Origin of the sequence: Pseudomonas sp. 3HC3, from assembly GCF_044904505.1 — a bacterium.
Classification (GTDB): Bacteria; Pseudomonadota; Gammaproteobacteria; order Pseudomonadales; family Pseudomonadaceae; genus Aquipseudomonas; species Aquipseudomonas putida_Y.
In genome coordinates this window covers 337846-394334 of sequence record NZ_JADDRH010000002.1, presented here as the reverse complement: position 1 = coordinate 394334, position 56489 = coordinate 337846, and the positions used below count along the sequence as shown (strand labels likewise).

Below are 56489 nucleotides of genomic sequence, written 5' to 3'. Positions count from 1 at the left end.
GGTGGTCCGAGCGCTCGCCCAGGCTGGCCGCCAAGGCTTGTGCACGGTCTTCGAACAGCGGCACCAGCACCTTGGCGTCGGTCTGCACCGGCTTGCCATGGGTAATGGTGCCGGTCTTGTCCAGGGCCAGGAAATCAAGGTGGCGGCCACCCTCCAGGTACACGCCACCCTTGATCAGGATGCCTTTGCGCGCGGCGGCGGCCAGGCCACTGACGATGGTCACCGGGGTCGAGATCACCAGCGCGCACGGGCAGGCCACAACCAGTAGCACCAAGGCCCGGTAGACCCAGTCGAACCAGGCGCCAGCCATGAACAGCGGTGGTATCAGCGCCACGGCCAGGGCAATGGCGAACACCACCGGGGTGTAGATGCGCGAGAATCGGTCCACAAAGCGCTGGGTAGGCGCCCGCGCGCCTTGCGCTTCCTCCACGGCCTTGATGATCCGCGCCAGGGTCGACTGCCCGGCAGCGGCGGTGACGCGAAACTCCAGCGCCCCCGCCTGGTTGATGGTGCCAGCGAACAGCTTGTCGCCCACAGCCTTCTCTACAGGCAGGCTTTCGCCGGTAATCGGCGCCTGATCGACGCTGGATTGTCCACTGGTCACTTCACCGTCCAGGCCGATGCGCTCACCCGGGCGCACCCGCACCAGTGCGCCGATGTCTACCTCACGCACTTCCACCTCGCGCCACTGGCCATCGGCCTGCTGCACCGTAGCCATGTCCGGGGTCAGTTGCATCAAGCCGCCGATGGCATTGCGCGCACGCTCCAGCGAGCGCGCTTCGATCAGTTCGGCAACGGTGAACAGCACCATCACCATAGACGCTTCCGGCCACTGGCCAATCAATACGGCCCCCGTCACGGCGATACTCATCAGCGCATTGATGTTGAGGTTACGGTTTTTCAGGGCAATCCAGCCCTTCTTGTAAGTACCCAGACCGCAACCGAGGATCGCTGCCAGTGCCAGGCCCGCCACCACCCATTCCGGGGCGAGTGCAGCAAAGTGCACGATTTCGGCGGCGATTGCGGCAACGCCCGACAATGCCAGTGGCCACCAGCGGGCCTTGGCCGGTTGTGGCACGCTGGCGCTGCCATCGTCCTGAGCGGCAATCGGCTCGGCCTTCATGCCCAGGCTGTCGATAGCCCGCTCGATATCGACGGTGCCATCCAGGGTGTGGCGCACGCCAAGCACGCGGTTGATCAGGTTGAATTCCAGCTGTTCGATACCGGCCAGCTTGCTCAGCTTGTCCTGGATCAGGGTCTGCTCGGTGGGGCAGTCCATCGCATCAATGCGGAAACGGCTGAGTTGCGCCTGGGCGCTGGCCGTTTCGCTCAGTTGCACCAGCGGCGGCACGGCTTTGGCGCCGCAGCAGCTGTGGCCGTGGTCGTCATCGCCATGAGCGTGATCATGCGGATGCTTGTGTTCGTGGCTGACAGGCTGGTTCATGGGGTCATCCTTAAATTGAGCCTGTTGCCAAGTGAACACCCTGTAGCCACTATAGGGTCAAGCCACTTGCTGGAGATTTCGTGATGAAGATCGGAGAACTGGCCAAAGCCACCGACTGCGCGGTGGAAACCATCCGCTACTACGAGCGTGAAAACCTGCTGCCGGAGCCAGCGCGCAGCGACGGCAACTACCGGCTGTACACCCAGGCCCATGTGGAGCGGCTGACCTTTATCCGCAACTGCCGCACGCTGGACATGACCCTGGACGAAATTCGCAGCCTGCTACGCCTGCGCGACAGCCCCGACGACGCGTGCGGCAGCGTCAATGCGCTGATCGACGAGCATATCAAGCATGTTCAGGCGCGGATCGATGGCTTGGTGGCATTGCAAGAGCAGCTGGTGGAGCTGCGGCGACGCTGCAACGCGCAGGGGAGTGAATGCGCGATCTTGCAGCAACTGGAGACGAACGGGGCGGTATCGGTGCCGGATACCGAACATTCGCATGTGGGGCGCAGTCACGGGCATTGAGCCAAAAGCTTCGCGGGTGAACCCGCTCCCACAGGGGCCGCGCACGACTTAGGCCTGTGCAGTAACCTGTGGAGCGGGTTCACCCGCGAAGAGGCCAGTTCAAACAATGAAGATCTATCAGACCGCCATCGGCGCTGTCATCGGCGCGTGGTGCTCATAACCTTCCAGCCAGAAATCACTCGGCTCGATCTTCTCCAGCCACTCCGGCTCATACTTGCCAGTTTCGGCAAATGCCGGCACACGGTCGCTGATGACCAGCTTCGGCGCCTCCAGCGGCTCGCGCTGGAGCTGCTCGTTGAGCATGTCCAGATGGTTTTCATACACATGGGCATCGCCGATGAAGTAGGTGAACCAGCGCGGTGTATAGCCGGTCAGGCGGCCGAACAACGACAGCAGCGCCGCACCTTCGGTGAGGTTGAACGGTGTGCCCAGCCCCAGGTCGTTGGAGCGGATGTAGAGGGTCAGGGAAATTTCCCTGGTCTCGACATTCGGGTGGAACTGGTACAGCAGGTGACACGGTGGCAGTGCCATTTCGTCCAGTTGCGCGCAGTTCCAGCCATGGAACAGGATGCGGCGGCTACCCGGGTCGTTGGCAATGGTGTCCAGGCACTGGCGCACCTGATCGATCGCCTTGTACAGGATGACGAACGCGACGCCGTCCTCTTCGTCCTGGGCAATGCGGCGGAAACCGGCTTGCTCGGCCATTTCGATGGCCGCCGGGTTGCTCAGCGGGATGCGCTTGTAGCCCGGCCACTGGCGCCATTGCACACCATAGATCTCGCCCAGGTCGTCATGGCCTTGGCGGAACGGGTTGGCCAGCCACTGGGCGTTTTCGTTGGCATTCTGGTCCCAGACCTTGCAGCCCAGCTCGCGGAACTCACCGGCGTTCTTCACGCCACGCAGGAAACCGACCATTTCACCGATCGCCGACTTGAACGCCAGCTTGCGCGTGGTAATGGCCGGAAAACCCTTCTGCAGATCGAAACGCAGCATCGCGCCCGGCAGGCTGATGGTGCGGATGCCGGTGCGGTTTCCTTGCAACGTGCCGTTGTCGATGACGTCGCGGACCAGGTCCAGATACTGTTTCATGGCTTACCTGTAGCAAAAACGGCAGGGGGATCGCCCCTGCCGTGGGATTAATCAGGCGGGTTTCGCCGTGGGCTTGCGATTATAAGCCCACCAGATCAAGACGAGGCCACCGACTATCATCGGAATGCACAGCAACTGGCCTTGAGTGAGCCAACCGAACGCGATGTAACCGAGTTGTGCATCCGGCACCCGGACAAACTCCACGGCAAAGCGGAAGATGCCGTAGCACAGCGAGAACATTCCCGACACCGCCATGGTCGGCCGTGGCTTGCGCGAGAACAGCCACAGGATGACGAACAGCGCCACGCCCTCGAGGGCGAACTGGTACAGCTGCGAGGGGTGACGCGGCAGCTGCGCCGGGTCACTGAACGGCGGGAAGATCATCGCCCATGGCAGATCGGTAGGCTTGCCCCACAGCTCGGCGTTGATGAAGTTGCCGATACGCCCGGCGCCCAGGCCGATCGGCACCAGCGGGGCCACGAAGTCCATCAGCTCGAAGAACGACTTGTTGTTGCGCTTGCCGAACCACAAGGCCGCCAGCATCACGCCGATGAAGCCGCCGTGGAACGACATACCGCCCTTCCACACTTCGAAGATCAGCGTCGGGTTGGCCAGGTAGGCGTGCAGGTCATAGAACAGCACATAGCCCAGGCGCCCGCCGACAATCACCCCCATCGACAGCCAGAACACCAGGTCGGACAGCTTCTCGCGGTTCCAGGTGGGGTCGAAGCGGTTCAGCCGGCGTGAGGCCAGCAGCCAGGCACCGCCGATGCCGATCAGGTACATCAGGCCGTACCAATGGATTTTCAGCGGCCCGATGGCCAAGGCCACGGGGTCTATCTGCGGGTAAGGCAGCATGGAACTTCCTCTCGATTCAAATCAAAAAGCTGAGGCCGACACAGAACAGCAGGGCTGCGAACAGGCGTTTCAACAAACGGGGCGACAGCTTGTGCGCCAGGCGCGCGCCGAAGCGGGCAAAAAACATGCTGGTCACGGCAATGCCGACCAGCGCCGGCAGGTACACGTAACCCAGGCTGTTAGGCGGCAGATGCTCCTCGTGCCACCCCAGCAGCATGAAGCTCAGGGCACTAGCCACAGCAATCGGTAGGCCACAGGCCGAGGACGTGGCCACTGCCTGCTGCATGGGCAGGCTGCGCCAGGTGAGGAACGGCACCGTCAGCGAACCACCGCCAATGCCGAATATGGCCGAAGCCCAGCCGATTACGCCGCCTGCGCCGATCAATGCGGGCTTGCCGGGGACGCCACGGCTGGCCTTGGGTTTGAGGTCCAGCGCCATCTGCGCGGCGATGACCAGGGCGAACACGCCAATGATCTTTTGCAGCAGTGGGCCCTGGATCAGAGAAGCGGTCTTGGCACCGACACCGGCCCCCAAGAGGATGCCAAAGGTCATCCAGACGAAGATCGGCCATTGCACCGCCCGCTTGCGGTGGTGCTCCCGCACGGCGTTGATCGAGGTGAAGACGATGGTGGCCAATGACGTGCCGACGGCCAGGTGGGTCAGTACCGAAGCGTCGAATCCCTGCAGGGTAAAGCTGAACACCAGCACCGGCACGATGATGATGCCGCCGCCCACGCCGAACAGCCCGGCCAGCACACCGGCACAGGCGCCCAACAACAGATAGAGCACGAATTCCATTCGGCTTCTCCTAGAAATCAATCCGGCATGGTAACGGAAGCCGGGCTCGTGGCTCTAGTGAACTCTGTGTCAGGATGGATCCGCACCGCTCCTGTGGGTACAGTGACAAAAAACACTGAGGCCCAACCCATGTGCCTGATCGTATTTGCCTGGCGGCCAGGGCACGCCCTGCCGCTGATCGTGGCGGCCAACCGCGACGAATTCTATGCCCGCCCCACTCAGCCCCTGGCGGCCTGGGAGGATGCACCTGGGGTGCATGCCGGGCGCGACCTGGAGGCAGGCGGTACCTGGCTGGGCGTAGGCCCACAGCAGCGGTTTGCCGCGCTGACCAACATCCGCGACCCGGGCCAGGCGCCGGGGCCTCGCTCGCGGGGTGAGCTGGTGGCGGCGTTTCTGCAAGGGGAGCTGGGGGTCGAGGCTTACCTGGACCAGGTGGCCAGCCGTAGCGAGCAGTACTCGGGGTTCAACCTGCTGGTGGGTGATGGGCAGCGACTGGGTTATCTGCATGCCCGTGAGGCCACGCCGCGCCTGCTGATGGCTGGGGTTTACGGGCTTTCGAACGCCGGGCTGGATACACCATGGCCGAAACTGGTGAAGGCACGTGACGGGCTGCAGAGCCTGCTGGACACACCGGAGCCGCACAGGCTGCTGGCATTACTTGCGGATAACGAGCCCGCGGCTGATGGTGATCTACCCGAGACAGGCGTGGGGTTGGCAACCGAGAAGTTGCTGTCGAGCGTATTCATCGCAAGCCAGAATTACGGGACCCGGGCGAGTACAGTACTGATTGTGGATAAAAAGGGGAAAAGGAGGCTGGTTGAGCGCAGTTTCGGGCCTTTTGGTGGGCATTTGGGGGAAATAGAGTTGCTGGCCTGAGCATTTGATGTTGTTTGTTCGGGCCTCTTCGCGGGTGAACCCGCTCCTACAACGGCCTGTGCCGGGCCACCGATGTGTGCCCCCCCGCTCCGCGCGTAGGAGCGGGTTTACCCGCGAAGAGGCCCGAACAGGCAGGCGCTCAGTCAGAGGGTCTTGTTGGCCTCAGGCCCAATCATCCGGGCCAACCCAAGGTTCTTCAAGGCCAGTTGCAGCGAGCTATGGATAACCTGCGGGTTGTCATGGCTCAAGGCCTCGGCCAGCAGTTCCTTGGCCTTGCCCATATTGATCTGGCGCAGCATCCACTTGACCTTCGGCAGGTTGGTGGCGTTCATCGACAGGCTGTCAAAGCCCATGGCCATCAACAGGACTGACGCTGCCGGGTCACCGGCCATCTCACCGCAGATGCTCACCGGCTTGCCTTCGCCATGGGCGTCGCGCACCACCGTGTTCAGCGCCTGCAGTACCGCCGGGTGCAGGTAGTCGTACAGGTCGGCAACCCGCGGGTTGTTGCGGTCCACCGCCAGCAGGTACTGGGTCAGGTCATTGGAGCCGACCGACAGGAAATCCACCTGCCGCGCCAGTTCCTTGGTCTGGTACACCGCCGCTGGAATTTCCACCATTACACCCACGGGCGGCATCGGTACATCGGTACCTTCATCACGCACTTCACCCCAGGCGCGGTGGATCAGGTGCAGCGCCTCTTCCAGCTCGTGAATGCCGGAAATCATCGGCAGCAGGATACGCAGGTTGTTCAGGCCCTCGCTGGCCTTGAGCATGGCGCGGGTCTGTACCAGGAAGATTTCCGGGTGGTCGAGGGTGACGCGGATGCCGCGCCAGCCGAGGAACGGGTTTTCTTCCTTGATCGGGAAATACGACAGTGCCTTGTCACCACCGATGTCGAGGGTACGCATGGTTACCGGCAGCGGGTGGAAGGCCGCCAGCTGCTCACGGTAGATGGCCAGCTGCTCTTTCTCACTGGGGAAGCGCTGGTTGATCATGAACGGCACTTCGGTGCGGTACAGGCCTACCCCTTCGGCGCCGCGCTGCTGGGCACGGGCCACGTCAGCGAGCAGGCCAGTGTTGACCCACAGGGGCATGCGGTGGCCGTCGGGGGTGATGCACGGAAGTTCGCGCAGTGCATCCAGCCCTTGGGCAAGCTGGCGCTCCTCCTCGACCACTTCGCTGTACTGCTTGCGCAGCACTTCGCTGGGGTTGGTGAACACTTCGCCCTTGTAGCCGTCGACGATCAGTTCAATACCGTCGACTTTGGAGTACGGCAGGTCGACCAGGCCCATCACCGTGGGGATGCCCATGGCCCGCGCGAGGATGGCGACGTGGGAGTTGCCCGAGCCGAGTACCGAGACCAGGCCGACCAGCTTGCCTTCCGGCACTTCACCGAGCATGGCCGGTGTCAGTTCCTCACTGACCAGGATGGTGTTGTCGGCATACACCAGCGACTGCGAACGTGCTTCCTGCAGGTACGCCAGCAGGCGCCGCCCCAGGTCCTTGACGTCGGAGGCACGCTCACGCAGGTAGTCATCGTCCATCAGCTCGAAGCGGTTGACGTGCTCACCCACCACCTGGCGCAGGGCGCCCTGGGCCCATTGGCCGGTCTTGATGACCTCGGTCACCTCTCCGCCCAAGGCTGCGTCTTCAAGCATCATCAGATACACATCGAACAGCGCGCGCTCTTCCGGGCGCAGCTGGGTGGCGAGCTTGGCCGACAGCTTGCGCATGTCGTCGCGCACACCTTCCAGGGCGTTCTGGAACAGCCTGAGTTCGGCGTCGATATCATCGACGGTCTTGTCCGGGACCACTTCCAGATCGGCCGGCGGCAACATCACCACCGCACGCCCCACGGCGGCGCCAGGCGACCCCGGCACACCCACGAAGCGCGCCTCCTGGATACCTTTGCCCTGACGGCCCAGGCCACGGATCGAGCCGGTAGCCTCGGCGTGGGCGATAACCCCGGCAAGCTGGGCGCTCATGGTGACCAGGAAGGCTTCTTCGCCCTCGTCGAACTGGCGGCGCTCCTTTTGCTGGATGACCAGTACACCGACCACACGGCGGTGGTGGATGATCGGCGCACCCAGGAAGGAGGCGAATTTCTCTTCGCCGGTTTCGGCAAAGTAGCGGTAACGCGGGTGGTCGGCTGCGTTTTCCAGGTTCAGCGGCTCTTCCCGGGTACCGACCAGGCCAACCAGGCCCTCGTTGGGGGCCATGCTGACTTTACCGATGGAGCGCTTGTTCAGGCCTTCGGTAGCCATCAGCACGAAGCGGTTGGTTTCCGGGTCGAGCAGGTAGACCGAGCAGACCTGGCTGCCCATGGCTTCCTTGACGCGCAAGACAATGATCCCCAACGCCGACTTGAGATCTTTGGCGGAGTTTACTTCCTGGACGATCTTGCGCAGCGTATTGAGCATGGCTCGGGGTCGAACTCCGTCGTCAGTCGCGCGTCAAAAGACGCGGTGCTAGCTCTTTCAGGGCGCGTCGGTACACCTCGCGCTTGAATGTCACAACCTGGCCCAGCGGATACCAATAGCTCACCCAGCGCCAGCCGTCGAACTCCGGCTTGCCGGTCAGGTCCATCCGCACCCGTTGTTCGTTGCTGACCAGGCGCAGCAGGAACCACTTCTGCTTCTGGCCGATGCACAGCGGCTGGCTGTGGGTACGTACCAACCGCTGTGGTAAACGATAACGCAACCAGCCACGGGTGCAGGCAAGAATTTCTACATCATCGCGTTCAAGGCCAACTTCTTCGTTCAGCTCGCGGTACAGGGCATCTTCCGGCGTCTCGTCAGGGTTGATACCACCCTGGGGGAATTGCCAGGCATCCTGGTTGATCCGTCGAGCCCATAGCACCTGCCCGGCATCATTCGTGAGAATGATCCCGACATTGGGGCGAAAACCATCCGGGTCGATCACGGCAGCAACCTCGCAAACGCATGTCAACGCATTGTTCCACAAAGCTTGCGAGCGCAGCAACGCGCCCGCCAAGCTTATGTGCAGCTGCGTGAAAACTCCGTATTCTGCGGGCCTACCCTGTGGCTGATGCGAGTGACCGCGATGCGCCTGGCTTTATTCGACCTGGACAATACCCTCCTCGGTGGCGACAGCGACCATGCCTGGGGTGACTATCTTTGCGAGCGCGGCATTCTCGACCCGGTCGCCTACAAGCAACGCAACGACAGCTTCTACCAGGACTACCTCAATGGCACCCTGGACCTGCAGGCCTACCTGGCCTTTTCCATGGAGATCCTGGCGGCAACACCCATGGCCAAACTCGACGAATGGCACCGCGACTTCATGCGCGACTGCATCGAGCCCATCATCCTGCCCAGGGCCCTGGCCTTGCTGCAGCAGCACCGCGAGGCGGGCGACCAACTGGTGATCATCACTGCTACCAACCGCTTCGTCACCGCACCGATCGCCCGGCGCCTGGGGGTGCGGGTGTTGCTGGCAACCGAGTGCGAGATACGCGACGGCCGCTATACCGGGCGTAGTACCGATATACCGTGTTTCCGTGAAGGCAAAGTGACGCGGCTGGAGCGCTGGATGCTGGAGAACGGCTTTGATCTTGAGGACAGCTACTTCTATAGCGACTCGATGAATGACCTGCCGTTGTTGCAGCGGGTGACCCATGCAGTGGCAGTGGACCCGGCCCCGGACCTGCGGGCCGAGGCGGATAAGCGCGGGTGGCCGGTGATCTCGCTGCGAGATTGAGGTTTCGCGTGCCGGCCTTTTCGCGGGCACGCCCGCTCCCACAGGAATCACCACGGGCCTTGAGGGCTGCGCTGTACCTGTAGGAGCGGGTTCACCCGCGAAGAGGCCGGCACAAACAGCACAAGGCTGTCAGACCGGCTTGGCCCCCATCAGCCCGGCAATGGACAGGAAGCAAACCCCACTGAACACCGCCAGCGCCAGGGTAAACCGCAACCCGACCACCTCGGCCTTGCGCAGCCGGTTCAGCCGCACCAGCAGCCACCACAGGGCAAACGCACCGAAGGTATAGATGACACTGGATGCCAACACCCAGGTCTGCCCCAGTGGCCAGCCCACCAGGTGTACCAGCCACCAGCCGGTGAACGGCATGCTTAACAGGCACAGGCCCATCACTAGCCAGACGAACACCAACGGCCGGCGCAGCAGCTTGCCGTAGGCTTCGGCATCGCCCTGGCGGCGGGCGCGCCAGGCCCAGATCGCCAGGCCCAGGGCGCCCAGAAGCAGCAGCGCGGTGGCGATGATGTGCAGGGTCTTGAGCGTGGTCAGGTGTTCCATGTCTCGGTCGTCCTTAAAAAGGCATTTTGCGGTAGCTTCTTCGCGGGCTTACCCGCTCCTGCCAAGGTATCTCAGGCCTTGAGGCCTGCGCAGTACCTGTGGGAGCGGGCAAGCCCGCGAAAGGGCCATCAGCCCTAGCTTAGCCGCTCAGCCCAGGAACAGTTTGTAGGCCGGGTTTTCGGTCTCGTCCCAATACGGGTAACCGATCTTGGCCAGCGCTGCCGGCACCAGGTGACGTTCGTCCTCCGGCACCTGCAGCCCCGCCACCACGCGCCCGTCAGCCGCGCCATGGTTGCGGTAGTGGAACATCGAGATGTTCCAGCGCCCGCCCAGCTTGTTGAGGAAGTTGAACAGCGCACCTGGCCGCTCGGGGAATTCGAAGCGCAGCACCATTTCGTCACTGGCACCGGCTGAGTGGCCGCCGACCATATGACGAATATGCAGCTTGGCCAGTTCGTTCTCGGTCAGATCGGTAACCGGGAAACCCTGTTCGGTCAGTTGCTGCACCAGCGCCGCGCGCGGGTCGTTTTCCGGGTGGGTCTGCACCCCAACGAAGATATGCGCTTCGTCAGAGGTGTGCTTGCGGTAGTTGAACTCGGTGATCTGACGCTTGCCGATAGCCTCGCAGAAGGCCTTGAAGCTACCCGGGCGCTCAGGGATGGTCACGGCGATGATCGCCTCGCGCTTCTCACCCAGCTCGGCACGCTCGGCCACATGGCGCAGGCGATCGAAATTGACGTTGGCACCGGAGTCGATGGCCACCAGGGTCTGGCCGGTGACGCCGTAAAGCTCGACGTACTTCTTGATGCCCGCCACACCCAGCGCGCCGGCAGGCTCGGTGATCGAGCGGGTATCGTCGTAGATATCCTTGATTGCCGCGCAGATTTCATCGGTACTGACGGTGACGACTTCGTCCACATGGTGGCGGCAGATATCGAAGGTGTGCAGGCCAATCTGCGCCACCGCCACGCCGTCGGCGAACAGCCCGACCTGCGGCAACACCACGCGCTCACCGGCGGCCATGGCTGCCTGCAGGCAGTTGGAATCGTCCGGCTCGACGCCGATTACCTTGATTTCCGGGCGCAGGTACTTCACGTACGCGGCAATGCCGGCAATCAGGCCGCCACCGCCCACCGGGACGAAGATCGCGTCCAGCTGGCCAGGGTGCTGGCGCAGGATTTCCATGGCGACGGTGCCCTGCCCGGCGATGGTGTGCGGATCGTCGTAAGGGTGAACGTAGACGAAACCCTTTTCATCGACCAGTTTCAGCGAATAGGCCAGCGCCTCAGGGAACGAGTCGCCATGCAACACCACCTTGCCACCGCGTGAGCGCACGCCTTCGACCTTGATTTCCGGGGTGGTCTTGGGCATCACGATGGTGGCCTTGATGCCCATTTCGCGCGCGGCCAGGGCCAGGCCTTGGGCGTGGTTGCCGGCAGAGGCGGTCACCACGCCACGGGCCAGTTCTTCCGGGCTCAGCTGGGCCAGCTTGTTATACGCGCCGCGGATCTTGAACGAGAACACTGGCTGCAGGTCTTCGCGCTTGAGCAAAATCTGGTTGCCCAGGCGCTTGCTCAGCTGCCCGGCGCTCTGCAACGGGGTTTCGACGGCAACGTCATAGACGCGCGAGGTGAGGATCTTCTTGACGTACTGTTCGAGCATCGGGAAAGCATCACTGGGCCGCGGGACGAGGGCTGGGAGTCTACCCTAGCGCTACGTCGGGCGACCACAGCAAAGCCGTGCGAGCCGTTATACTAGGTGACTTTGAAACCGCCCTGCCCCTTCCGGAGCCCGCATGACCCAGGACCAACTCAAACAGGCCGTCGCCCAGGCCGCTGTCGACTTCATTCTGCCCAAGCTGGATGAAAAGAGCGTCGTAGGCGTCGGTACCGGTTCGACCGCCAACTTCTTCATCGATGCCCTGGCTCAGCACAAGACCGCTTTCGACGGTGCAGTCGCCAGCTCCGAAGCCACTGCCCAGCGCCTGAAGGGCCATGGCATCCCGGTCTACGAACTGAACAGCGTCAGCGAACTTGAGTTCTACGTGGACGGCGCCGACGAGAGCGACGCACACCTGCACCTGATCAAGGGCGGCGGCGCAGCCCTGACCCGCGAAAAGATCGTCGCGGCCGTGGCCAAGACCTTCATCTGCATCGCCGACGGCAGCAAGCTGGTGCCGGTACTGGGGGCATTCCCCCTGCCGGTCGAAGTGATCCCCATGGCCCGCAGCCACGTGGCACGTCAGCTGGTGAAGCTGGGTGGCGACCCGGTGTACCGTGAAGGCGTGGTCACCGACAACGGCAACGTGATCCTGGATGTGTACAACCTGCAGATCACCAACCCGGTGGAGCTGGAAGCGCAGATCAACGCCATCGTCGGCGTGGTGACCAATGGTCTGTTCGCGGCGCGACCAGCGGATCTGCTGTTGCTGGGCACCGCTGAGGGCGTGAAGAGCCTGAAGGCCGAGTAACGTTCTTCGCGGGCAAGCCCGCTCCCACAGGTACCCCACAAGCCTGGAACCGTGGCGATCCCTGTAGGAGCGGGTTTACCCGCGAATAGGCCCTGACAGGCGATCAGTCAGCCGGCTGCTTGAACACATAGAACAGGTTCGGCTCACTGACCAGGTAAATGGTCCCCGCTTCATCCATCGCAATGCCCTCCGCCTGCGGCACCGTCGCCTGCAACCCCTGGAAGCCCTTGCGCAAAGACAAGGTACTCAGCGGCCTACCCTCGACATCCAGCTCCAGCACCAGCCGCGACTCGTCCGACAACGCCAGCAGATGCCCACTGCGCTCATCGAACTGCAAACTCGAAAGGTCCCTCACAAATAGCCGTGAATCGCGCTTGCGGTCCTGCACCACATGCACGGCGTAGGGCTTTTCCGGGTTGTCATGCGGGAAGCCATGCACCTCATAGATCAGCATCGGGTCACGCTCCTTCGCCACGAACAGGCGCTTGCCCGCCGAATCGTAGGCCAGGCCCTCGAAGCCCTTGTTGCCATTGAGACCGATGCCCAAGGTCAGCTGCTCGGCATCACCGGCATCGAGAAACAGCGTGTCGTCGTCCAGCCGCACGCGAATCAGCCGTTGCTGACGCTCGTCGGTGATCACATAGCTGTTTGGCCCAACGTACTCCACAGCCTCCGGGTCGCCAAAGCCAGTCAGCGGCACACGCCGCAGGATACGGCCCTCCAGTGACAGCTCGATCAGCTCCGAACGGGCGTTGGTGACCGTGACGAGGGTTTTGCGGTCGGGGTCGTAGGTCAGCGCCGAAATGTCATCATCCAGCCCTTCGACCGGTTGCGCCTCCAGCACCACCCGGTAGCGATCCAGGCCAATGCTGCGCTCCACAGGCTGCCACCAGGTCTTCAGATTGAACCAGCCACGCTCGAACAGGCGAAATTCCTGCCCGGCCCAGCCAAGCAGGAGCAGACCAAGGGCAGCCAGAACAAGGAGCAGGCGAACAACACGTTGCATAAGGACAGACTCGACACCAGGGTGGCGAATCTAATCATGTATGGCTGAAGCAAAGCTTAATGCCAGCGTCAGGCAAATCTGATGATGCTGTCAGTTCTTCTTGAAACGATAGAAAAGCGCCGGCTCGCTGACCATGTAAAGGTTGCCCTTGTCGTCCATGGCCACCCCTTCAGCCCGCGGAATGGTGTCTTCAAGCCCGTTGAAGCCACCCAGCAGCGTCATGAAGCTGACTTGCTGGCCCTGCTCGTCCAGCTCCAGCAGCATGTTGGAGTCGGCCGAAAGCACCAGCAAGTGACCAGTACGCGGGTCGACACTCAGCGCAGACAGGTTGCGCAAGTCGAGTTCATCGCTAGGCAACGACTGTTTGTCACCCTGGAGCGGGCTGCGGCCATCGGTACCCCAGGTGTACAGCTTGGGCGGGCGCTCCTCGCCAATGATCAGGCGCTGGCGCAGCGGGTCCCAGGCGATGCCCTCGAAGCCCTTGTTGCTTTTGACCGACGGGCCCAGGTCGTGGCTTTGGAAGTCGTCGTGATTCAGTGCCGTGGTCTGCGCGTCCACCTTGACCACGGTCAGATCGTGCAGGCGCTCGTCAGTGATGGCCAGGTTGCCGTCTTCCAGCACCGCGACGCCTTCGGGGTTGTTCCAGCCGTTGAGCGGGATCTTGCGCAGTACATCGCCCTCCAGGCTCAGCTCGACCAGGATCGGGTTCTTACCCATGACCGCGAACAGGGTGCGGGTTTGCGGGTTGAAGGCCACATCCGAGGCTTCATCATCGTCCATGCCCGGCAGCGGTTTGGCGTCGATGTCCACCTGGTAATCCGGCAACCACACGCTCTCGCTACGCTCGGCGGTGCTTTCGAAGCTTTCTTTTACCCACAGTGCACCGCGGTCATCCCAGTGCATGGCCACGGCCACGCCATAGCCGATCACCGCCGCCACGGCCAGGCCGAAGGGCCAGCGCAGGTAGAAGCGACGCTTGGGGGTTACCGGGGCGCTGGAGGAGGATGGCATGCAGTGATCCTGGGAAAATGGGCGTAGGTGCGCGCATTATCCGGATTGGGTGTGAAAAATCGGTAAACAGGGCCGGCCTCTTCGCCGGTAAACCCGTGCCCAAGGTGCTGCACAGTATTCAAGGCCTGTGCAATCCCTGTAGGAGCGGGTTTACCCGCGAAGAAGGCGACGCGGTTTCGAGTTAAAGCACCCGGCTTTCGAAGCGGCTCACACCCGGCAGCTCCAGTACCAGCTCGTCACCAACGTTGAACGGCCCAACGCCCGCCGGGGTACCGGTGAGGATCACATCCCCCGCCTGCAACGAGAAATGCGCTGCCATGTACTGAATCATCGGCACGATCGGGTTAAGCATCATCGCGCTGTTACCCTCCTGGCGCACTTCGCCATTCACGGTCAGGCGCACCGGGATGTCTGTCACATCCTCGAAGCTGGCGGCCGAGACGAACGGTGGCAGCACGCAAGCGCCGTCAAAGCACTTGGCCAGCTCCCAAGGCAGGCCCTTTTCCTTCAGCTTGGCCTGCACGTCGCGCAGGGTCAGGTCCAGCGCCGGCGCGTAACCGGAAATGGCGTCCAGCACCTCTTCCTCGCTCGGATGGGTCGACAGCGGTTTGCCCAGCAGTACGGCAATTTCAACCTCATAGTGCACCGACCCACGCTCGGCCGGGATCTTGAAGCCACCTTCGACCGGCACCACGCAACTGCCCGGCTTGATGAACAGCAGCGGCTCGGTGGGGATCGGGTTATCCAGTTCCTTGGCGTGCTCGGCATAGTTACGGCCGATGCACACCACCTTGCCCAGGGGGAAGTGAATGCGCGTGCCGTCTATGTACTGGTGCTGGTAACTCATGGCCGACTCCTCTGGATACTGCTTTTTATTCAGGAGCAAAGATCTTACCCGGATTCATGATGCCGTTAGGGTCGAACACGGCCTTTATTGCCTTCATGCAGGCGATTTCTTCGGGGGAGCGGCTGTAGCTCAGGTAGTCACGCTTGGTCATGCCTACGCCATGCTCGGCAGAAATCGACCCGTTGTAACGCTCGACAATCTCGAACACCCACTTGTTGACCTTGGCACACGAAGCGAAGAAGTCGTCCTTGCTCATATGCTCAGGCTTGAGGATGTTCAGGTGCAGGTTGCCGTCACCAATATGGCCGTACCACACCACTTCATAGTCCGGATAATGTTCTGAGACGATGGCGTCGATATCGCGCAGGAACGCAGGCACTTTCGAGACGGTGACAGAAATGTCGTTCTTGTACGGTGTCCAGTGCGAGATGGTTTCCGACAGGTACTCGCGCAGCTTCCACAGGTTTTTCAGCTGGGTTTCGCTCTGGCTCATCACCCCATCCAGCACCCAACCCTGCTCGACGCAATGCTCGAAGGTAGCCAATGCTTCGTTGGCAACGTCTTCAGTGCTGGCCTCGAACTCCAGCAGCGCATAGAACGGGCAATCAGTCGCGAACGGCGCAGGTACATCGCCGCGCGCAAGGATCTTGGCCAGCCCCTTGTCGGAGAAGAACTCGAAAGCGGTCAGGTCCAGCTTGCCCTGGAAGGCGTGCAGCACCGGCATGATCGAGTCGAAGTCCGGTGTGCCCAGCACCATGGCGGTGAGGTTGCGCGGTGCGCGGTCCAGGCGCATGGTGGCCTCGACCACGAAGCCCAGCGTACCCTCGGCACCAATGAACAGCTGCCGCAGGTCGTAACCGGTGGCGTTCTTGATCAGGTCCCTGTTCAGTTCCAGCAACTCGCCCTTGCCGGTGACCACTTTCAGCCCGGCCACCCAGTTGCGGGTCATGCCGTAGCGGATCACCTTGATTCCGCCGGCATTGGTGCCGATATTGCCGCCAATCTGGCTGGAGCCGCTGGAAGCGAAGTCCACCGGGTAATACAGGCCTTGCTCTTCGGCGAAGGTTTGCAACTGGCGGGTGATGACCCCTGGCTGGCAAACCACAGTGCGGTCGAAAGCATTGAAGCCAAGGATCTGGTTCATGTAGTCGAAGGCGACCACAACCTCGCCATTGGCCGCCACCGCACCAGCAGAAAGCCCTGTACGCCCGCCAGAGGGCACCAGCGCCACCTTGTGCGCATTGGCCCAGTGCACAATGGCTTGCACCTGTTCTATCGTTTTGGGAAAGACGATGGCGCTGGGCGCTGGCGGGTAATGCTTGGTCCAGTCCTTGCCATACGCTTCGAGGGAAACCGGGTCAGTCAGGACCTTGCCCGGGTCGACAAGGGTCATCAGTTCTTCAATAACAGCGGGGCGGGTCATCGCTGGAACTCTCGACTTATTCATGGTCACCCTGAGCACTCTTCACCTGTCGGGATAAGCTCAGATTGTGTCGCGTATGCTAGCATAGCCCTCCCGCTGTTCATGCTAAGGCTGCCCTCGCGCCTGGCATCACCCCTCGCCATTTTATCTCCGGGATACAGGTTTACGCAGATGAGCAAGACTTCTCTCGACAAGAGCAAGATCCGGTTCCTTCTTCTTGAAGGTGTGCACCAGAACGCGGTCGATACCCTCAAGGCCGCCGGCTACACCAACATCGAATACCTCACTGGTTCGTTGCCGGAAGCCGAGCTGAAGGAAAAGATCGCCGATGCCCACTTCATCGGCATCCGTTCGCGCACCCAGCTCACCGAAGAGATCTTCGACTGCGCCAAGAAACTGGTCGCTGTTGGTTGCTTCTGCATCGGTACCAACCAGGTTGACCTGGAAGCTGCCCGCGAGCGCGGTATCGCCGTGTTCAACGCGCCATACTCCAACACCCGCTCGGTCGCCGAGCTGGTTCTGGCCGAAGCCATCCTGCTGCTGCGCGGCATCCCTGAGAAGAACGCCTCCTGCCACCGTGGCGGCTGGATCAAAAGTGCTGCCAACTCGTTCGAAATCCGCGGCAAGAAACTGGGCATCGTCGGCTACGGCTCGATTGGTACCCAGCTTTCGGTACTGGCTGAGAACATGGGCATGCAGGTGTACTTCTTCGACCCGCTGACCAAGCTGCCACTGGGCAACGCCGTGCAGGTCACCAGCCTGAACGAGCTGCTGGGCCTGGCTGACATCGTCTCGCTGCACGTGCCTGAGCTGCCATCCACCCAGTGGATGATCGGCGAGAAGGAAATCCGTGCAATGAAGAAGGGCGCAATCCTGATCAACGCCGCCCGTGGCACCGTGGTCGAACTGGACCACCTGGCCGCCGCCATCAAGGACAAGCACCTGATCGGCGCTGCCATCGACGTGTTCCCGGTCGAGCCGCGCTCCAACGACGAAGAGTTCGAAAGCCCGCTGCGCGGCCTCGACAACGTGATCCTGACGCCGCACATTGGTGGTTCCACCGCCGAAGCCCAGGCCAACATCGGCCTGGAAGTGGCCGAGAAACTGGTCAAGTACAGCGACAACGGTACTTCGGTGTCCTCGGTCAACTTCCCGGAAGTGGCCCTGCCAGCGCACCCAGGCAAACACCGTCTGCTGCACATTCACGAAAACATCCCGGGCGTGCTCAGCGAGATCAACAAAGTATTCGCCGAGAACGGTATCAACATCTCCGGTCAGTTCCTGCAGACCAACGAGAAAGTCGGTTACGTGGTAATCGACGTTGACGCCGAGTACTCGGACCTTGCGCAAGAGAAACTGCAACAGGTCAAGGGCACCATCCGTTCCCGCGTCCTGTTCTAAGTCTGGGTGCAGCATGAAAAAGGGAGGCCCTGAAGGCCTCCCTTTTTTATTTCACTTCAACCGTGATTTTCTTCGACTCGACGCTAGGTTTGAACGGCACGTGATACTGGTCACCCAGAATCAGTTGCAAGGTGTGCTTGCCCGGGGTCAGGGTAATGCTGGTTTCGGTCTGTGCCTTGCCGAAGTGCAGCACTTGCGGCCCTGCCGGCAGTGCGACGCCGGCCTCTGGCATCAGACTGGTCGGCAGCGGCATGTCAGCCACGGGCTCCTTGTCGACATCCACCAGTAGATGGTGGTGCCCGGTGTGCGGGGTTTGGTCACCCGCAGGTTTGAGGCCCATACCCTCGATACCGAACTTGACGGTGAAGGTCTTGTCGACCGTGGCACCATCGGCGGGGGAAACGATGAAGACCTTCGCCTCCTTGGGCGGCTCCTGGCTCTTCAGGGTGTCTGCGGCACTGGCGAACACCGACGCTCCCATCAGCAGACCGGCAACGGCAGCACGCGAAAATAGGCTGTTCATTCACTTCTCCTGTGATTCACTTATTGACCGCAGCCTGTAATCCAAAAGCGGCGGTAGTTCACCTTAGTTGAAATAATCGCCAAGGTGTTCACATTGCCTGACAGAAATATTTCAGTCAGGGTTAAACAATGCCGAGGCTTGAAGGTCATAGGCTGCGCTCGATCATGGCGAGGAAGAAAGCCGTGGCGATCGTTTTCAATCTGCTAAAAGAAAAGGGGCATACATGCGTTCGACCATAGGGGTACTGCTGGCAGTACTGATCAGTCCATTGGCTCAGGCGGAGCTGATCGACGAAATCGCCGACCGGGGTGAACTGCGCATTGCCGTACAGGCCGACAACTCGCCGTACGCTTTCAAACAAGACGACCACCTGACGGGTTTTGACATCGAATTTGGTCAGGACCTTGCCAAGGAGCTGGACTTGCGCGCCGAGTTCGTCGAAGCCCCGGCTGCCGAAGTGCTGGCGGGTGTCGAGAGTGGCAAGTACGACATCGCACTCACCCCGTCGAGTGAATCGCTCACAGGCGACGGCCCACTCGATGTGAGCCGGCCGATTGGCGAAAAGAAGCTGGTGATCCCGTTCCAGAAGGACAACCCGGCTTTTGAAAGCGCCGTAAACAATGCGTTGCAGCGTTTGAAAGACAGTGGCCGGACTGCCGAGCTTGAGCAGAAGTGGTTCAAGGGTGTGCAGGAGACTGCAGGCGGGCAGTAAGGTCTTATTTGCAACCTGTACCCGCTAATACAGTGGCGGCGGCAACGGTGAACGACGGGTGGAGATTGGCCACCAGGGCCGGCCTCTTCGCGGGTGAACCCGCTCCTACAACGGGCTGTGTCCAACCACCGATGTGTACCCACCACCAATCTGTGTAGGAGCGGGTTTACCCGCGAATACGGTAGCGGCGTCAACGGTGAACGGCGGGTGGAGATTGGCCAGCAGGGCCGGCCTCTTCGCGGGTGAACCCGCTCCTACACGACGGGCTCTGTCCAACCACCGATGTGTGTCCACCACCAATCTGTGTAGGAGCGGGTTTACCCGCGAATGCGGTGGCGGCGGCGACGGTGGACAGCGGGTAGAAATTGGCCAGCAGGGCCGGCCTCTTCGCGGGTGAACCCGCTCCTACACGACGGGCTGTGTCCAACCACCGATGTGTGTCCACCACCAATCTGTGTAGGAGCGGGTTTACCCGCGAATGCGGTGGCGGCGGCAACGGTGGACAGCAGGTAGAAATTGGCCAGCAGGGCCGGCCTCTTCGCGGGTGAACCCGCTCCTACACGACGGGCTGTGTCCAACCACCGATGTATGTCCACCACCGTGGTCGGAGCGGGTTCACCCGCGAAAGGGCCGGCACAGGTTCAAACAGATATATCAGCCAAAGCCCGCTGCGCCTGCTCGAGCTCCAGCTCGCTGAACACCTGCACCCCCGCCCGCCGCAGCAACGCCGTGGTTACCCCTTCCCCCGCCACCTTCACACCACTGAAGGTGCCATCATAGGTCAACCGGTTGCCACACGAAGGGCTGCCAGATTTCAGCACCGCTACGCGAATGCCATGCCGGCGCACCAGTGCCAGCGCCAACTGCGCACCGGCCAGAAACTCGGCAGTGACATCTTCACCCATCACCGTCAGCACCTGCGTGTCGCCATCGAGCACAGCGCGGCCCTGCCCTCCCGGGATCTCCGCTGGCGGTCGCGGTGTCGGCAAGCCGCCGGCTACCTCTGGGCACAACGGCACCACGCGCCCTTCGGCCTGCCACTGCTGCAACAAATCGGGATGGCCGCTGGCCCGGCCGTCATAGCGTACTGGCTGCCCCAACAGGCAGGCGCTCACCAGCACCTTGGGCATATCAGAACGGGTCATTGCCACGCCGCCTGAACCAGCCGGTCAACGACAGCCGCTCGCGCCCGGCCGGCAATACTTCGTGAGGCACTTCGCCCGACAGGAATACCACCAGGCAAGCGGCCACTGGCTCGACATCGTGCTCGACACCGTTGGCCAGGAACATGCGCAACTGGCCACCGTCATGCGGTTGCCAGCCTTCATTGAGGTAAAGCACCGCCGAGACCATACGCCGGTCATCGTCGCGAAAGCGGTCCAGGTGCCGGCGATAGAACGCCCCCGGTGGGTACAGGGCAAAGTGGCATTCGAAGTCTTCCAGGCCCAGGAACAGACCTTGGTTGATCGCCAGGCGCAGCTGTTCCATGGCCGCCAGGTACTGGTCGCAGGCCTCGGCCTGCCCCGGGTCGATCCACTGAATCTGGTCACCGCGAATGGCTTCGCGCACCTCCTGGGTAGCACCCCGCCCAACCCCTGCGGGGTTGAGTTCGCCTTCGGCATCACGGCGCCGGCACTCGGCTGCCAGCGCGCGTACCAGGTCGGCAGGCAGAAAGTGCGCCTGCTGGGACCAGCCATGGGTGGCCAGATCGTCGACGACGGCCGCAAGCATCGGGTATTCAGGGGAGATGTGCATGGCGCGCATCATATCCATTCGCCCTGTCGCCGCACAGCGCCACTTGGCCGAGAAACACGCGGATATCTCGACAAACCGGCGCCGGGCCAAGGACAATAGGCCCCTGCCGACAGGAGTCCTGAATGCGCCGTCTGTTTTCCCTGATTCTGCTGATGATCTGCACCATGCCTGTCTGGGCAGACAACCTGGATCAACTGTACAAGGCTGCCGGCTGGCCCGACCAGCGCGCCCACTTCAACGATGCCCTGACCGCCGCCCAGGAGCGCTACCGCAACAGTTTGCCACCCGCCGTGTACCAGGCGCTGGTCAACAACAGCAACCAGCGCTTCCAGGCCCAGGCGGTGGACCGTCGCGCCCAGGCCAAGCTGCGCGCCACCCTGGCCAACCCGGCACCGGCCCTGGCCTTCTTCCAGTCGCCGTTGGGGCGCAAAGTGGTGGCGGCCGAGCTCAAGGCCACCCGCAAGGACGAACTGGCCAAGAACGCCAAAGGCCTGCCCAAGATCCAGGCCAGCGACGATCGCCTGCTGGTCATCGGCCACTTGGCCCAAGCCCTGCCTGCGCGTGAAGCAGGCGCCGAAGTCAGCCTTGCCATCGCCGGTGTCGCAGCCGACAGCCTCAGCTCGATGATCCCCGGCCTGTTCGGCGGCGGCCAGGCCCAGAGCCTGCTGGATGGCCAGCGCCAGCGACTGATGGGGCAGATTGGCGAAGACCTGAACAACACCCTGCTGTACGTCTACCGTAACCTGTCCGATGCCGAGCTGGAAGCGTTCGCCACCTTTGCCGAGTCGCCCGAGGGCAAGGCTTACTACCAGGCGGCCCTGGCCGCTGTGCGCGCCGGCCTGGCGGTTGGCCAGAGCGCCGACGACCTGAAGTGATCAGCCCAGACGCTGGTCGATGAAGTCGAAGTAGCGCTGGCGGATGCCCGGCAACTCGTTGGCCAGGTGGTGACGGGCCTCGGGCAGCATCAGGATCTGCGGCTCGGCAAACTTGGCCTTGAGCACTTCAAGGTTGTAGGGCCAGTCCACCGTACCATCCGCCTCCCCCTGCACGATCAATGGTCGCCGCACACTGCGTGGCGCAGCCTCGATGCGTTTGACCCAGGCGATCAGTGCGCCCACCCAGGCCGTTGGCAGGCGACGCGGTTGCAGCGGGTCGGCCTCCAGGAACGGCAGGAAGGCCGGGTCGTTGGTGTTCTCACTGAAGCGCCGTTCGATGCCATTGACGAAGTGGCGCAGCACGCAATAACTGAACTTCGACCAGCGCCAGGAACATGGCCGCACCAGCGGGGCCAGCAGGATGACCTGGCCATCGACGGGGCTGCGCGCGCCCTGGTGCAGCAGATGGTCCACGGCAATCGCCCCCCCCGTACTCTGCCCACAAAGGTGCCACGGGTGCGGCAGTTGCAACGTGTGCGCCTGCTCGAACAAGGCCTCCAGCACCTGCTGGTACACCGCGAAGTCAGTGATGCTGGCCCGCTCGCCGCTGGACAGGCCGTGGCCGGGCAGGTCGCAACTGATCACCGCAAAACCTTGCTTGAGTGCCCACGCAATCACATGCTGGTACAGCCCCATGTGGTCGTAATAGCCGTGCAGCAGGAACAGCGTCGCGCTTGGCTGCTCGGGTAGCCAGGCCTGCCCGACCAGGTCGAACCCCGCCGCCTGGAAGCCGCCCAGCCAGCTGTGTGCCGGCAGGTCCAGGCCATAGAAGCGCTGGTAGTCCTGCGCTTGTGCCGACAGCGGCTGGCGAGCAGTCAACGGCGCCAGGCTGGAGCGCAGGCGGTCAGGGTGAAAGGCAGGGGGCATCGGGGTACATCCACATCGAGCAAGTATTGATCTGGAATCTTCAGCTCTGGCCGGCGCCATGGCAAGCTTGCTCACCTCGAACAACCAGCATCGATCCAATTGCGGGAGCGGCCTTGTGTCGCGAAAGGGCCACCGACTCTTCATGAATAGCCGAATCATCAAACCGCTGTGCACGGCAACCGCCTTGTTGCTCGGCGCCGTAATCCTCTGGCAGGCCTACAGCGCCTTTCAGGCTCGCTACCTGCGCCCGTTCGACAACCAGGCCACGCTGTTCGACGGCAGCCAGTTACAGCTACCTGCCGAGCTGGCTGGTGCTGGTCCGATCCGAGTGGTGCATTTCTGGGACCCGGCCTGCCCATGCAACGTCGGCAACCAGCAGCACCTGGGCGACCTTATCAGCCAGTTCGCAGGCCACGACGTTACCTTCCATGTGCTGCAAAAGCCCGGCAGCCACGGCCAGCTACCGGCCAATATCGGCAGCTTGCAACCCATCACCCACCTGCCCGGCAGCGAGCACCTGCCTGCCTCCCCGGCCGTGGCCATCTGGGACCGACAAGGCCGCCTGGCTTACTTTGGCCCGTACAGCGAAGGCGCCGTGTGCAACGCCAGCAACAGCTTCATCGAGCCAATCCTCAAGGCTTTGCTCGACGGCCGCCAGGTCAACGCCTCCAATACCCTGGCGGTAGGCTGCTACTGCCCTTGGTCGGGCTGACGGACCCGCGCCGGGTTGCCCACCACCGTCGCGCCCGCGGGCACATCCCGGGTCACCACACTGCCGGCGCCGACGATGGCGTTATCACCGATGCTCACCCCCGGCAGGATGATTGCCGCACCGCCAATCCACACGTTGTCGCCGATGGTCACCGGCCGCCCGCTCTCCAGCCCGCTGCGCCGCACTTCAGGGTCAAGCGGATGGTCGGCGGTGTAGATTTGCACGTTGGGGCCAATCTGGCAGTCGTCGCCGATACGCACCGGCACCACGTCAAGGATCACGCAATTGAAGTTCATGAAGGTATTGCGGCCAACACTGATGTTGTAGCCATAGTCGCAATAGAACGGTGGGCGAATCACCGCGCCTTCGCCAACCTGGCCAAAGTGTTCCACAAGCAGCCCGTGGCGTGCGTCGTTGAGCAGTTCGACACTGTTGTTGTAGCGATGCATCCAGTGCTTGTTGGCGATCTGCTCGGCCTGCAGTTCAGGGCAGCCAGCGTGGTAGAGCTGACCGGTGAGCATTTTGTGTTTTTCGCTGAGGGACATGGAAACTCCTTCCTGGGGCTATGCTCTGTTCGCGAATCCGCCGATGATCGGACCACATTTTCCGTTTGAACGCACAAGGAGTCTGAATGAAGCGCAGCCTGACCCTGCTGGGGGTAGTACTCACCGTGGCCGCGGGCGCCGGTTACTGGTACGTGCAGGGCAAGCTGCCGCAGCGCGAGGGCGAGGTCGCCGTTGCTGGCCTGCAAGCCCCGGTCAGCGTGCGCTACGACGCCCGCGGCGTGCCACACCTGCAGGCACAGAGCGAGCCGGACCTTTACCGCGCACTGGGCTACGTGCATGCCCAGGACCGGCTGTTCCAGATGGAGATCCTGCGCCGCCTGGCCCGGGGCGAACTGGCTGAAGTGCTCGGCGAAAAGCTGCTGCCCACCGATACCCTGTTCCGCAGCCTGCGCATACGCGAGCAAGCCGCGCTGATGGCCAAGCGGCAGGATCCGCAGGCGCCGGCATGGCAGGCCCTGCAAGCCTACCTCGATGGGGTCAACAGTTGGCAGGCCAGCCACCCCAAACCCACGGAATTCGACCTGCTCGGCATCCCCCCGCGCCCGTTCACCGCCGAGGACACGCTGAGCATCGCCGGCTACCTGGCCTACAGTTTTGCCGCCGCGTTCCGCACCGAGCCTGCTCTGACCTACATCCGCGACCAGCTTGGGCCTGACTACCTGAAAATATTCGACCTTGGCTGGCAACCCGAGGGCGCGCTGGGCACGCCACTGGCCGCCGCCGACTGGCAAAGCCTGGAAGCACTTGCGCGCTTAAGCCATGAGGCGCTGGGCGACGCCGGCATCCCGCAGTTCGAAGGCAGCAACGCCTGGGCGGTCGCGGGTAGCCGCACCCGCAGTGGCAAGCCGTTGCTGGCTGGCGACCCGCACATCAGCTTTTCCGTACCTGCAGTGTGGTACGAGGCCGAGCTGTCAGCGCCCGGCTTCAACCTCTACGGCTATTTCCAGGCACTCAACCCGTTCGCCCTGCTCGGCCACAACCGTGACTTTGGCTGGAGCCTGACCATGTTCCAGAACGATGACGTTGACCTGGTCGCCGAAAAGACCAACCCCGCCAACGCCGATCAGGTGATGGTCGATGGCCAGTGGCACACACTGGAAACGACCGAACAGAAGATTGCCGTCAAAGGCGAGCAGCCGGTCTCCATCAGCCTGCGCCGCTCGCCCCACGGCCCGATCGTCAACAACGTGCTGGGTAATACCTCCGGCACCACGCCAATCGCCATGTGGTGGGCATTCCTGGAAACCGAAAACCCGATCCTCGACGGCTTCTACCAGCTCAACCGCGCCGACACCCTGGGCAAGATGCGCGAGGCCGCCGCCAAGGTTCACGCGCCCGGGCTCAATTTTGTCTGGGCCAATGCCCGTGGCGACATCGGCTGGTGGGCGGCGGCAAAGCTGCCAATCCGCCCCGACGGCGTCGACCCGGCGTTCATCCTCGACGGGGCCAGCGCGCAGGCCGACAAGCTCGGTTTCTACCCCTTCAGCGTCAACCCGCAGCAGGAGAACCCGGCCCGCGGCTATATCGTCTCGGCCAACTACCAGCCACCGGCGGCGGTGCCGATACCGGGTTACTACAACCTTCCCGACCGTGGCCGCCAGCTAGATCGTCACCTGGCCAACCCAGAGGTGAAATGGGACACACAAAACAGCCAGGCACTGCAGCTGGACACCGCCAGTGACTATGGCCCGCGCACCCTTGCCCCGCTCCTGGCAACCCTGCGTGCAGTGGCCGAAGGTGACGAAGAGAAAGAGCTGGTCGAGCAACTGGCAGCTTGGGCTGGGGACTACCCGCTCGATTCGACCAGCGCCACGCTGTTCAACCAGTTCCTCTATGAACTGGCATTCGCGGCCCTGCATGACGAGCTGGGCGATACCTGGTTCCCGGTGCTGATCAGCACCCGCGTGATCGACGCCGCCTTGCCACGCCTGGCAGCGCAAGCCGATTCACCCTGGTGGAACACCCGTGGCGGCAGCCAGCGTACCGACCGTACCGCCGTCGTGCGCATGGCCTGGCAGAAAAGCCTGAAGCATCTGCGTGACACACTGGGCCGCGATCCGGCCAGCTGGCAATGGGGCAAGGCCCATACCCTGACCCACAACCATCCGCTTGGGGTGAAAAAACCGCTGAACCTGCTGTTCAACGTTGGGCCATTCGCCGCACCCGGTACCCATGAAGTGCCGAACAACCTCTCGGCGAAGATCAGCTCTGCGCCATGGCCGGTGACCTATGGGCCGTCGACGCGGCGGCTGGTCGACCTTGCCGATGCCGGGCAGGCACTGACCATCAACCCGGTCGGGCAGAGTGGCGTGCCGTTCGACCGGCATTACGCGGACCAGGCTGAGGGGTATGTGCAGGGGCAGTATCAGCGGGCGCAGATGGGGGTGATTCCGGCGCAGAGTACCTTACGGCTGGTACCCCCGAGATAAGGGGCTGCGTTGCAGCCGGTTCGTAGCAAAAGGGCTTCTATGGTGCTGTGCGGGCAGGGCTGAAAAAAAACGCCGACACAAAGGTGTCGGCGTTGGCACATACCGGGCGTTGCTAGCGAAATCAGAACGCCGGCAGTACGGCACCTTGGTACTTCTTGGCAATGAATGCCTTGACTTCCGGGCTGGTCAGGGCCTTCGCCAGTTTCTGGATGGCCTCACTGTCCTTGTTGTCCGGGCGGGCCACCAGGAAGTTCACGTAGGGCGAATCGGAACCTTCGATCACCAGTGCATCTTTAGCCGGGTTCAGGCCAGCTTCCAGGGCGTAGTTGGTGTTGATCATGTCCAGGTCGACCTGGTCCAGCACACGGGGCAGCATCGCCGACTCAAGCTCGCGGAACTTCAGCTTCTTCGGGTTCTCGGCGATGTCCTTGGGGGTGGCCAGGGCATTCTTCGGGTCTTTCAGGGTAATCAGGCCGGCCTTCTGCAGCAGCAGCAAGGCGCGGCCGCTGTTGCTGCCCTCGTTAGGGATGGCAACGGTTGCGCCTTCTTTCAGCTCGCTCAGGGCCTTGACCTTCTTCGAGTAGCCACCGAAGGGCTCTACGTGTACACCCACCACGGTTTCCAGGTGGGTGCCCTTGCCTTCGTTGAAGTTCTGCAGGTACGGCAGGGTCTGGAAGTAGTTGGCATCCAGACGCTTCTGGTCCACCTGCACGTTCGGCTGTACGTAATCGGTGAAGACCTTGATCTGAAGGTCCACGCCTTCTTTTGCCAGGGTCGGCTTGATCAGTTCAAGAATTTCGGCGTGCGGTACCGGGGTAGCGGCAACCACCAGTTTCTCGGCAGCAGCGGCCAGGCCGGAGAACGACAGGGCAGCAGCCAGGGCAGTGGTCAGCAGGGTCTTCTTCATGGTGGTCCTTGTTCTGAATCTGGGCCATCGACGATGGCAAATCGGGTGCCCAACCGGTTCACCAGTGGGCTTGAGGCGGACGATACCCAAATTTTTTATTCCGCAACAATATCTTTTACTTAGCTGCTTATTCCAAAAACACAATGCCATCAGCCTCTTTACCCATGAGCGATGTCTAACGCGCGGGGTCAGGCAGTTCGAGATCCTCTGGCAGGATCTCTTCGCCGTCATTGACCAGCAAGGCAAAGTGGATGACGTTCTCCAGTTCGCGGGTATTGCCCGGCCAGATATGTGCCTCCAGAACCCGCTGCGCCGCCTCACTCACCAAGGGCACAGGCCGTTGCAGGCGCACGCTGTAGATGCCCACGAAGTACTCGGCCAGCGGCAGGATATCGCCCGGCCGCTCGCGCAGCGGCGGCAGTTCCAGCGCGCCCTCGCGCAGATACTGGTACAGGCGCTCGTTGAAGCGCCCTGCACGTACCACACGGGCCAGGTCGATGCTGGTGGCGGCGACCAGACGCACGTCAACCGGCTGTGGCTGCTGCGCACCCACCCGAGTGACCTCGCGGTTTTCCAGGGCCGCCAGCAGCTTGCCCTGGATGGTCAGCGGCAAGTCGGCAATCTCGTCCAGGTACAAGGTGCCGCCGCTGGCCGAACCGAACCAGCCGGCGCGGCTGCTGGCCGTACCGCCATGGCTGCCGGCGCTATAGCCAAACAGCTCGGCATCGGCATAGGCGGGGCTGATGGCCGCGCAGTTGACCGACACGAACAACCCTCCACGGTCGCTGGTACGGTGGATCTGCCGAGCCAGCAGCTCCTTGCCGGTGCCGGTCTCGCCACGGATCAGCACCGGCAAAGGTTGTGGCGCCAGGCGCTCAAGGTCCTCGCGCAACTGCTGCGAGCGCGGGTCGATGAACACCAGCGCCTTGGCACGAATGCTCAGCGGGCTCTTGTCCAGCTCGGGGAAGGTCAGCAGCGGCTGGCCGAACGGGTTTTGAAACGTCATGACGAACTCCCGCCCCAGGCCCGTGATGGCCAGGCGTCAGGCAAAGGGTGAACAGTAAGGTCGATCAGGCGCGGCGCAGTGCGTGCTGCTCGATCCGGCTCTGCAAGCGATACAGGTAGGCGAAGCCTTGTTCCCAGCGCTCATGACCGGACTTGACGTTGATGTGCCCGGCGTTGCTCAGCAACCCTGCTTCGGCGTTCCATGCCTGGGCCAGGTACAGCGCCCTCGGCACGCTCACGGCCGGGTCGTTGTCCGAGCTGACGACCTGGCTGGGGAACGGCAGCACCTCGGTAGGGATCGGCGCAAAGTTGCGCAGCACTGGCGCGCAAGTGGGCCGTTCGACATCTGCCGGCGCCACCAGCAGTGCACCACGCACCTGCCGTAGCAAGGCCGGGCTTGCCTGCGCAGCCCAATGGGCGACAGTGATGCAACCGAGGCTGTGGGCAATCAGGATCACCGGCGAGCGATCGGCGGCAATCGCCTGTTCCAGCGCGTGCACCCAGTCCTGCCGCTGCGGGGTGAGCCAGTCGTCCTGTTCGACCCGGGCACTGTTGGGCAAGGTGCGCTGCCAGTGACTTTGCCAATGGTTGTCTGGCGACCCTTGCCAGCCCGGCACAATCAGGTAGCGAATCGAGTCATTGCGCATGGGGACGCCTCCAGTAAATTTGCGTGCTTGGAGACAAGTATAGGGTGGGCGATATATTCGTAAAGGAATAAGAAGATATTTGTTAATTCACTAATAGCATAAACAACATACTGCAGTCGCTCTCTCGTAAAGGGCTGCATAACAGCCCCGTCCACCTTTCAGGTAAGAAAAACCCGGGACCATGCCCGGGTTCTCTTAACCTTGTGCGACTCAGATATCCGCCACCTTCTGCCACACCTTCGGCCGGAAGAACAACGTTTCCCCCCGCGCCAACCCGGTCAGGCTGTCATGGTCTTTCACCACCTCGGCCTCGATCAGCTCGCTCTGCCCTTCCACCTTCAGGGTTACCCGCGTGGTCGCGCCCAACGGCCGAATGTCGCGCACCTCGGCCGCATGGTGCCCTTCGGTCTCATGCCGCGACAGCGACACCTCGTGCGGGCGGAACAACACGTGGTGGCCCTCGCTCAGGGCAAGGCGGTTGGAGTCCCCCAGGAAGTGGTAGACGAAATCGTTGGCCGGCTGATCGTACACCTCGCCCGGCGAGCCGATCTGCTCGATCACGCCCTTGTTCATCACCACGATGCGGTCGGCCACTTCCATGGCTTCTTCCTGGTCGTGGGTAACGAACACCGACGTCAGGTTGATATCCTCGTGCAGCCGCGCCAGCCAGCGACGCAACTCCTTGCGCACCTTGGCATCCAGCGCACCGAATGGCTCGTCCAGCAGCAGCACCTTCGGCTCCACCGCCAGGGCGCGGGCCAGGGCGATACGCTGACGCTGGCCACCGGAAAGCTGCTCAGGGTAGCGGTCGGACAGCCAGTCCAGTTGCACCATGTTCAGCAACTCATGCACCTTCTCGGCAATCTTGCTCTCGCTCGGGCGCTCGCCCTTGGGCTTCATGCGCAGGCCGAAGGCAACGTTGTCGAACACGCTCATGTGGCGGAACAGCGCATAGTGCTGGAACACGAACCCGACGTTACGGTCACGCACGTCATGGCCGGAAACGTCCTCGCCATGGAACACGATGTTGCCCTGGTCCGGGGTTTCCAGGCCGGCAATGATGCGCAGCAGGGTGGTCTTGCCGCAGCCCGACGGGCCGAGCAAGGCCACCAGCTCGCCGCTGTTGATGTCCAGGTTGATAGTGTTCAGGGCCTGGAAGCTGTTGAAGCGCTTGCTGACGTTACGAACTTCGATCGACATGAATCATTCCTCCGCGGCGCTGTGGCGCAGGCGGTTAATACGGTTCTCGCTCCACTGCTTGAGCAGCAGGATGAAGAGCGCCAGGATCAGCAACAGGCTGGCCACGCTGAAGGCCGCGACGTGGTTGTACTCGTTGTAGAGAATCTCCACATGCAGCGGCAAGGTGTTGGTCACGCCACGGATATGGCCCGACACCACCGACACCGCGCCGAACTCACCCATGGCCCTCGCGGTACACAGCACCACGCCGTAAATCAGGCCCCATTTGATATTCGGCAGGGTGACGTGCCAGAACATCTGCCAGCCGTTGGCACCGAGCAGCCGTGCAGCCTCCTCCTCTTGCGTGCCCTGCTCCTGCATCAGCGGGATCAGCTCACGGGCCACGAACGGTACGGTAACGAAAATGGTCGCCAGGACAATGCCAGGCAGGGCGAACACGATCTGGATATCGTGGTCCTGCAGCCACGGACCGAACAGGCCTTGCGCGCCGAACATCAGCACGTAGACCAAGCCGGCGATCACGGGCGACACCGAGAACGGCAGGTCGATCAGGGTGACCAGGATGCTCTTGCCACGGAAGGTGTACTTGCTCACGCACCATGCAGCGCTTACGCCAAATACCAGGTTCAGCGGCACCGAGATAGCCACGGCGAGCAGGGTCAACTTCAGCGCCGACAACGCATCGGGTTCGAAAATCGCCTCGAAGAAGGTGCCAAAACCGTTTTTCAGCGCCTGGGATACCACGATCACCAGCGGCAGCAGCAGGAATAGGGTGAACACCAGCCAGCCAAGGCCGATCAGGATACGCCGCGCTGTGGCACTGCCACGGCGGGCGGCGTTGGCTGCGGCACTTGCACTCAGGGATGAACTGGACATGCCGGCCTCCTTCAAGGGGTTTCGATGCGGCGCTGCAGCAGGTTGATCAGCAGCAGCAGGATGAAGGAAACCACCAGCATCAACACGCCGATGGCGGTCGCGCCGGTATAGTCGTACTGGTCGAGTTTGACCATGATCAACAGCGGCAGGATCTCGGTCTTCATCGGCATGTTGCCGGCAATGAAGATCACCGAACCATACTCGCCTACGCCACGGGCAAAGGCCAGGGCGAAGCCGGTGAGCCATGCCGGCAGCAGGGCCGGCGCCAGGATGTGGCGGAACACCTGCAATGGCTTGGCCCCCAGGCAGGCTGCAGCCTCTTCCACTTCACGCGGGATGTCGGCCAGTACCGGCTGCACCGTGCGCACCACGAACGGCAGGGTCACGAAGGTCAGTGCCAGGGTGATGCCCAGCGGGGTGTAGGCGATCTTGAAGCCCAGGTCGGTGGCGAACTGGCCGACCCAGCCCTGCGGCGCGTACAGGGCCGTCAGGGCGATACCGGCAACCGCGGTGGGCAAGGCGAACGGCAGGTCGATCATGGCATCGATGACCTTGCGCCCGGGGAAGGTGTAGCGCACCAGCACCCAGGCCAGCAGGGTACCGATCACACCGTTGATGATGGCGGCGAACAGGGCGGTGCCGAAACTCAGCTTGAGCGCAGCGATCACCCGCGGCGCACTGATGATGTTCCAGAACTGCTCGAAGGTCAGCTGCGAGGCATGGATGAACATGGCCGCCAGCGGTATCAGCACGATCAGGCTGAGGTACACCAAGGTGTAGCCCAGCGTCAGCCCGAAGCCGGGTATGACGGGGGAGATGCGACGTGACATAAATATCCCTGGTTGAACGCACTTGGCCCGGAGAGTTTCCGGGCCAGTGCAGGCTTCTGAATCTTGGGGCCCTTACTGTGCCTGATAGATCTGGTCGAACACACCGCCATCATTGAAGAATTTCGGTTGTGCAGCCTTCCACCCACCAAAGTCCTTGTCGATGGTCACCAGGTCCAGTTTCGGGAACTGCTTGCCGAACTCCGCAGCGACTTTCTCGTCACGCGGGCGGTAGAAGTTCTCGGCGGCAATCTTCTGCCCGGCCGGGCTGTACAGGTGCTTGAGGTATTCGGTGGCAATCTCGGTATTGCCCTTCCGCTCGGCGTTCTTGTCGACCACGGCCACTGGCGGCTCGGCCAGGATCGACAGCGACGGCACGACGATGTCGAACTTGTCGGCACCCCCGTCTTCCTTCAGGGCCAGGAAGGCTTCGTTCTCCCAGGCCAGCAATACGTCGCCCTGACCGTTGTTGACGAAGGTGATGGTCGAACCACGGGCGCCGGTATCCAGCACCGGTACATGCTTGAACAGCTCCTGCACATACGCCTTGGCCTTCTCTTCGCTACCGCCGGCCTTCAGGCCGTAGGCCCACGCCGCGAGGAAGTTCCAGCGCGCACCGCCAGAGGTTTTCGGGTTTGGGGTGATGACCGAGACGTCCTTCTTGATCAGGTCGCCCCAGTCCTTGATGCCTTTCGGGTTGCCCTTGCGCACCAGGAACACGATGGTCGAGGTGTACGGGGTGCTGGCGTCAGGCAGGCGGGTCTGCCAGTTCTCGGGCAGGGTCTTGCCAAGCTTGGCCACTTCGTCGATGTCACCGGCCAGGGCCAGGGTCACCACGTCGGCGCGCAGGCCGTCGATCACCGCACGGGCCTGCTTGCCCGACCCCCCATGGGATTGCTGGATTTTCACCTTGTCACCCGGGTGGGCCTGTTGCCAGTGCTTGATGAACTCGGCGTTGTACTGCTGGTAAAGCTCACGGGTCGGATCGTAGGACACGTTGAGCAGTTCGTAGTCCTTGGCGATGGCGGAACCGGCAAAAACAGCACTGGCCAGGGCGGCGAGCGCATAACGGCGGATGGACATGGTGAAGCTCCCGAATGGCATTTTTCCAGTTTTGGATGTTGCGCCGCAGATCAGCCGGGCTTGTTGCCGGGCTGTTGCAGGCGGAACTTCTCCTTGCGCTCGATCTGCACGACCTGAGCGTTGTGCACGGTGATCTCCACCGCACCGAAACGCAGGTCGCGCAAAGCGCTCTGGATTTCACGCAAGAGGGTGGCTTCGTCCTGGCCGTCGATGCTGCGCAGAGATGCACTCATGCTCGTTCTCCTTGGAGTGAGGGCGCCGGGCAGAGGTTTGAAGGGGGGTTGCGCCTGGCTTGAGGGCAATAGTAGTGAGGCGCAGTTATTCTTAAAAATACTATTTAAGAATTTTTATATAACCTTTTAAAAGCACACGTCCCCTTGTAGGAGCGGGTTTACCCGCGAATATGGTGGTGGATGCACCATCGCATTCGCGGGTAAACCCGCTCCTACAAGGGGCCATACTGGCCTTCAGGGTTGTTTCTGCGGCTCGCGGATCTTGTACCAGGCCACGTACAGCGCCGGCAGGAACAGCAGCGTCAGCAAGGTCGCCACGATGATCCCGCCAATCATGGCGTAGGCCATGGGGCCCCAGAACACCTCGCGGGCAATCGGGATCATGCCCAGGCTCGCCGCCGCCGCCGTCAGCAGGATCGGCCGGCGCCGGTGGTTGGTGGCCTCCACCACCGCATCCCACGGCGACAGGCCGTGGGCTTCAAACTCGTCTATCTGGGTCACCAGAATCACCGAGTTACGAATGATGATGCCCGCCAGCGCAAGGATGCCGAGGATCGCCACGAAGCCCATCGGCGTCCCCGTGGGCACCAACGCCAGCACTACACCAATCAGGCCCAGCGGCGCCACGCTGACCACCAGGAACAGCTTCTGCACGCTGTGCAACTGGATCATCAGGAAGGTCGCCATCAGGAACAGCATCAGTGGGATGACCTTGGCGATCGGCCCTTGGGCCTTGCTGCTTTCTTCAACCGTACCACCCGTGGCCACTTCGTAACCGACCGGCAGCTTGCTGGCGAACTCGTCAATTTTCGGCTTCAGCTGGGCCACCAGGTCGGTGGGCTGGATGTCGCCGTTGACCGAGGCCTTGATGGTGATGGTTGGCTTGCGGTCGCGTCGCCATACCAGTGGCTGCTCCAGCTCGTAGCGCACGGTGGCGAACGACAGCAGTGGGATCGAGGTGCCGTTAGGGGTAAGAATTTGCAGGTTCTGCAGAGTATCAGGCGAGCCACGCTCGCTGTCTTCGGCGCGGGCGACCACATCGACCAGGTAGATGTTGTCGTTGACCTGGGTGATCTGCACGCCACTGACGATGCTGTTCATCACATTGGCAACATCTTCGGACGACAGGCCCAGCTGGCGTGCCTTGTCCTGGGCAATTTCCACGCGCAGCACCTTACCCGGCTCGTTCCAGTCGTAGATCATCTCGCCGATGTGCTCGTTCTGGTCGAGCAAGGTGGCCAGCTCGATGGCGTGTTTGCGTACCTGGTCGATGTCGGCACCGCTGACCCGGTACTGGATCGGCCGGCCCACTGGCGGGCCCATCTCCAGCGATTGCACGTTGGTGCCGACGCCGACGAATTCTTCATGCAGGATCTTCTGCAGGCGGTCCATCAAGGCCTGACGCTCTTCGAAGCCCTTGCTGACAATCACCAGCTGCGCGTAGTACGGGTTCTGCAACTGCTGGTCGAGGGGCAGATAGAAGCGGATCGCGCCTTGGCCAATGTAGGTACTCCAGTGCACCAGGTCCGGGTCGTCCTTGATCCGCGCCTCGAAGCGGTCGACCACCTTGCGCGTCTCCTCGATCGAAGCGTTCTGCGGCAGGTTGAGGTCGACGAGAATTTCCGGGCGGTCCGAGGACGGGAAAAACTGGTTCTGCACAAAACGCATGCAGAAGATCGACAGGGCGAACAGCACCACGGTGCCGATGATGGTCAACCAGCGGTTGCGCATGCACCATAGCAACCCGCCTTCAAATGCCCGCCCGACCCGGCCAGGCTCAGCTTCGTGGGCCTTGATCTTGTCGCTTTTGAGAATATGCACCCCAAGCACCGGCGCGAAGAAAACCGCCACCACCCACGACACGATCAGGGCAACGGCGATCACCGCGAACAGGGTGAACGTGTATTCACCCGCAGAGCTGGCGTTGAGGCCGATAGGCACGAACCCGGCCACGGTCACCAAGGTGCCGGTAAGCATGGGGAAGGCTGTGGAGGTGTAGGCGAACGTCGCCGCCTGCTCCTTGCTTTCGCCCATTTCCAGCCGCGTGACCATCACCTCCACGGTAATCATCGCATCGTCCACCAACAGGCCAAGCGCAATGATCAGCGCCCCCAGCGAAATACGCTGCATGGTGATGCCGCTGTATTCCATGAACACGAACACCATGGCCAGCACCAGCGGGATCGAGCAGGCCACCACCAGCCCGGCGCGCACGCCAAGACTGACAAAGCTCACAGCCAGCACGATCACCACCGCCTCGAATAGCGCGCTGGTGAAACCGCCGACCGCCTGCTTGACCACCACGGCCTGGTCAGAAACGGTGTGTACCCCGACACCCACCGGCAGGTCCTGGACCACCTGGTCCATGCGCTTTTTCAACGCCTCACCGAACACCTGAATGTTGCCGCCGGCCTTCATGCCGATGGCGAGGCCAATGGCTGTCTGGCCGTTGTAACGGAACATTGGCGAAGGCGGGTCGACGTAGCCGCGCTCGATGTCGGCGATATCGGCCAGGCGGAAGAAGCGGTCGTTGATCCTCAAATTGACGGTTTGCAGGTCTTTCTCCGAGGCAAACTGCCCGGACGTACGCACCGAGATGCGCTCCGGGCCGGCCTCGATCATGCCGGCCGGCGTCACCGCATTCTGCGCTTGAAGTGCCTGCATCACCTGGCGCTGATCAATGCCCAGGGCTGCCAGCTTGCGGGTGGAGAAGTTCAGGTACAGCACTTCGTCCTGGGTACCGACCAGCTCGATCTTGCCGATGTTGGGTACATCGCGGACCTCGGCCCGTGCCTGTTCCACGTAGTCCCGCAGTTGGCGCAGGGTCAGGCCGTCAGCGGTAAAGGCATAGATCGAGCCGAACACATCACCGAACTCGTCGTTGAAGCCCGGGCCCTGAATACCGGCGGGAAATTCGCCACGAATGTCCTGGATCTTCTTGCGCACCTGGTACCAGATTTCGGGGATGTCCTTGGCCTTGGTGGTGTCGCGAAGGTACACGTAGACCGTGGACTCGCCGGGGCGGGTGTAGCTTTTGGTGTAGTCGAGCGAATCGAGTTCCTCGAGCTTCTTCTCGATGCGGTCAGTAACCTGGTACAGGGTTTCGTCCTGGGTCGCACCGGGCCAGCGGGTCTGGATGACCATGGTCTTGATGGTGAACGACGGGTCTTCCTCGCGGCCCAGGTTGAAGTAGGAAAAAATCCCCATCAACAGGCTAACGAACATCAGGTACCAGACGAACGATTGATGCTTGAGTGCCCAGTCGGACAGGTTGAAGCTTCCTTTCATTGCGCATCCTCGTCGAAGGTGACCTTCTGGCCAGGCTTGAGGCTGTTGACGCCGGCTGTGACCACGCGTTCACCGGGCTGCACGCCGGAGCTCAGTACGATGCTATCAGCGGTGCGGTCGATCAGCGCCACGTCACGGGTGGCCACGGTCTTGTGCTGCGTATCGATCACCCACACCTGGGTCTTGCCGTCACGCTCAAGCAAGGCACTCAGGGGCAGTTCGCTGCGCGGGGACACTTCCGAGCTAAGGGTCACACTGATGGAGGTGCCGAGGTGGAAGGCCGCCGGTGTGCTGGCCAGGGTCAGGCGAGCACGGCGGGTACGGGTGGTGGCATCAGCCTGAGGCTCCAGTTCGCGCAGGCTCGCTGTGGTGTTGATGGTCGGATCCAGTTGCGAGGCAACAGTGAAGGTCAGGTCTTTGCTCAACTGCTCGGCCAGATTGATCGGCAGGTCGATGACCGCTTCCTTCACGTCCGGCCGGGCCAGGGTCACCACGGCTTGACCAGCGGTTACAGTTTGCCCGGCTTCGGCCTGCCACGCGGTAATCACGGCAGCGTGGTCGGAACGCAGGGTGCTGTAGTCGAGCTGATCACGGGCCTGGCTGACGGCGGAGCGGGCCTGCTCCAACGCTGCGCTGGTGGTTTTCAGGTTGGTCTGGGCGATATCCAGCTGTGCCTGGGCGCCAACCCCACGGTCATACAACTGCTGCTGGCGACGGGCATCGGCCTGGGCGTTGATCCACTGTGCCTGCACCTTGGCCAGATCGCCTTCGGCAGCGCGCAACTGGTTCTGCTGGTCGGTCGGGTCCAGGGTGGCCAAGGTGTCGCCCGGTTTCACCTGGGCCCCAACGTCCAGCCAGCGCCGGGCAATGCGCCCGGAAACCCGGAAGCCCAAGGTGCTTTCGAAGCGCGCCTGGATACTGCCGGCGAAACGGCCCAGCTGCGACTGCACCTGAGGTTCGACCTTGACCGACAGCACTGGCCGAATCGGCTCTGGTGCCTCTTCTTCACTACTACAACCCGCCAGCAGCACACCGGCCGAGAGCATCAGCAACAGACGCTTCATAGCTCACCCCCTGGGCTCTTGGCGTCGACCTTCTGTACCTGCATGCCGGGGTGCAGCAACTGGCCGCCGTTGACCACTACGGTCTCGCCGCCTTTCAGGCCGCTGGCGACCACGATCTTGCCGGTGAGGTAGCGGCGGATTTCGACTTTGCGCAGTTCCACCTTGTCGCCCTCGCCCACCACCCACACGGCAGGCTCATGCACGGCCTTGGTCAGCGCCGACCATGGCAACTCGACGCTGGGCCGGCCCTGGGCATTGGTAGTGGCAGTAACCGGTGCCCCCAACTGCATCTCGGGCGGTACGCCCTTGAGCCCCACCTTGACCTGCACGGTGCCGCTTTGCGCGGACACGGTGGGGGTGATTTCGCGCACGAAGCCACGGGCCTGGACCTTGGGATCGTCCAGCAGGCTCACGACTACCCCGGCATCACTTGGCGGCGCCACCAGCAGCGACTCGTAGACGTTGAACACTGCATCGCGGTCGCCATCGACGGCCAGGCTGAAGATCGGCATGGTCGCCTGCACCACTTGGCCAACCTCGGCCTGGCGCTCGGTGATTACCCCGGCGGCCTCGGAGACCAGTGCGGTGTAGCTGAGTTGCTCATTGGCATTGGCCAGTTGCGCCTGGGCGGCCTTGAGTGCGCTCTGGTTGCTGCGCAGCGCGGCTTCAGCAGCTTCGTATTCGCTCTGGCTGGTGTAGCCCTTGGGCAGCAGTTTCTGCTGGCGCACGAAGGCCGCACTGGTCTGGGTGACCCGCGCCTGCGCGGCGAAGACCTCGGCCTTGGCCGAGTCGACATTGTTCTGCAAGTCTTTCGGGTCCAGCCGTGCCAGCACCTGGTTGGCCTTCACGTGATCGCCCACGTCGACGCTACGCGAAATGATCTTGCCGCCAACGCGGAATGACAAATCTGTCTGCACCCGCGCCTGTATGTCGCCGGTCAGGGTGACCCTGGCAGCGAAATCGGTGGGTTGTACCTGCTGCACACCCACCCGAGGCAGTGTCTCGGGGACCTCTTCCTTGCTACAGCCGGTGAGCATGTACAACAACCCCAGACAGACGACCGACAGCGGACGCATCAACGCCATGCTGGCTCCTTGCTTGCGCACAAATGATTTGTGGGATGCGACTGTGAGCGTAGTTCAGGGTTCGATAAACATCACTGGCGGTGGCCATGCTGGCATTTCTGGTGGCTGTGGGGGCCTCTTCGCGGGCTCGCCCGCGAAGAGGCCCCCACAGCCATGTATCAGTGTCTGCCATATCCAGAAACCATCAGTCATCTGCCATCCCCGCTCCAACCGCTACCTTTCACAGGGAGGTTCAACTTCAAGGAAGATCGAAATGCCGTTAGCCGAGTCCCACCGACTGCGCCGTGGGCGCTTCTCCGAGCCTGGCAGGCTCTACATGCTGACCACCATCACGCATCAACGCAAACCACTGTTCAAGGACTTCCACCACGCCCGTCTAGTGGTCAAACACCTTCGGGTCTCCAATGACATTCAGGACTGCCAATCGTTGGCCTGGGTAGTGATGCCGGACCATCTTCATTGGCTGATTGAGCTGAAAGGAGTGACATTAGGAACGCTGATGCGCAAGTTCAAATCACGCACAGCGATTGCCTTGCGCAAGGCCGGTGTCGGGCACAAGCCGATATGGCAACCGGGTTACCAGGACCATGCGCTGCGGCGGGAGGAGCGTGTGGTTCATGTAGCCCGGTACATTGTTGCCAATCCCTTGAGGGCTGGATTGGTGAGAAGTATCAGGGACTATCCACATTGGGATGCGATATGGCTTTGAATCAGTGCTGGAGCCTTCGCGGGCATGCCCGCTCCCACAGGGCTCACCACAACCTTGAAGACTCTGATACCCCTACCCCACAGGGGTCAGCACAACCCTGAAGGCTGTGAGGTCCCTGTGGGAGCGGGCGTGCCCGCGAAAGGGCCGGGTCAGGCCGACGCAGCCACCTGCGCCGAGCGCTTGACCTGCGGCTGCGAAGCGTTGGCCGCAGCACCCTCTTCGATCGCCTGCTGAATCGCCTTGCGACGACGCTCTTCGGCCTGGCGGCTGAAGTACCAGACGAAGAAGGTCACCAGCGAAACCGACAGCAAAATCAGGCTGGCCACGGCGTTGATCTCCGGTTTCACGCCCAGGCGCACCGCCGAGAATACTTCCATCGGCAAGGTGGTCGAGCCAGGCCCGGAGACGAAGCTGGCCAGTACCAGGTCGTCCAGCGACAGGGCGAACGACATCATGCCGCCCGCCGCCAGCGACGGCGCGATCATCGGAATGGTGATCAGGAAGAACACCTTCCACGGCTTGGCACCCAGGTCCATCGCCGCTTCCTCGATCGACAGGTCCAGCTCACGCAGGCGAGCCGACACCACCACCGCCACATACGCCGCACAGAACGTGGTGTGGGCAATCCAGATGGTGACGACCCCACGCTCCTGGGGCCAGCCGATCGACTGCGCCATGGCCACGAACAGCAGCAACAGAGACAGACCGGTGATCACTTCGGGCATTACCAGCGGCGCAGTGACCAGGCCACCGAACAGCGTGCGGCCCTTGAAGCGGGTGACACGGGTCAGTACGAAGGCTGCCAGGGTACCTAGTGCCACCGCTGCCACCGCCGTGTAGCAGGCGATTTCCAGCGAGCGCATCACCGAACCCATCAGCTGGGTGTTGTCGAGCAGGCCGACGTACCACTTGATCGACCAGCCCCCCCACACCGTCACCAGCTTGGAGGCGTTGAACGAGTAGATCACCAGGATCAGCATCGGCAGGTAGATGAACAGCAAGCCGAGCACCAGCATCAGCTTGGAGAAACTGAAGCGTTTCATGCGCGGCCCTCCATCTCTTTGGCCTGGCTACGGTTGAACAGCAGGATCGGCACGATCAGGATCGCCAGCATTACCACCGCCAGGGCGGATGCTACCGGCCAGTCACGGTTGTTGAAGAACTCCTGCCACAACACTTTACCGATCATCAGGGTTTCCGGGCCGCCCAGCAGTTCCGGGATCACGAACTCGCCCACCACCGGAATGAACACCAGCATGCAGCCGGCGATGATGCCGTTTTTCGACAGCGGTACCGTGATCTTCCAGAAGCTGTTGAAGGTGCTCGAACCCAGGTCAGATGCAGCTTCGAGCAGGCTCGGATCATGCTTCACAAGGTTGGCGAACAGCGGCAGGATCATGAACGGCAGGTACGAATAGACCACGCCGATGTATACCGCCAGATTGGTGTTGAGGATCTGCAACGGCTGGTCGATCAACCCAGTCCACAGCAGGAAACCGTTGAGCAGGCCGTTGTTGCTGAGGATACCCATCCAGGCATAGACGCGGATCAGGATCGCGGTCCAGGTGGGCATCATGATCAGCAACAGCAGGACCGTCTGGGTCTCCTTCTTGGCATTGGCAATGGAGTAGGCCATCGGGAAGCCGATCAGCAGGCACAGCAGGGTGCTGAAGAAGGCCATCTTCAACGAACCCAGGTAGGCCGCAAGGTACAGATCATCCTCGGTCAACAGCCCGTAGTTGGCCAGGTTGAGGACCAGTTGGACCTTGTCTTCGACGTAGGTGTAGATCTCGGTATACGGCGGAATTGCCACATCAGCTTCGGCAAAACTGATCTTCAGGACGATGAAGAACGGCAGCATGAAGAACAGGAACAGCCAGATGAACGGCACGCCGATCACCAGATGCCGCCCCTCCGGGACCAGACGCTGGAAGGCTCGCTTGAGCTTGCGCAGTTTCATGACCGCAGTACCACGCCGCTGTCGTCTTCCCACCATACGTACACTTCATCGCCCCAGGTAGGACGGGCACCCTGGCGCTCGGCGTTGGCGACGAACGACTGGACAACCTTGCCGCTCGGCAGCTCCACATAGAACACCGAGTGGCCACCCAGGTAAGCGATATCGTGCACCTTGCCGCGCGACCAGTTGTGCTCGAACTCGGGCTGCTTGGTGGTTACCAGCAGTTTCTCCGGGCGCAGGGCGTAGGTGATGTGCTTGTCTTCAACCGAAGTGGTGATGCCGTGGCCCACGTAGATCTTGCGCTCCAGCTCCGGGCTGGCAATGATCGCGTAGCCTTCGGCGTCATCGACCACGTCACCTTCGAACAGGTTGACGTTACCGATGAACTCGCACACCAGGCGGCTGGTAGGTGTCTCGTAGATGTCCACTGGCGAGCCGATCTGGGCGATCCAGCCCAGGTGCATGATGGCGATGCGCTGGGCCATGGTCATGGCCTCTTCCTGGTCGTGGGTCACCATCACGCAGGTCACACCCACGCGCTCGATGATCTCGACCAGCTCCAGCTGCATCTGCGAACGCAGTTTCTTGTCCAGTGCCCCCATCGGCTCGTCGAGCAGCAGCAGCTTGGGGCGCTTGGCCAGCGAGCGGGCCAACGCCACACGCTGACGCTGGCCGCCCGACAACTGGTGCGGCTTGCGCTTGGCGTACTGGGTCATGTGCACCAGCTTGAGCATCTCGGCCACGCGCGCATCGATCTCGGCCTTGGGCAGCTTGTCCTGCTGCAGGCCGAAGGCGATGTTCTGTGCCACGGTCATGTGCGGGAACAGCGCGTAGGACTGGAACATCATGTTGATCGGCCGCTCGTAGGGCGGCATGTCGGTGATGTCGACGCCATCGAGGAAGATCCGCCCTTCGGATGGGCGCTCGAAGCCGGCCAGCATGCGCAGCAAGGTAGACTTGCCGGAACCGGAGCCACCCAGCAAGGCGAAGATCTCACCCTTGCGAATTTCCAGGGACACATCGTCCACGGCTACCGTTTCGTCGAACTTTTTCGTGACCCGGTCGATCTTGACCAGCACCTGCTTGGGTTGCTGGTCACCCTCGAGGGCTTTTTTATAGGCACCGGAGGCAACTGCCATGAGTGAAACTCCCAACAAGATTTTTGTGCCCGCGCGGCCAGACCTGCAAAGGCCGCCGCGGGTCTGGATTTTTTACTTGCCCGACTTGACCTTGGTCCAGCTACGGGTCATCAGCCGTTGCACCTTGGGTGGCAACTCTGAGTTCACGAACATCTTGTTCAGCACTTCCTGCGGTGGGTAAACCGCAGCGTCAGTCCTCACGGCCTGGTCCATCAGGTCGCCAGCCTTAGGGTTCGGGTTGGCGTAACCGACGTAATCACTGACCTGGGCGATAACCTCAGGTTTCAGCAAATAGTTGATGAAGACATGCGCCTCTTTGACGTTCTTGGCGTCCTTGGGGATCGCCAGCACGTCGAACCAGAGGTTGCCGCCTTCCTTGGGAATGGCGTAGGCCAGGTTCACGCCCTTCTTCGCTTCTTCAGCGCGGGCCTTGGCCTGGAACACATCGCCCGAGAAACCTGCCGCGACGCAGATGTCGCCGTTGGCCAGGTCGGTGATGTACTTGGACGAGTGGAAGTAGGTCACGTACGGGCGCACCGCCAGCAGCTTCTGCTCGGCCTTGGCGTAATCCTTGGGGTCGGTGCTGTTCGGATTGAGGCCCATGTAGTTGAGCACCGCTGGCAGCATTTCGTCCGCCGAGTCGAGGAAGGCCACACCGCACTTGGAGAGCTTCTTCATGTTTTCGGGCTCGAACAGCACGGCCCAGGAGTCGATGGTATCCACGCCCAGCGCAGCCTTGACCTTGTCGACGTTGTAACCGATGCCGTTGGTGCCCCACAGATAAGGCACCGCGTACTGGTTACCCGGGTCGTTCTTTTCCAGGCGCTTCATCAATGCCGGGTCGAGGTTGGAATAATTGGGCAGCAGGTTCTTGTCGAGCTTCTGGAACGCGCCCGCCTTGATCTGCTTGCCGAGGAAATGGTTGGACGGCACCACCACGTCATAACCGGTGTTACCGGCCAGCAGCTTGCCTTCCAGGGTTTCATTGGAGTCGAACACGTCTTGCACAGGCTTGATGCCCGTGGCGCTCTCGAAGTCCGCGAGTGTGTTAGGGCCGATGTAGTCGGACCAGTTATAGAAGTGCACCGTCGGCGCCGCTTGGACGCTGCATGCCAGCGTCAGGCCCGCGCCGGCCATCAAGGCCTTGCGGAATACAGAAATAGACAAGTGGGGGTCCTCACAATCAGTGCCTGGGTAGCGACAATGCTGCCGCACACGCAAAACCGGCGCGCAACTTAACTTCGCAGCTTCGATGCCGCAATCATCATTTACCTTTCTATGGCTCTGGGCCGGGAAACCCGGCCCAGAGCTGTCGCATCAGGCTTACTTGCCCGACTTGATCTTCGTCCAGCTGCGGGTGATCACTCGCTGCACAGAAGCGTCAGGCGCAGCGATCGCGTACAGCTGCTTCTTCACTTCGGCAGGCGGGTAGATGCTCGGGTCGCTGGTGATGTCTTTGTCCACGAACTGGGTAGCAGCAGCGTTACCGTTCGGGAAGCGCACGGCGTTGGTGATTTCAGCCATGATTTCCGGCTGCATCAGGAAGTTCATGAACTGGTAGGCAGCGTCTTTATGCTCGGCATCTTTCGGGATGGCGACCATGTCGTAGAAGGTACCGGCACCTTCCTTCGGAATGACGTAGTCCACTTTGACCTTGTCGCCCGCTTCATGGGCACGGGCCTTGGACTGCTCCAGGTCACCCGAGTAACCGACGGCTACACAGATGTTGCCGTTGGCCATGTCGCCAATGTACTTGGACGAGTGGAAGTAGGTGATCGAAGGACGGATCTTGAGGAACAGGTCTTCGGCGGCCTTCAGGTCTTCTTTCTTGGTGCTGTCGGTCGGCTTGCCGAGGTAGTGCAGCGCAGCCGGGAGCATTTCGGTCGGGGCGTCAAGGAAGCTCACGCCGCAGCTCTTGAGCTTGGCGATGTTCTCAGGCTTGAACACCACGTCCCACGAATCGATCTTGTCCACGCCCAGCGCAGCCTTGACCTTCTCCGGGTTGTAGCCGATGCCGATCGAGCCCCACATATAAGGGAAGGCATGCTTGTTGCCCTTGTCGCTGGCATCGCCAACGGCCTTGAGCAGGTCGGGGTCGAGATTTTTCCAGTTCGGCAGTTTCGAACGGTCCAGTTCCTCGTACACACCCGCCTTGATCTGCTTGGCCAGGAAGTTGTTCGACGGCACGACGATGTCATAGCCCGACTTGCCTGCCAGCAGCTTGGCTTCCAGGGTTTCGTTGCTGTCGAAGACGTCGTACTTGACCTTGATACCCGTCTGCTTCTCGAACTTGGCGATGGTGTCCGGAGCGATGTAGTCCGACCAGTTATAGACGTTCAACACTTTGTCTTCAGCCTGAACAGCGGAGGCCATGGCGCCCATCAGGGCGGCGGCCAGCAACGTTTTGCCCATTTTATTCATGCGTAATGCTCCAGAATTTTTATTTAGCAACTGTCCAGCAGCCAGAACCCACGGTGCAGAGCGCGCGGCGACTGAAACAGCCGCTAGTCTGGCAAGTTACAAGGCCCTGTATCAAGGAAAGCAGGGCCATGTAACGGCTTAATGTCACAACGCTAGCCTAGCAAACGCTTATCGAATCGCCTCAAGGGTAAGATCCAGGCACTTGCGTGCCTTTTCCACCAGTTCGTCGATCTCCGCATGGCTGATTACCAGCGGCGGCGCGATGATCATGGTGTCACCCACCGCACGCATGATCAGGCCGTTCTCGAAGCAGAAGGTGCGACAGATCATGCCCACGCCTTTGCCTTCGTAACGGCTGCGGGTGGCCTTGTCCTTGACCAGCTCGATCGCACCCAGCATGCCGAGGCCGCGCACTTCACCCACCAGAGGATGGTCCTGCAGCTCGCGCAAACGCTTTTGCAAATACGGTGCCGCATCCGTGCGCGCCTTCTCGACAATTTTCTCGTCACGCAGGATGCGCAGGTTTTCCAGGCCCACCGCGGCCGCCACCGGGTGGCCGGAGTAGGTGAAACCGTGGTTGAAGTCGCCGCCTTCGCTGATCACCTTGGCCACGGTGTCACGCACGATCACACCGCCCATGGGGATGTAACCAGAGGTCAGGCCTTTCGCGATGGTCATCAGGTCGGGCTTGAGGTCGTAGTAGTCAGAGCCGAACCACTCGCCGGTACGGCCGAAGCCGCAGATCACCTCGTCGGCGACGAACAGGATGTCGTACTTGGCGAGGATCTCCTTCACCTTCGGCCAGTAGGTTTCCGGCGGTATGATCACGCCACCTGCGCCCTGGATCGGCTCGGCGATGAAGGCAGCGACGTTGTCTTCGCCGACTTCGAGGATCTTCTTCTCCAACTGCTCGGCGGCCCATACACCGAATTCGTCAGGGGTCATGTCGCCGCCCTCGCCGAACCAGTATGGCTGAGGGATGTGTACGATGCCCGGGATCGGCAAGCCACCCTGCTCGTGCATGCCGCTCATGCCACCCAGGCAAGCACCGGCGAAGGTGGAGCCGTGGTAACCGTTGATACGACCGATGATGGTCTGCTTGTGCGGTTTGCCCTTCAGCGCCCAGTAGTGACGCACCATGCGCAGCACTGTGTCGTTGCCTTCGGAGCCGGAGCCGGTGAAGAACACATGGGTCATACCTTTCGGCGCCACATCGGTGATCGCCTTGGCCAGCTCGAGCGCAGGTGGGTGAGCGGTCTGGAAGAACAGGTTGTAGTACGGCAGCTCGCGCATCTGTTTTTCTGCCGCCTGCACCAGCTCTTCACGGCCGTAGCCGACCGCCACGCACCATAGACCGGCCATGCCGTCGAGGATCTTGTGCCCCTCGCTATCCCACAAATGCACACCCTGGGCCTTGGTGATGATGCGCGGCCCCTTCTCCTTCAGTTGCTTGTAGTCACTGAAGGGTGCGAGGTGATGCTCCCCGCTCAGGGTTTGCCATTCACGGGTTTGCGGGTTGTTGACGCTCATGTGCTTCTCCGTTATTGGACCGCCGCGCTCCTGCGGCACCAGGGTTGATCAGACAGCGAACAGCAGGAACTCACGCTCCCAGGAACTGATGACGCGCTTGAAGTTTTCGTGCTCGGCGCGCTTGGTGGCGACATATCCGGTAATGAATTTCTTGCCCAGGTACTGCACCAGCGCACGGCTGTTTTCCATGCGTTCCAGGGCGTCTTCGATGGTCAGGGGCAGGCGCAGGTTGCGGCGTTCGTAACCACGGCCCTGCACTGGCGCGCTGGCCTCGATACCTTCGACCATGCCGATGTAGCCACACAGCAGGCTGGCGGCGATGGCCAGGTAAGGGTTGGCGTCGGCGCCCGGCAGGCGGTTTTCGACGCGCCGGCTTTGCGGGCCGGCATCCGGTACGCGCAGGCCGACGGTGCGGTTTTCTTCGCCCCACTCCACGTTCACCGGCGCCGAGGTGTCGGGCAGGAAGCGGCGGAACGAGTTGACGTTGGGCGCGAACAGCGGCAGCGCCTCGGGGATGAACTTCTGCAGGCCGCCAATGTGGTTGAGGAACAGCTCGCTCATGCTGCCGTCTTCATTGCTGAAGATGTTCTTGCCGGTCGCCACGTCGACCACGCTCTGGTGAAGGTGCATGGCACTGCCTGGCTCGCCGGTCATCGGTTTGGCCATGAAAGTGGCGGCCACGTTGTGCTTGAGCGCCGCTTCGCGCATGGTGCGCTTGAACACCAGGATCTGGTCGGCCAGGTGCAAGGCGTCGCCGTGACGGAAGTTGATTTCCATCTGCGCCGTGCCGTCTTCGTGGATCAGCGTGTCGAGGTCCAGTTGCTGCAGCTCGCACCAGTCGTAGACGTCTTCGAACAGCGGGTCGAATTCGTTGGCCGCTTCGATCGAGAACGACTGACGGCCGGTTTCCGGGCGACCGGAACGGCCAACCGGGGGCTGCAGCGGAAAGTCCGGGTCCTCGCTGCGCTTGGTCAGATAGAACTCCATCTCGGGGGCGACGATCGGCTGCCAGCCCTTGTCGGCGTAAAGCTTGAGCACTTTTTTCAGCACGTTGCGCGGCGACAGTTCGACCGGGTTGCCCTTCTTGTCGTAGGTGTCGTGAATGACCTGCGCGGTCGGCTCGATGGCCCACGGCACGAGGAACACGGCGTTCTCGTCAGGGCGGCAGATCATGTCGATGTCTGCCGGGTCGAGCAGTTCGTAATAGATGTCGTCGTCGACGTAGTCACCGGTCACGGTCTGCAGCAGTACGCTCTCGGGCAGCCGCATGCCTTTCTCGGCGATGAATTTGTTGGTTGGCGAAATCTTGCCGCGCGTGATGCCGGTCAGGTCGCTGATCATGCATTCGACTTCGGTGATCTTGTGCTCTTTCAACCAATCGGTGAGCTGGTCGAGGTTGTTACTCATAAATACCTCAGGAGGTAAGGTGGTCCACGACTTGATTCTGGATGGAGTAGATTGCTAAAGCAAAAACCCACGCGCAGAGCCACAGTGGATACACTGAAATCAGCTGTGTCCGTAATGAGTTCAAAAGGCAGGAAGACGAAGCGAAGGGCGGCAAGCCGCTGCGAGGACCGGTCCGGGAACGCGAAACGTCAATTATTGCGGCCAGGGCGACCACGCCATTGACGAAGCCTGCAAAAACGACGGAAGTACCCGATGGCACTGCGCAGGCAGTGCTTTCAGGTCGCGGCAAGCGGACCATGTGACCCTCGTATTATTGTGTTCTGGGTTGAGACCGAGCTTAGCCTTGTTCATTTTTTTACACAACACCTCCGTAAAAAATAAAACACGGCGTACCGGAGATAGCCCTTTACGCAGGAAATAGCGGATAATGGTTTGCCCCGATATGCAGCAAATCTGCCGTAGATGTGCCATTTCAGGGCATCATGGGGTTGGCTTGACATCAGTATGGCTTTTCGATTGACTGGTCTTGCAAGCCCCCCTTGATTGATATTTTTAACAACAAAGGTGTTGCATCATGTCGGTACCCCCGCGTGCCGTTCAGCTTAACGAAGCGAACGCGTTCCTTAAGGAACATCCTGAGGTTCTCTACGTTGACCTTCTGATTGCAGATATGAATGGTGTGGTGCGTGGCAAGCGCATTGAGCGCACCAGCCTCCACAAGGTTTACGAGAAAGGCATCAACCTGCCGGCCTCCCTCTTCGCCCTGGACATCAACGGTTCCACCGTCGAAAGCACCGGGCTGGGCCTGGACATCGGCGATGCTGATCGCATCTGCTATCCAATCCCCGACACGCTCTGTAACGAGCCGTGGCAAAAACGCCCCACTGCCCAGCTGCTGATGACCATGCACGAACTGGAAGGCGAGCCGTTCTTCGCCGACCCGCGCGAAGTGCTGCGTCAGGTGGTGACCAAGTTCGACGAACTGGGCCTGACTATCTGCGCCGCATTCGAACTGGAGTTCTACCTGATCGACCAGGAGAACGTGAACGGCCGCCCGCAGCCACCACGCTCGCCAATTTCGGGCAAGCGCCCGCAGTCGACCCAGGTGTACCTGATCGACGACCTCGACGAATATGCCGACTGCCTGCAGGACATCCTCGAAGGCGCGAAAGAACAAGGCATCCCGGCCGACGCCATCGTCAAGGAAAGCGCCCCGGCGCAGTTCGAAGTCAACCTGCACCACGTGGCCGACCCGCTCAAGGCCTGCGACTACGCGGTACTGCTCAAGCGGTTGATCAAGAACATCGCCTACGACCATGAAATGGACACCACCTTCATGGCCAAGCCCTACCCGGGCCAGGCAGGCAACGGCCTGCACGTGCACATTTCCGTGCTGGACAAAGATGGCAACAACATCTTCACCAGCGAGGATCCCGAGCAGAACGCCGCGCTACGTCACGCTGTCGGCGGTGTGCTCGAGACCCTGCCCGCGTCCATGGCATTCCTTTGCCCGAACGTCAACTCGTACCGCCGCTTTGGCGCGCAGTTCTACGTGCCGAACGCGCCAAGTTGGGGCCTGGACAACCGCACCGTGGCGCTGCGCGTGCCAACGGGTTCTGCGGACGCCGTGCGCATCGAGCACCGCGTGGCCGGTGCCGACGCCAACCCGTACCTGATGATGGCTGCGGTGCTGGCGGGCGTGCACCATGGCCTGACCAACAAGGTCGAGCCGGGCGAGCCGATCGAAGGCAACTCGTACGAGCAGCTGGAGCAGAGCCTGCCGAACAACCTGCGCGATGCCCTGCGCGAGCTGGACGACAGCGAGATCCTGAACAAGTACATCGATCCGAAGTACATCGACATCTTTGTCGCGTGCAAGGAAAGCGAGCTGGAAGAGTTCGAGCACTCGATCTCCGACCTCGAGTACAACTGGTATCTGCATACCGTGTAAACAAAAACGCCGCCCCTCAAGGGCGGCGTTTTTTGTTTGAGACCGGTGTCGCCTGCGTCGCGGGCACGCCCGCTCCCACAGGTAAGCCACAGGCTTCAGCCCTCGAAATTACCCTGTGGGAGCGGGCGAGCCCGCGAAGAGGGCGGCCCAAGCTTACAGGGGCTTCTCGAAAATCTTCGAATTGCGCTGGTAGTTGTACAGCGAAGCCCGCGCCGCCGGCAACCGCTCCACGCCACTCGGCGCAAAGCCGCGCTCGCGGAACCAGTGCGCCGTGCGCGTAGTCAGCACGAACAAAGTACTCAAGCCCATCTGCCGTGCCCGGCTCTCGATCCGTTCCAGCAGCTCGTCCCCACGCCCGCCATGGCGGTACTCCGGGTTCACCGCCAGGCAAGCCAGCTCCCCGGCCTCGGAATCGGCAATCGGGTACAGCGCCGCACAGGCGATAATCATGCCCTCGCGCTCGACCACGCTGAACTGCTCGATCTCTCGCTCCAGCACTTCGCGCGAACGGCGCACCAGGATGCCCTGCTCTTCCAGCGGGCTGATCAACTCCAGCAAGCCACCCACATCCTCGATAGTCGCCTCGCGCACCACTTCGAACTGTTCCTGCGACACCAGCGTACCGCCACCGCCACGGGTAAACAGCTCGGTGAGCAGCGCGCCGTCCTCGGCATAGCTGACGATATGGCTGCGCGCCACGCCGCCTTTGCAGGCCTCGGCCGCGGCATCCAGCAGTTCGCCCTGGTAGTCGCTGCCAAGACGCTGCAGATGCGGGGCAACCTGCTGCGGGCGCAGTTCGCGCACCAGCCTACCGTCAGCGTCCAACAAGCCCGGCTCGGCGCCGAACAACAGCAGTTTGTCGGCGCCCAGTTCGATGGCCGCGCGAGTAGCCACGTCTTCACAGGCCAGGTTGAAGATTTCCCCGGTAGGCGAGTAGCCCAAGGGCGACAACAGCACGATGGAGCGCTCGTCGAGCAGGCGGCTGATGCCCTTGCGGTCGACCCGGCGCACTTCGCCAGTGTGGTGGTAGTCCACACCTTCGAGCACGCCGATCGGCCGCGCAGTGACCAGGTTGCCGGAGGCCACGCGCAGGCGCGAGCCCTGCATGGGCGAAGCGGCAATGTCCATCGACAGCCGCGCTTCAATGGCCAGGCGCAGGGCGCCGACGGCATCGATCACGCAGTCCAGGGTGGCTGCATCAGTAATACGCATGCCCCGGTGGTAGTGCGGGGTCAGCCCGCGATCAGCCAGCCGGCTTTCGATCTGCGGGCGCGAACCATGCACCAGCACCAGCCGCACGCCGAGGCTGTGCAGCAGCACCAGGTCGTGGACGATGTTGCCGAAATTAGGGTGTTCCACCCCATCGCCAGGGAGCATGACCACGAAGGTGCAGTCGCGATGGGCATTGATATAGGGGGATGCATGACGCAGCCAGTTGACGTAATCGGGCATGACAGAGCCTGTGGATAAGTGGACGGAGAACGGCGATGCAGGGGGCGTTCAGGATCATCGTCGGAACAGGCTTGCGGTCACGCGCGGTCTCCTCTAGGCAGGAACGAATCAGTTCGATTGACGTTTAGTGCAGGCAATAGTGCCGGATCAGGTCACGCAATAGACGCACGGTAGGCTCGATTCGTGACATTTCAAGGTATTCGCCGGGCTGGTGGGCACAGGCAATGTCGCCAGGGCCCAGCACAATGGTCTGGCAGCCCAGTTGCTGAAGATAAGGTGCTTCGGTGCCGAACGCCACCGCTTCAGCGCGATGGCCGGTCAGGCGCTCCGCGACCTGTACCAGTTCGACATCGGCAGCCTGCTCGAACGGCGGCACCTCCGGGAACAGCGGCGCATAGTCGATGCGCACCTCATGGCGCTCTGCAACCGGCAGCAATTTTTCGCGAATGGCCGCGCGCAGTTGCTCCACGTCCATGCCAGGCAGTGGCCGCAGGTCGAACTCCAGGGCGCACTGGCCGCAGATACGGTTGGGGTTGTCGCCGCCGTGGATGCAGCCGAAGTTCATGGTAGGGGTCGGCACGGTGAATTGCGGGTTGCTATAGGTTTGTTGCCACTGCTGGCGCAGGCCCATCAGCTCGCCCATGACCGCATGCATGGCCTCCATGGCGCTGCGGCCCAGGCTTGGGTCCGACGAATGGCCGCTGCGACCGAGGATGTCGATGCGGTCCATGAGGATGCCCTTGTGCATGCGGATAGGCCGCAGCCCGGTAGGCTCACCGATTATCGCTGCACGGCCCAGTGGCTGGCCGGCCTCGGCCAGGGCACGAGCGCCGGACATGGAGCTTTCTTCGTCGCAGGTGGCAAGGATCAGCAGCGGCTCCTTGAAGTCGTGCTCCAGCAGCGGGATGACCGCTTCGATGACCAGGGCGAAGAAGCCCTTCATGTCGCAACTGCCCAGACCGACCCAGCGGCCATCGGCCTCGGTAAGCTTCAACGGGTCGCTGGCCCACAGCTGTTCGTCATAGGGCACGGTATCGCTGTGCCCGGCCAGCACCAGCCCTCCCGGGCCGGTGCCACGGCTGGCCAGCAGGTTGAACTTGCCGGGGCTGACCTGCTGGATATCGCACTTGAAACCCAGGTCGCCCAGCCAACCGGCCAGCAGGTCGATAACCTGGCGGTTGGACTGGTCCAGCGCAGGTTGGGTACAGCTGACCGAAGGCGCGGCGATCAAGGCGGCAAACTGGTCTTTCAGCGTCGGCAACGGCATGCGCGTACTCCTCGGAAACGTTACCCATCATAGGACTATCCGCTGTCTGGAATAAACCGTTGATGGCTGACTGCTGTAGACTCTCCGCCAACCACGCCCCCTCTTTCGAGTCTGTGATGCACAAAGAAACCGAACTGAAGCTCCGCGCCAGCCGCGAGACCCTTGCCGCCCTGCGCGAGCACCCTCTGCTGAAAAAGCGCAACAAGTCCGGCTGGCAGACCCGTGAACTGCTCAACCAGTACTTCGACACCCCCGAGCGTGAGCTGTCCGCCGCCCGTGTCGCCCTGCGCCTGCGCCGCGATGGCGACACGATCATTCAAACCCTCAAGTGCCGCGGCCAGAGCGTGGCCGGCCTGTCCGAGCGCAACGAGTACGAATGGAACCTGGACAAGGTCAAGCTCGACCTGAAGAAGCTGGACGCCACCTGCTGGCCCGAGCAACTGGCCAACCTGGACAAGAAAACCATCAAGCCACTGTTCACCACCGACTTCAGCCGTGAATACGCTGAAATCGCCTGGGGCCGTGGCAAAAGCAAGGTGGTGATCGAGGCTGCGCTGGACCAAGGCTTCGTGATCGCCGGCAAGCGCAAGGAAGAGATCTGCGAGCTGGAGCTGGAACTGCGCGAAGGTGAGCCGCAAGCCCTGCTGGAACTGGCCGCAGAACTGGCCGCCAGCCTGCCACTGATGCCGTGCGACATCAGCAAGGCTGAGCGCGGTTACCGCCTGCTGGAACCGGACAGCTACGAGCTGGACCTTCCTCACACCGCGCTGGAAGCCGAAATGGCCTTGGACGACGCCTATGCCGCCCTCGCCTGGCAGCTGCTGGCCAGCAGCCAGCGCCTGGCCGAGCAGTACCGCCACAACGGCCACTGGCGCCTGTTGCAGGACTGGGTCGAGTGCCTGAGCGAGCTGCGCGCACTCACCGCCAGCCTGGGCCAGGCAGCACCGCGCGCTACCACCCGCGACCTGCGCGCCAGCCTTGATGCCTTGCTTGAAGACTGGCGCCCGCTGGTGCAGGCCGGCAACGATGACGAAGACATCCGTCGCGCCGCACCCGAGCAGTTTGCCGAAGAACTGGAAGACGTACGCTGGGGCCAGTTCTCGCTGGAAACCTCACGCTGGCTGACGGCCCGTACCTGGACCGCAGAGCGCAAGGGCCGCGGCGAACGCCAGGGCAAAGCGCAACTGGCCAGCTGGCTGGGGCATCTGCTGGGCGAGGAAGGCCGCGCGTTGAAGCTGCCGCTGTACACCCAGCGCCCGGAAGACCTGGCCGAGCAGCTGCCACGTATCGAGCAACTTCTGGCCTGGCTGCACCACGCCCGCCAGGTGCTGGAAGCGCCGCAAATGGACCGCTTGTACGGCGACCTGAAAAAGCTGCACGAACTGGCCGAGCAGCCCATCAGCGATGAAGTGCTGGAAGCGCGTATCGACCAGGCTCGGGCGGTGGACCAGAGCCGCGGCTGGAAGCACCTGCTCAAGGCGTGACACCGCGTCGCCTGCTTCGCGGGTAAACCCGCTCCTACGTAGGATCCGCGCCAGGCGTGGGGCCGGTGTAGGCGCGGGTTTACCCGCGAATGGCCACAACGGTGTAGGAGCAGGTTTACCCGCGAATAGCTTCACCGGTGTAGGAGCGGGTTTACCCGCGAATGGCTTCACCGCGGTAGCGGCAGGCTAGTGGTGGACTTGATCTCGGAAAGCGCCACAATCGAGTTCACCTCCTGAATCCCCGGCACGTTCGACAGTTTTTCGAAGAAGAACCGCTCGTAGGCCTCGATGTCCGACGTGACGATACGCAGCAGAAAGTCCACAGCCCCCATCAGCACATAACACTCCATCACCTCAGGGAACCCGCGGATCGCCTCGGTGAACTCGGTGAAGTTGGAGCGCCCATGGGCGTTCAGTTTCACCTCGGCGAAAATCTGCGTGTTCAGGCCGACCTTCTTGCGGTCCAGCAAGGTCACCTGCCCACGAATCACCCCCTCTTCCTTCAAGCGCTGAATGCGCCGCCAGCACGGCGATTGCGACAGCCCGACGCGCTCGGCGATCTGTGCACTGGACAGCGAAGCATCCTCCTGCAGCAGTTCGAGGATGCGACGGTCGTAGGCGTCCAGCTCGCTGTGCATTTTTTATTCTCCACATCAGATTTTTTTGAATAAAAGAATTCACTAATAAGGCGAAATCACCCAATCATAGCGAAAAAATACCGCCACCAACGTGCAAGAATTTCTCCCTCATTTGCGGAGACCAGCATGAACGCACAGCCCCGTACCGACGCCTGGGCCGCCACCAACGCCCACAGCACCGTGCACTATCGCCTGCAGGCCGAGGCCGAGCCCGATAGCCTGTGCCGGGTGCTCAACCTGTTCGCCTTGCAGTTCCTGACCCCGCATAGCGTGCAGGTCAGCCAGCTGGATGACTGGCTGAATATCGAAATCGGCATTGGTGGGTTGAGCTGGCACCGGGCCGAGGTCATTGCACAGAAGCTGCGTAACCTGGTGTGTGTGGGTGAGGTGAGTCTGACCAACTTGCAGCGAGTGGCGTTGGCAGTGGTCTGACCCACCCTCTCTGCCGGGCCTGTACCGCATAGCACTAAAGGCCCGTGCGATCCCTTTAGGAACGGGTCCACCCGCGAAGCGTCCGATACAGGCGCAGCAAAATTCCGAAACCTTTCACCTCCGATAGCCTCCCGCCGCCCGGCTAGCCTTGATCAGCACTACCCGATCAGGCACGGACGCCAACCATGCACACCCCCGACAACCCTGCACTCGACCTCAAGCGCGTGCTTCAGGCCCTGCTCGCTGACCAGCACCTGCACGCCAGCGATACCCTGCAAGTACTCGAACACGCCGCCGCCCACCCCGCTAGCCACCCGCTGGAACACATCGCCGCCTGCAGCCTGGAAAGCCGCCAGCGTCCCGGCCAGCCCCTGGACCTGGAGCACCTTTGCCAGTGGCTGGCCGACAAGGTCGGACAACCCTACCTGCGCATCGACCCCATGCAACTCGACCTGCCCCAGGTCACCGGCCTGATCTCCCCAGCCTTCGCCCAGCGCCACGGCATCCTCATCGTCGCGGCCGATGCCTCCAGCGTCACCGTCGCCAGCGCCCAGCCTTTCCAGGATGACTGGCAGGCCGACCTGGCCCGCAGCCTCGGCCGGTCGATCCGTCGCGTACTGGCCAGCCCGCAGCAGATTCGTCAGTCAGCGCAGTCGTTCCACCGCCTGGCCCAGTCGGTAAAAGGCGCGCAGTACCAGCAGTCGGCCAGCCTGGGGGAGCTTGAGCAATTGCTTGAGCTGGGCAAACGCCAGGCCGAGGCCAGCGCAGACGACGCACACATCGTGCATATCGTCGACTGGCTGTTGCAGTACGCCATTGAGCAACGCGCCAGCGATATCCACCTGGAACCACGCCGCGAACAGGGCCAATTGCGCTACCGCATCGACGGCCTGCTGCACACCGTCTATGCCTTCCCCGCTGGGGTCACCCTGGCCCTCGTCAGCCGCCTGAAACACCTGGGCCGCATGGACGTTGCAGAGAAGCGCCGGCCGCAGGACGGCCGGCTGCAAAGCCGCCTGCCCGGTGGTGGCGAAGTGGAGCTGCGGCTTTCGACGCTGCCCACGCCGTTTGGCGAGAAACTGGTGCTGCGCCTGTTCGACCCGCAACAGTTGCAAGAAGGCTTCGACCGCCTTGGCCTGCACGGCCAGCAACTGGCCCAATGGCAGAGCCTGCTACGTCAACGCCAAGGCATCATCCTGGTCACCGGCCCCACCGGCTCCGGCAAGACCAGCACGCTGTACACCAGCCTCAAACTGCTGGCCACACCACAGGTCAACCTGTGCACCATCGAAGACCCGATCGAGCGTCTGGAACCAGCCTTCAACCAGCTGCAGGTGCAGCCCGCGCTGGACCTGG

The 56489-nt window shown here is 62.1% G+C and carries 52 protein-coding genes (2 of these 52 only partly in view); 14 read left to right on the top strand and 38 right to left on the bottom strand.

Annotated elements, in window-relative coordinates:
- Nucleotides 1-1444, bottom strand: partial view of a heavy metal translocating P-type ATPase gene (locus tag INQ47_RS06465; protein ID WP_404701355.1) — the 5' portion only. It extends 794 nt beyond the left edge of the window; the window shows 1444 of its 2238 coding nt (coding positions 1-1444); its start codon is at nucleotides 1442-1444; its stop codon lies beyond the left edge, outside the window.
- Nucleotides 1445-1527: 83 nt separating this feature from the next.
- Between INQ47_RS06465 and cadR the strand changes: the two genes are divergently transcribed.
- The gene (cadR, locus tag INQ47_RS06460) at nucleotides 1528-1971 is read left to right on the top strand and encodes a cadmium resistance transcriptional regulator CadR (protein WP_404701354.1); all 444 of its coding nucleotides are present in this window, start codon (nucleotides 1528-1530) and stop codon (nucleotides 1969-1971) included.
- A gap of 117 nt (nucleotides 1972-2088) precedes the next feature.
- Here the strand turns inward: cadR and INQ47_RS06455 are convergent, their stop codons facing one another.
- From INQ47_RS06455 to INQ47_RS06445, 3 genes are read right to left on the bottom strand one after another with little or no spacing between them, the layout of a single operon-like run.
- The gene (locus INQ47_RS06455) at nucleotides 2089-3060 is read right to left on the bottom strand and encodes a thymidylate synthase (protein WP_028697543.1); all 972 of its coding nucleotides are present in this window, start codon (nucleotides 3058-3060) and stop codon (nucleotides 2089-2091) included.
- A 51-nt stretch (nucleotides 3061-3111) separates the two neighbouring features.
- On the bottom strand, nucleotides 3112-3918 hold the full coding sequence (gene lgt / locus INQ47_RS06450; protein ID WP_404701353.1) for a prolipoprotein diacylglyceryl transferase: 807 nt from the start codon (nucleotides 3916-3918) through the stop codon (nucleotides 3112-3114).
- Nucleotides 3919-3934: 16 nt separating this feature from the next.
- Nucleotides 3935-4717 carry a sulfite exporter TauE/SafE family protein gene (locus INQ47_RS06445; protein ID WP_339444637.1) on the bottom strand — a complete coding sequence of 261 codons (783 nt, stop codon included), beginning with the start codon at nucleotides 4715-4717 and terminating at the stop codon, nucleotides 3935-3937.
- Nucleotides 4718-4846: 129 nt separating this feature from the next.
- On the opposite strand from INQ47_RS06445, the gene INQ47_RS06440 reads away from it, so the two are divergent.
- Nucleotides 4847-5593, top strand: coding sequence for an NRDE family protein (locus INQ47_RS06440; protein WP_404701352.1), 747 nt, complete (start codon nucleotides 4847-4849; stop codon nucleotides 5591-5593).
- Between the two features lie 143 nt (nucleotides 5594-5736).
- Here INQ47_RS06440 and ptsP read toward each other — a convergent pair whose 3' ends face one another.
- Entirely contained in the window at nucleotides 5737-8016 is a 2280-nt protein-coding gene (ptsP, locus tag INQ47_RS06435) for a phosphoenolpyruvate--protein phosphotransferase (RefSeq protein WP_021783579.1), read from the bottom strand.
- 22 nt (nucleotides 8017-8038) lie between these two features.
- On the bottom strand, nucleotides 8039-8518 hold the full coding sequence (locus INQ47_RS06430) for an RNA pyrophosphohydrolase (RefSeq protein ID WP_003249017.1): 480 nt from the start codon (nucleotides 8516-8518) through the stop codon (nucleotides 8039-8041).
- A gap of 141 nt (nucleotides 8519-8659) precedes the next feature.
- Between INQ47_RS06430 and INQ47_RS06425 the strand changes: the two genes are divergently transcribed.
- Nucleotides 8660-9316 carry an HAD family hydrolase gene (locus INQ47_RS06425; RefSeq protein ID WP_404701351.1) on the top strand — a complete coding sequence of 219 codons (657 nt, stop codon included), beginning with the start codon at nucleotides 8660-8662 and terminating at the stop codon, nucleotides 9314-9316.
- Nucleotides 9317-9445: 129 nt separating this feature from the next.
- On the opposite strand, the gene INQ47_RS06420 is transcribed toward INQ47_RS06425, so the two are convergent.
- The gene (locus tag INQ47_RS06420; protein ID WP_404701350.1) at nucleotides 9446-9871 is read right to left on the bottom strand and encodes a DUF2269 domain-containing protein; all 426 of its coding nucleotides are present in this window, start codon (nucleotides 9869-9871) and stop codon (nucleotides 9446-9448) included.
- 147 nt (nucleotides 9872-10018) lie between these two features.
- Nucleotides 10019-11533 (bottom strand): threonine ammonia-lyase, biosynthetic, encoded by a 1515-nt coding sequence (ilvA, locus tag INQ47_RS06415; protein ID WP_404701349.1) that lies wholly within the window; start codon nucleotides 11531-11533, stop codon nucleotides 10019-10021.
- A gap of 133 nt (nucleotides 11534-11666) precedes the next feature.
- Between ilvA and rpiA the strand changes: the two genes are divergently transcribed.
- A complete protein-coding gene (rpiA, locus tag INQ47_RS06410) occupies nucleotides 11667-12341 on the top strand; it encodes a ribose-5-phosphate isomerase RpiA (protein WP_003249004.1) in 675 nt (224 codons plus the stop codon).
- A 103-nt stretch (nucleotides 12342-12444) separates the two neighbouring features.
- Here rpiA and INQ47_RS06405 read toward each other — a convergent pair whose 3' ends face one another.
- The 4 genes from INQ47_RS06405 to INQ47_RS06390 form a co-directional block, all read right to left on the bottom strand.
- Nucleotides 12445-13347 carry an SdiA-regulated domain-containing protein gene (locus tag INQ47_RS06405; RefSeq protein WP_404701348.1) on the bottom strand — a complete coding sequence of 301 codons (903 nt, stop codon included), beginning with the start codon at nucleotides 13345-13347 and terminating at the stop codon, nucleotides 12445-12447.
- 90 nt (nucleotides 13348-13437) lie between these two features.
- A complete protein-coding gene (locus INQ47_RS06400) occupies nucleotides 13438-14358 on the bottom strand; it encodes an SdiA-regulated domain-containing protein (protein ID WP_404701347.1) in 921 nt (306 codons plus the stop codon).
- 181 nt (nucleotides 14359-14539) lie between these two features.
- Nucleotides 14540-15205 (bottom strand): fumarylacetoacetate hydrolase family protein, encoded by a 666-nt coding sequence (locus INQ47_RS06395; RefSeq protein ID WP_252459161.1) that lies wholly within the window; start codon nucleotides 15203-15205, stop codon nucleotides 14540-14542.
- 25 nt (nucleotides 15206-15230) lie between these two features.
- Entirely contained in the window at nucleotides 15231-16628 is a 1398-nt protein-coding gene (locus INQ47_RS06390; RefSeq protein ID WP_404701346.1) for an FAD-binding oxidoreductase, read from the bottom strand.
- A gap of 171 nt (nucleotides 16629-16799) precedes the next feature.
- Here INQ47_RS06390 and serA point away from each other — a divergent pair, with 171 nt between their 5' ends.
- A complete protein-coding gene (gene serA, locus INQ47_RS06385; protein WP_252459163.1) occupies nucleotides 16800-18029 on the top strand; it encodes a phosphoglycerate dehydrogenase in 1230 nt (409 codons plus the stop codon).
- A gap of 46 nt (nucleotides 18030-18075) precedes the next feature.
- On the opposite strand, the gene INQ47_RS06380 is transcribed toward serA, so the two are convergent.
- Entirely contained in the window at nucleotides 18076-18552 is a 477-nt protein-coding gene (locus tag INQ47_RS06380; RefSeq protein ID WP_252459164.1) for a DUF4399 domain-containing protein, read from the bottom strand.
- Between the two features lie 223 nt (nucleotides 18553-18775).
- Between INQ47_RS06380 and INQ47_RS06375 the strand changes: the two genes are divergently transcribed.
- On the top strand, nucleotides 18776-19264 hold the full coding sequence (locus tag INQ47_RS06375) for a transporter substrate-binding domain-containing protein (protein ID WP_404701345.1): 489 nt from the start codon (nucleotides 18776-18778) through the stop codon (nucleotides 19262-19264).
- A 641-nt stretch (nucleotides 19265-19905) separates the two neighbouring features.
- Here the strand turns inward: INQ47_RS06375 and INQ47_RS06370 are convergent.
- Entirely contained in the window at nucleotides 19906-20409 is a 504-nt protein-coding gene (locus INQ47_RS06370) for a DUF523 domain-containing protein (protein WP_252460474.1), read from the bottom strand.
- Nucleotides 20396-21028 (bottom strand): 2OG-Fe(II) oxygenase, encoded by a 633-nt coding sequence (locus INQ47_RS06365; protein ID WP_404701402.1) that lies wholly within the window; start codon nucleotides 21026-21028, stop codon nucleotides 20396-20398. Before INQ47_RS06365 ends, INQ47_RS06370 begins: the two co-directional genes overlap by 14 nt.
- A 113-nt stretch (nucleotides 21029-21141) precedes the next feature.
- On the opposite strand from INQ47_RS06365, the gene INQ47_RS06360 reads away from it, so the two are divergent.
- Nucleotides 21142-21894, top strand: coding sequence for a DUF2059 domain-containing protein (locus INQ47_RS06360; RefSeq protein ID WP_404701344.1), 753 nt, complete (start codon nucleotides 21142-21144; stop codon nucleotides 21892-21894).
- On the opposite strand, the gene INQ47_RS06355 is transcribed toward INQ47_RS06360, so the two are convergent.
- Complete coding sequence (locus tag INQ47_RS06355) at nucleotides 21895-22821, bottom strand: alpha/beta hydrolase (protein ID WP_404701343.1); 927 nt, start codon at nucleotides 22819-22821, stop codon at nucleotides 21895-21897.
- A gap of 142 nt (nucleotides 22822-22963) precedes the next feature.
- Between INQ47_RS06355 and INQ47_RS06350 the strand changes: the two genes are divergently transcribed.
- Nucleotides 22964-23533, top strand: coding sequence for a DUF6436 domain-containing protein (locus tag INQ47_RS06350; RefSeq protein WP_404701342.1), 570 nt, complete (start codon nucleotides 22964-22966; stop codon nucleotides 23531-23533).
- Here INQ47_RS06350 and INQ47_RS06345 read toward each other — a convergent pair.
- On the bottom strand, nucleotides 23512-24078 hold the full coding sequence (locus INQ47_RS06345; protein WP_084850185.1) for a sugar O-acetyltransferase: 567 nt from the start codon (nucleotides 24076-24078) through the stop codon (nucleotides 23512-23514). The two genes, INQ47_RS06350 and INQ47_RS06345, sit on opposite strands and share 22 nt — an antisense overlap.
- An 86-nt stretch (nucleotides 24079-24164) precedes the next feature.
- Here INQ47_RS06345 and INQ47_RS06340 point away from each other — a divergent pair, with 86 nt between their 5' ends.
- Entirely contained in the window at nucleotides 24165-26528 is a 2364-nt protein-coding gene (locus INQ47_RS06340) for a penicillin acylase family protein (protein WP_404701341.1), read from the top strand.
- 121 nt (nucleotides 26529-26649) lie between these two features.
- On the opposite strand, the gene INQ47_RS06335 is transcribed toward INQ47_RS06340, so the two are convergent.
- From INQ47_RS06335 to INQ47_RS06285, 11 genes are all read right to left on the bottom strand, one after another.
- On the bottom strand, nucleotides 26650-27435 hold the full coding sequence (locus INQ47_RS06335) for a MetQ/NlpA family ABC transporter substrate-binding protein (RefSeq protein WP_021783565.1): 786 nt from the start codon (nucleotides 27433-27435) through the stop codon (nucleotides 26650-26652).
- 175 nt (nucleotides 27436-27610) lie between these two features.
- Nucleotides 27611-28441: a sigma 54-interacting transcriptional regulator gene (locus tag INQ47_RS06330; protein ID WP_404701340.1), complete on the bottom strand. Its 831-nt coding sequence runs from the start codon at nucleotides 28439-28441 to the stop codon at nucleotides 27611-27613.
- Between the two features lie 64 nt (nucleotides 28442-28505).
- The gene (locus INQ47_RS06325) at nucleotides 28506-29087 is read right to left on the bottom strand and encodes an alpha/beta hydrolase (protein ID WP_404701339.1); all 582 of its coding nucleotides are present in this window, start codon (nucleotides 29085-29087) and stop codon (nucleotides 28506-28508) included.
- Nucleotides 29088-29297: 210 nt separating this feature from the next.
- Complete coding sequence (locus tag INQ47_RS06320) at nucleotides 29298-30287, bottom strand: sulfate/molybdate ABC transporter ATP-binding protein (RefSeq protein ID WP_021783562.1); 990 nt, start codon at nucleotides 30285-30287, stop codon at nucleotides 29298-29300.
- 3 nt (nucleotides 30288-30290) lie between these two features.
- Nucleotides 30291-31163, bottom strand: coding sequence for a sulfate ABC transporter permease subunit CysW (gene cysW / locus INQ47_RS06315; protein ID WP_103469587.1), 873 nt, complete (start codon nucleotides 31161-31163; stop codon nucleotides 30291-30293).
- 11 nt (nucleotides 31164-31174) lie between these two features.
- A complete protein-coding gene (cysT, locus tag INQ47_RS06310; protein ID WP_009683704.1) occupies nucleotides 31175-31993 on the bottom strand; it encodes a sulfate ABC transporter permease subunit CysT in 819 nt (272 codons plus the stop codon).
- Nucleotides 31994-32065: 72 nt separating this feature from the next.
- Nucleotides 32066-33073, bottom strand: coding sequence for a sulfate ABC transporter substrate-binding protein (locus INQ47_RS06305; RefSeq protein ID WP_101196385.1), 1008 nt, complete (start codon nucleotides 33071-33073; stop codon nucleotides 32066-32068).
- A gap of 50 nt (nucleotides 33074-33123) precedes the next feature.
- Nucleotides 33124-33306 carry a sulfur starvation response protein OscA gene (gene oscA, locus INQ47_RS06300; RefSeq protein WP_021783559.1) on the bottom strand — a complete coding sequence of 61 codons (183 nt, stop codon included), beginning with the start codon at nucleotides 33304-33306 and terminating at the stop codon, nucleotides 33124-33126.
- A gap of 234 nt (nucleotides 33307-33540) precedes the next feature.
- Nucleotides 33541-36594 (bottom strand): efflux RND transporter permease subunit, encoded by a 3054-nt coding sequence (locus INQ47_RS06295; protein WP_404701338.1) that lies wholly within the window; start codon nucleotides 36592-36594, stop codon nucleotides 33541-33543.
- On the bottom strand, nucleotides 36591-37658 hold the full coding sequence (locus INQ47_RS06290) for an efflux RND transporter periplasmic adaptor subunit (RefSeq protein ID WP_404701337.1): 1068 nt from the start codon (nucleotides 37656-37658) through the stop codon (nucleotides 36591-36593). The genes INQ47_RS06295 and INQ47_RS06290 overlap by 4 nt, the downstream gene beginning before the upstream one ends.
- Nucleotides 37655-38743, bottom strand: coding sequence for an efflux RND transporter periplasmic adaptor subunit (locus INQ47_RS06285; RefSeq protein ID WP_404701336.1), 1089 nt, complete (start codon nucleotides 38741-38743; stop codon nucleotides 37655-37657). The genes INQ47_RS06290 and INQ47_RS06285 overlap by 4 nt, the downstream gene beginning before the upstream one ends.
- Nucleotides 38744-38996: 253 nt before the next feature.
- Here INQ47_RS06285 and INQ47_RS06280 point away from each other — a divergent pair, with 253 nt between their 5' ends.
- Nucleotides 38997-39452, top strand: a complete 456-nt coding sequence (locus INQ47_RS06280) for an REP-associated tyrosine transposase (RefSeq protein ID WP_404701335.1) — start codon at nucleotides 38997-38999, stop codon at nucleotides 39450-39452.
- A gap of 149 nt (nucleotides 39453-39601) precedes the next feature.
- Here the strand turns inward: INQ47_RS06280 and INQ47_RS06275 are convergent, their stop codons facing one another.
- From INQ47_RS06275 to INQ47_RS06245, 7 genes are all read right to left on the bottom strand, one after another.
- Complete coding sequence (locus INQ47_RS06275) at nucleotides 39602-40495, bottom strand: ABC transporter permease subunit (RefSeq protein WP_021783554.1); 894 nt, start codon at nucleotides 40493-40495, stop codon at nucleotides 39602-39604.
- Nucleotides 40492-41412, bottom strand: coding sequence for an ABC transporter permease subunit (locus INQ47_RS06270; protein WP_176682810.1), 921 nt, complete (start codon nucleotides 41410-41412; stop codon nucleotides 40492-40494). The genes INQ47_RS06275 and INQ47_RS06270 overlap by 4 nt, the downstream gene beginning before the upstream one ends.
- Nucleotides 41409-42551 carry a polyamine ABC transporter ATP-binding protein gene (gene potA / locus INQ47_RS06265; RefSeq protein WP_021783552.1) on the bottom strand — a complete coding sequence of 381 codons (1143 nt, stop codon included), beginning with the start codon at nucleotides 42549-42551 and terminating at the stop codon, nucleotides 41409-41411. The genes INQ47_RS06270 and potA overlap by 4 nt, the downstream gene beginning before the upstream one ends.
- 72 nt (nucleotides 42552-42623) lie before the next feature.
- The gene (locus INQ47_RS06260) at nucleotides 42624-43718 is read right to left on the bottom strand and encodes a polyamine ABC transporter substrate-binding protein (RefSeq protein ID WP_404701334.1); all 1095 of its coding nucleotides are present in this window, start codon (nucleotides 43716-43718) and stop codon (nucleotides 42624-42626) included.
- A gap of 156 nt (nucleotides 43719-43874) precedes the next feature.
- Entirely contained in the window at nucleotides 43875-44972 is a 1098-nt protein-coding gene (locus tag INQ47_RS06255) for a polyamine ABC transporter substrate-binding protein (RefSeq protein WP_209969265.1), read from the bottom strand.
- A 168-nt stretch (nucleotides 44973-45140) separates the two neighbouring features.
- On the bottom strand, nucleotides 45141-46502 hold the full coding sequence (locus INQ47_RS06250; RefSeq protein WP_209969262.1) for an aspartate aminotransferase family protein: 1362 nt from the start codon (nucleotides 46500-46502) through the stop codon (nucleotides 45141-45143).
- A gap of 48 nt (nucleotides 46503-46550) precedes the next feature.
- Nucleotides 46551-47909 carry a glutamine synthetase family protein gene (locus INQ47_RS06245; RefSeq protein ID WP_003253727.1) on the bottom strand — a complete coding sequence of 453 codons (1359 nt, stop codon included), beginning with the start codon at nucleotides 47907-47909 and terminating at the stop codon, nucleotides 46551-46553.
- 574 nt (nucleotides 47910-48483) lie between these two features.
- Between INQ47_RS06245 and INQ47_RS06240 the strand changes: the two genes are divergently transcribed.
- Nucleotides 48484-49860, top strand: a complete 1377-nt coding sequence (locus INQ47_RS06240; RefSeq protein WP_021783548.1) for a glutamine synthetase family protein — start codon at nucleotides 48484-48486, stop codon at nucleotides 49858-49860.
- A gap of 153 nt (nucleotides 49861-50013) precedes the next feature.
- On the opposite strand, the gene argA is transcribed toward INQ47_RS06240, so the two are convergent.
- On the bottom strand, nucleotides 50014-51312 hold the full coding sequence (argA, locus tag INQ47_RS06235) for an amino-acid N-acetyltransferase (RefSeq protein ID WP_003253723.1): 1299 nt from the start codon (nucleotides 51310-51312) through the stop codon (nucleotides 50014-50016).
- Nucleotides 51313-51436: 124 nt separating this feature from the next.
- On the bottom strand, nucleotides 51437-52579 hold the full coding sequence (gene argE / locus INQ47_RS06230; protein WP_252460459.1) for an acetylornithine deacetylase: 1143 nt from the start codon (nucleotides 52577-52579) through the stop codon (nucleotides 51437-51439).
- A 116-nt stretch (nucleotides 52580-52695) separates the two neighbouring features.
- On the opposite strand from argE, the gene INQ47_RS06225 reads away from it, so the two are divergent.
- Nucleotides 52696-54063 (top strand): inorganic triphosphatase, encoded by a 1368-nt coding sequence (locus tag INQ47_RS06225; RefSeq protein WP_404701333.1) that lies wholly within the window; start codon nucleotides 52696-52698, stop codon nucleotides 54061-54063.
- A gap of 167 nt (nucleotides 54064-54230) precedes the next feature.
- On the opposite strand, the gene INQ47_RS06220 is transcribed toward INQ47_RS06225, so the two are convergent.
- A complete protein-coding gene (locus tag INQ47_RS06220; RefSeq protein WP_252460457.1) occupies nucleotides 54231-54701 on the bottom strand; it encodes an Lrp/AsnC family transcriptional regulator in 471 nt (156 codons plus the stop codon).
- Nucleotides 54702-54827: 126 nt separating this feature from the next.
- On the opposite strand from INQ47_RS06220, the gene INQ47_RS06215 reads away from it, so the two are divergent.
- Both INQ47_RS06215 and INQ47_RS06210 read left to right on the top strand, forming a co-directional pair.
- Complete coding sequence (locus INQ47_RS06215; RefSeq protein ID WP_252460456.1) at nucleotides 54828-55133, top strand: hypothetical protein; 306 nt, start codon at nucleotides 54828-54830, stop codon at nucleotides 55131-55133.
- 185 nt (nucleotides 55134-55318) lie between these two features.
- Nucleotides 55319-56489, top strand: the 5' portion of a protein-coding gene (locus tag INQ47_RS06210; protein WP_404701332.1) for a GspE/PulE family protein. It continues 503 nt past the right edge of the window; the window shows 1171 of its 1674 coding nt (coding positions 1-1171); the start codon lies at nucleotides 55319-55321; its stop codon lies beyond the right edge, outside the window.

Excerpts from the sequence above, each read along its gene's own strand:
- INQ47_RS06420 (WP_404701350.1), bottom strand. The coding sequence starts at position 9,871 with ATGGAACACCTGACCACGCTCAAGACCCTGCACATCATCGCCACCGCG.
- INQ47_RS06240 (WP_021783548.1), top strand. The coding sequence starts at position 48,484 with ATGTCGGTACCCCCGCGTGCCGTTCAGCTTAACGAAGCGAACGCGTTC.
- INQ47_RS06285 (WP_404701336.1), bottom strand. The coding sequence starts at position 38,743 with ATGGCGTTGATGCGTCCGCTGTCGGTCGTCTGTCTGGGGTTGTTGTAC.
- INQ47_RS06325 (WP_404701339.1), bottom strand. The coding sequence starts at position 29,087 with ATGCGCAATGACTCGATTCGCTACCTGATTGTGCCGGGCTGGCAAGGG.
- INQ47_RS06390 (WP_404701346.1), bottom strand. The coding sequence starts at position 16,628 with ATGACCCGCCCCGCTGTTATTGAAGAACTGATGACCCTTGTCGACCCG.
- serA (WP_252459163.1), top strand. The coding sequence starts at position 16,800 with ATGAGCAAGACTTCTCTCGACAAGAGCAAGATCCGGTTCCTTCTTCTT.
- INQ47_RS06350 (WP_404701342.1), top strand. The coding sequence starts at position 22,964 with ATGAATAGCCGAATCATCAAACCGCTGTGCACGGCAACCGCCTTGTTG.
- lgt (WP_404701353.1), bottom strand. The coding sequence starts at position 3,918 with ATGCTGCCTTACCCGCAGATAGACCCCGTGGCCTTGGCCATCGGGCCG.
- ptsP (WP_021783579.1), bottom strand. The coding sequence starts at position 8,016 with ATGCTCAATACGCTGCGCAAGATCGTCCAGGAAGTAAACTCCGCCAAA.
- INQ47_RS06360 (WP_404701344.1), top strand. The coding sequence starts at position 21,142 with ATGCGCCGTCTGTTTTCCCTGATTCTGCTGATGATCTGCACCATGCCT.
- INQ47_RS06370 (WP_252460474.1), bottom strand. The coding sequence starts at position 20,409 with ATGACCCGTTCTGATATGCCCAAGGTGCTGGTGAGCGCCTGCCTGTTG.
- INQ47_RS06305 (WP_101196385.1), bottom strand. The coding sequence starts at position 33,073 with ATGTCCATCCGCCGTTATGCGCTCGCCGCCCTGGCCAGTGCTGTTTTT.
- INQ47_RS06345 (WP_084850185.1), bottom strand. The coding sequence starts at position 24,078 with ATGTCCCTCAGCGAAAAACACAAAATGCTCACCGGTCAGCTCTACCAC.
- INQ47_RS06375 (WP_404701345.1), top strand. The coding sequence starts at position 18,776 with ATGCGTTCGACCATAGGGGTACTGCTGGCAGTACTGATCAGTCCATTG.
- cysT (WP_009683704.1), bottom strand. The coding sequence starts at position 31,993 with ATGTCACGTCGCATCTCCCCCGTCATACCCGGCTTCGGGCTGACGCTG.
- INQ47_RS06320 (WP_021783562.1), bottom strand. The coding sequence starts at position 30,287 with ATGTCGATCGAAGTTCGTAACGTCAGCAAGCGCTTCAACAGCTTCCAG.
- INQ47_RS06215 (WP_252460456.1), top strand. The coding sequence starts at position 54,828 with ATGAACGCACAGCCCCGTACCGACGCCTGGGCCGCCACCAACGCCCAC.
- INQ47_RS06335 (WP_021783565.1), bottom strand. The coding sequence starts at position 27,435 with ATGAAGAAGACCCTGCTGACCACTGCCCTGGCTGCTGCCCTGTCGTTC.
- INQ47_RS06365 (WP_404701402.1), bottom strand. The coding sequence starts at position 21,028 with ATGCGCGCCATGCACATCTCCCCTGAATACCCGATGCTTGCGGCCGTC.
- INQ47_RS06405 (WP_404701348.1), bottom strand. The coding sequence starts at position 13,347 with ATGCAACGTGTTGTTCGCCTGCTCCTTGTTCTGGCTGCCCTTGGTCTG.
- INQ47_RS06280 (WP_404701335.1), top strand. The coding sequence starts at position 38,997 with ATGCCGTTAGCCGAGTCCCACCGACTGCGCCGTGGGCGCTTCTCCGAG.
- argE (WP_252460459.1), bottom strand. The coding sequence starts at position 52,579 with ATGCCGTTGCCGACGCTGAAAGACCAGTTTGCCGCCTTGATCGCCGCG.
- rpiA (WP_003249004.1), top strand. The coding sequence starts at position 11,667 with ATGACCCAGGACCAACTCAAACAGGCCGTCGCCCAGGCCGCTGTCGAC.
- INQ47_RS06275 (WP_021783554.1), bottom strand. The coding sequence starts at position 40,495 with ATGAAACGCTTCAGTTTCTCCAAGCTGATGCTGGTGCTCGGCTTGCTG.
- INQ47_RS06445 (WP_339444637.1), bottom strand. The coding sequence starts at position 4,717 with ATGGAATTCGTGCTCTATCTGTTGTTGGGCGCCTGTGCCGGTGTGCTG.
- INQ47_RS06340 (WP_404701341.1), top strand. The coding sequence starts at position 24,165 with ATGAAGCGCAGCCTGACCCTGCTGGGGGTAGTACTCACCGTGGCCGCG.
- oscA (WP_021783559.1), bottom strand. The coding sequence starts at position 33,306 with ATGAGTGCATCTCTGCGCAGCATCGACGGCCAGGACGAAGCCACCCTC.
- INQ47_RS06255 (WP_209969265.1), bottom strand. The coding sequence starts at position 44,972 with ATGAATAAAATGGGCAAAACGTTGCTGGCCGCCGCCCTGATGGGCGCC.
- INQ47_RS06295 (WP_404701338.1), bottom strand. The coding sequence starts at position 36,594 with ATGAAAGGAAGCTTCAACCTGTCCGACTGGGCACTCAAGCATCAATCG.
- INQ47_RS06380 (WP_252459164.1), bottom strand. The coding sequence starts at position 18,552 with ATGAACAGCCTATTTTCGCGTGCTGCCGTTGCCGGTCTGCTGATGGGA.
- INQ47_RS06355 (WP_404701343.1), bottom strand. The coding sequence starts at position 22,821 with ATGCCCCCTGCCTTTCACCCTGACCGCCTGCGCTCCAGCCTGGCGCCG.
- ilvA (WP_404701349.1), bottom strand. The coding sequence starts at position 11,533 with ATGCTCGAACAGTACGTCAAGAAGATCCTCACCTCGCGCGTCTATGAC.
- INQ47_RS06250 (WP_209969262.1), bottom strand. The coding sequence starts at position 46,502 with ATGAGCGTCAACAACCCGCAAACCCGTGAATGGCAAACCCTGAGCGGG.
- INQ47_RS06270 (WP_176682810.1), bottom strand. The coding sequence starts at position 41,412 with ATGAAACTGCGCAAGCTCAAGCGAGCCTTCCAGCGTCTGGTCCCGGAG.
- INQ47_RS06245 (WP_003253727.1), bottom strand. The coding sequence starts at position 47,909 with ATGAGTAACAACCTCGACCAGCTCACCGATTGGTTGAAAGAGCACAAG.
- INQ47_RS06440 (WP_404701352.1), top strand. The coding sequence starts at position 4,847 with ATGTGCCTGATCGTATTTGCCTGGCGGCCAGGGCACGCCCTGCCGCTG.
- INQ47_RS06225 (WP_404701333.1), top strand. The coding sequence starts at position 52,696 with ATGCACAAAGAAACCGAACTGAAGCTCCGCGCCAGCCGCGAGACCCTT.
- INQ47_RS06400 (WP_404701347.1), bottom strand. The coding sequence starts at position 14,358 with ATGCCATCCTCCTCCAGCGCCCCGGTAACCCCCAAGCGTCGCTTCTAC.
- INQ47_RS06290 (WP_404701337.1), bottom strand. The coding sequence starts at position 37,658 with ATGAAGCGTCTGTTGCTGATGCTCTCGGCCGGTGTGCTGCTGGCGGGT.
- INQ47_RS06425 (WP_404701351.1), top strand. The coding sequence starts at position 8,660 with ATGCGCCTGGCTTTATTCGACCTGGACAATACCCTCCTCGGTGGCGAC.
- cysW (WP_103469587.1), bottom strand. The coding sequence starts at position 31,163 with ATGTCCAGTTCATCCCTGAGTGCAAGTGCCGCAGCCAACGCCGCCCGC.
- potA (WP_021783552.1), bottom strand. The coding sequence starts at position 42,551 with ATGGCAGTTGCCTCCGGTGCCTATAAAAAAGCCCTCGAGGGTGACCAG.
- INQ47_RS06395 (WP_252459161.1), bottom strand. The coding sequence starts at position 15,205 with ATGAGTTACCAGCACCAGTACATAGACGGCACGCGCATTCACTTCCCC.
- INQ47_RS06455 (WP_028697543.1), bottom strand. The coding sequence starts at position 3,060 with ATGAAACAGTATCTGGACCTGGTCCGCGACGTCATCGACAACGGCACG.
- INQ47_RS06220 (WP_252460457.1), bottom strand. The coding sequence starts at position 54,701 with ATGCACAGCGAGCTGGACGCCTACGACCGTCGCATCCTCGAACTGCTG.
- INQ47_RS06330 (WP_404701340.1), bottom strand. The coding sequence starts at position 28,441 with ATGACGTTTCAAAACCCGTTCGGCCAGCCGCTGCTGACCTTCCCCGAG.
- argA (WP_003253723.1), bottom strand. The coding sequence starts at position 51,312 with ATGCCCGATTACGTCAACTGGCTGCGTCATGCATCCCCCTATATCAAT.
- cadR (WP_404701354.1), top strand. The coding sequence starts at position 1,528 with ATGAAGATCGGAGAACTGGCCAAAGCCACCGACTGCGCGGTGGAAACC.